The following is a 49,646-nucleotide window of genomic DNA, read 5'->3' as shown; positions in this document are numbered from 1 at the left end:
TGGGCGTTCGCGCTGGGCTGGGCCCTGCTGGCCGGCGTGACCGGGTTCGTCTACTTCTGGAAGGCTGAGGAGACATACGGCCGTGGCTGACACCACCGACGAGAAGATCCCCACGGTCATCGCGGACGACCTGCACATCGTCTACCGCGTCAACGGCGCGAAGACCGGCAAGGGCAGCGCCACGGCGGCGCTCAGCCGCATCGTCAAGCGGGGCGAGGAGCGGGGGGTGCGCAAGGTGCACGCCGTAAGGGGCGTGTCCTTCGTCGCCTACCGGGGCGAGGCCATCGGCCTGATCGGCTCCAACGGCTCCGGCAAGTCGACCCTGCTGCGGGCCATCGCCGGACTGCTGCCCGCCGAACGGGGCAAGGTCTACACCGACGGCCAGCCCTCCCTGCTCGGCGTCAACGCCGCCCTGATGAACGACCTGACCGGCGAGCGGAACGTCATATTGGGCGGGCTCGCCATGGGCATGTCCCGCGAGCAGATCAAGGCCCGCTACCAGGAGATCGTCGACTTCTCCGGGATCAACGAGAAGGGCGACTTCATCACCCTGCCGATGCGGACCTACTCCTCCGGCATGGCGGCCCGGCTGCGCTTCTCCATCGCCGCCGCCAAGGACCACGACGTCCTGATGATCGACGAGGCGCTGGCCACCGGTGACCGCAAGTTCCAGAAGCGCTCCGAGGCGCGCATCCGGGAGCTGCGCAAGCAGGCCGGCACGGTGTTCCTGGTCAGCCACAACAACAAGTCGATCCGCGACACCTGCGACCGCGTGCTCTGGCTGGAACGCGGTGAGCTGCGCATGGACGGCCCCACCGACGAGGTGCTCAGGGAGTACGAGAAGTTCACCGGGAAGTAGCGCGGTGCCGCCAAGCCCCGCCGGAACTGTCCGGCGGGGCCCGGCGTCTGCGAAGGAGACGTCAACTCCGGCCGCCGCACGGAATCTTGACGCCGATCGGTGCGTTGTCGTGTTGCGCGCAGCCCCCGCCGTCACGCGCCGCGTTGTACAACGTAAGCTGTACCGGTCCCGAAAGGCGGCAATCAGGGCCATAATGCCCGACGCCATCCAGCGGTGCCGCCGGGCGGAAACCTGGGCGGCGTGTCCGAAATAGTGTGCATTGGGTCAGCAGTGTAGAACGGGAGATGTGACGGCAATGGCTACGGAGACCCCCCGGCTGAACGCAGCGTGCGCCGTCCCCGCCCATGGCAGTCCGCGATGACGCCCGTGGCCGCGGCGCGTGCCGTCGACCCCGAGCGCGCCACCCTCGACAAGGCCGCCGCCGAGAACTTCCCCGTGGCCCCCTTCTTCCTGCCCCGGCCCTGGCGCGACGACCTCATGGCGGTGTACGGGTTCGCCCGTCTGGTCGACGACATCGGTGACGGCGACCTGGCCCCCGGCGGCGCCGACGCCCGCCTCCTCGGGGTGTCCGAGGACGCGGCCGGGGACCGGCTGGTGCTGCTGGACGCCTTCGAGGCGGACCTGCGCCGGGTGTTCGATCCGGCCGGCCCCGAGCCGGGCCACCCGCTGCTGCGCCGGCTCCGGCCGACGGTCCGCCGCCACGACCTGGACCCCGAACCCTTCCTCGGCCTGATCGCCGCCAACCGCCAGGACCAGCTCGTCAAGCGCTACGAGACCTACGACGACCTGCTCGCCTACTGCGAACTGTCGGCCAACCCCGTCGGCCGCCTCGTCCTCGCCGTCACCGGCACCTCGACGCCCGAGCGGATCCGCCGCTCCGACGCGGTCTGCACCGCCCTCCAGATCGTCGAGCACCTCCAGGACGTCGCCGAGGACCTCGGCCGCGACCGCGTCTACCTGCCCGCCACGGACATGAAGCGCTTCCACGTCCAGGAGGCGGACCTCGCCGCGGCCACCGCCGGCGCGTCGGTGCGCGCGCTCGTCGCGTACCAGGCGCAACGCGCCCGGGACCTGCTGGACGAGGGCGCCCCCCTCGTGGGCAGCGTCCACGGCAGGCTCCGGCTGCTGCTCGCGGGCTTCGTGGCGGGAGGAAGGGCGGCCCTCCACGCGATCGCCGCCGCCGAATACGACGTACTTCCCGGCCCGCCCAAGCCCGGCAAGGTCCAGTTGCTGCGCGAGGCGGGCGCGACTCTGCGAGGAAAGGGGTGATCCGGCCCGTGGAGCCGCAACCGCCCGCGTCCGCACCGGTACTCGCCGCCTACAGCTACTGCGAGGCCGTCACCGGACAGCAGGCGCGCAACTTCGCCTACGGCATCCGGCTGCTGCCGACGCCCAAGCGGCGCGCGATGTCGGCGCTGTACGCGTTCTCCCGGCGCGTCGACGACATCGGCGACGGCCCGCTGGCCGGCGACGTCAAGGTGGCCCGGCTGGAGGACACCCGGGCGCTGCTCTCCCGGGTCCGCGACGGCGCGGTCGACGAGGACGACACCGACCCGGTCGCGGTCGCCCTCGCCCACGCCGCCGAGCACTTCCCGATCCCGCTCGGCGGCCTGGACGAACTCATCGACGGCGTCCAGATGGACGTACGCGGCGAGACCTATGAGACCTGGGACGACCTCAAGGTCTACTGCCGCTGTGTCGCGGGTGCCATCGGGCGGCTCTCGCTCGGCGTCTTCGGCACCGAACCGGGCGCGCGCGGTGCCGAACGCGCACCCGAGTACGCCGACACCCTCGGCCTCGCCCTCCAGCTCACCAACATCCTCCGCGACGTCCGCGAGGACGCCGAGGGCGGACGCACCTACCTGCCCGCCGACGACCTCGCCAAGTTCGGCTGCTCGGCCGGGTTCGGCGGGCCGACGCCCCCGGAGGGCTCCGACTTCGCGGGTCTGGTGCACTTCGAGGTGCGCAGGGCCCGCGCCCTCTTCGCCGAGGGCTACCGGCTGCTCCCGATGCTCGACCGGCGCAGCGGCGCCTGCGTCGCCGCCATGGCCGGCATCTACCGCCGGCTCCTGGACCGCATCGAGCGCGACCCCGGGGCGGTCCTGCGCGGCCGGGTCTCCCTGCCCGGACGCGAGAAGGCGTACGTCGCGGTACGCGGACTGTCCGGTCTGGACACCCGGCACGTGAGCCGGCGCACCGTCAGGAGGCGCGCCTGATGGAGACCCCGCACCCCGGCGGAAAACGGCGGGCAACCCTCCGCCGCGACGCCGCGTCCCAGACCGAGACGGCCGGTCTCGCACCGCTCGGGCAGCGCACCGGCCGGACAGGGGAGGGCGCATGAGCCACGGCACGCGCTCCGCGGGGCAGCCCACGGACGAACCCGTTCCGGCAGGACGCCGCGCCGTCGTCGTCGGCGGCGGACTCGCCGGCGTCACCGCCGCGCTCGCCCTCGCGGACGCCGGGGTGGGCGTCACCCTGCTCGAAGGCCGGCCGCGCCTGGGCGGGCTCGCCTTCTCCTTCCGGCGCGGCGACCTGACCGTCGACAACGGCCAGCACGTGTACCTGCGCTGCTGCACCGCCTACCGCTGGTTCCTCGACCGGATCGACGGGGCGGCGCTGGCACCGCTGCAGGACCGCCTCGACGTGCCCGTGCTCGACGTCACGCGCCCCGAGGGGCGGCGGCTCGGCAGGCTGCGGCGCGACGCGCTGCCCGTACCCCTGCACCTGGGGCGCAGCCTCGCCACGTATCCGCATCTGTCGCTCGCCGACCGGGCCGCAGTGGTCCGGGCCGCGCTCGCGCTGAAGGGGCTCGACCTCACCGATCCGGCCCTGGACACCCAGGACTTCGGCAGCTGGCTGGCCGCGCACGGCCAGTCGGCGCGCGCCGTCGAGGCCCTGTGGGACCTGGTCGGGGTCGCCACCCTCAACGCGGTCGCGGGCGAGACGTCCCTGTCGCTGGCCGCGATGGTGTTCAAGACCGGTCTGCTGTCCGACCCCTCGGCGGCCGACATCGGCTGGGCCCGGGTGCCGCTGGGCGACCTGCACGACCGGCTCGCCCGCAAGGCGCTCGACGCCGCGGGCGTGCGCACCGAGGTCCGCGCACGGGTCACCTCCGTCTCCGCGAACGGGACCGGGGGATGGAGCGTCCGGCTTCCCGGCGAGACGGTCCACGCCGACGCGGTCGTCCTCGCCGTACCGCAGCGCGAGGCGTACGACCTGCTGCCCGCGGGCGCGCTCGACGCCCCCGAGCGGCTGCTCGCCCTCGGCACCGCCCCGATCCTCAACGTGCACGTCGTCTACGACCGCAAGGTGCTCGCCCGGCCCTTCTTCGCCGCCCTCGGCACCCCCGTCCAGTGGGTCTTCGACCGCACCGGCGCCTCCGGGCTGAAGCGCGGCCAGTACCTGGCGCTGTCCCAGTCCGTCGCCCGGGACGACATCGACGAGCCGGTCGCCGCGCTGCGCGAGCGGTACCTGCCCGAACTGCGGCGGCTGCTGCCGGGCACCCGCGGCGCCCGGGTCGAGGACTTCTTCGTCACCCGGGAGCGCACCGCCACGTTCGCTCCCGTCCCCGGCGTCGGACGCCTCAGGCCCGGCGCCCGCACCAAGGCACCCGGCCTGTACCTGGCCGGAGCGTGGACCGCCACCGGGTGGCCCGCGACCATGGAGAGTGCGGTCCGCAGCGGCGTCGGCGCGGCGGACGCCGCGCTGAGCGCCCTGGGCCGGCCCCGCCCCCGCCACCTCTTCGCGATCGAGGAGGCGGCCTGATGCTGCAACAGAGCGGCGCGGCAGGTTCCCGCACCCCCGGTACCGCAACAAGAGGAGAGACTGTGCCCACTGTGCCCCCGGCCTCGCAGGCCGCTCGAAGGACCGCGGTGGACGTGTCCGCGCTCCTGGAGCGCGGCCGGACCCTGGCCACGCCGGTACTGCGGGCGGCCGTCGACCGCCTGGCGCCTCCCATGGACACGGTCGCCGCCTACCACTTCGGCTGGATCGACGCCCACGGCCGGCCCGCGGACGGCGACGGCGGCAAGGCCGTGCGCCCCGCCCTCGCCGTGCTGTCCGCCGAGGTCACCGGGGCCGCCCCGGAGACGGGTGTCCCCGGCGCGGTCGCCGTCGAACTGGTCCACAACTTCTCCCTCCTGCACGACGACCTGATGGACGGCGACGAACAGCGCCGGCACCGCGACACCGTCTGGAAGGTGCACGGCCCCGCCCAGGCCATCCTGGTCGGCGACGCCCTGTTCGCCCTGGCCAACGAGGTGCTGCTGGAGCTCGGCACCGTCGAGGCGGGCCGCGCCACCCGCCGGCTGACCGCCGCCAGCCGCGCGCTCATCGACGGCCAGGCCCAGGACATCTCCTACGAGCACCGCGACCGCGTCAGCGTCGAGGAGTGCCTGGAGATGGAGGGCAACAAGACCGGCGCCCTGCTCGCCTGCGCCAGCTCCATCGGCGCGGTGCTCGGCGGCGCGGACGACCGCACCGCCGACGCGCTGGAGGCGTACGGCTACCACCTCGGCCTGGCCTTCCAGGCCGTCGACGACCTCCTCGGCATCTGGGGCGACCCGGAGGCCACCGGCAAGCAGACCTGGAGCGACCTGCGCCAGCGCAAGAAGTCCCTCCCGGTCGTGGCCGCGCTCGCGGCGGGCGGCCCCGCCTCCGAGCGGCTCGGCGAGATCCTCGCCGCCGACGCCAAGAGCAGCGACTTCGCGAACTTCTCCGAGGAGGAGTTCGCGGCCCGTGCCGCCCTCATCGAGGAGGCCGGCGGCCGCGACTGGACCGCCGAAGAGGCACGCCGTCAGCACACCGTCGCCATCGAGGCCCTGCACGCCGTGAACATGCCCGACCCGGTACGGGAACGGTTCACGGCGCTCGCGGACTTCGTCGTCGTACGAAAGAGATGATCACTATCGGTCGAATAGCCCTCGCGTAGTCGCCGGCCGGTGTTGCGGGGAGAACGGCACCGGCCGACGGCGGACCCACAGCAGACACCACTCGCAGGACTGCACGAAGGGGAAGCCATGACAGCGACGACCGACGGAAGCACTGGGGCGGCCCTGCCGCCCGCGGTGACCGCGGCCAGCGAAAACGACACCGACATCCCCGGGGCGGCCGGGGTTCCCGACATCGCCGCCCGCGCCATGCGGCGCGCCACCGACTTCCTGCTGTCCCGGCAGGACGACCAGGGCTGGTGGAAGGGCGACCTCGAGACCAACGTCACGATGGACGCCGAGGACCTGCTGCTGCGTCAGTTCCTCGGCATCCGCGACGAGGACACCACCCGCGCCGCCGCCCTGTTCGTCCGCGGCGAGCAGCGCGAGGACGGCACCTGGGCCACCTTCCACGGCGGACCCGGCGACCTCTCCGCCACCATCGAGGCGTACGTCGCCCTGCGGCTGGCCGACGACCCGCCCGACGCCCCGCACATGGCGAAGGCCTCGGCCTGGATCCGCGAGCGCGGCGGCATCGCCGCCTCCAGGGTCTTCACCCGGATCTGGCTGGCCCTGTTCGGCTGGTGGAAGTGGGAGGACCTGCCCGAACTCCCGCCCGAACTGATCTGGTTCCCGTCCTGGGTGCCGCTCAACATCTACGACTTCGGCTGCTGGGCCCGGCAGACCATCGTGCCGCTGACCATCGTCTCCGCCAAGCGGCCGGTGCGTCCCGCCCCGTTCCCGCTGGACGAGCTGCACACCGACCCGCACCGCCCCAACCCTCCCCGGCCGCTCGCACCGCCGACCAGCTGGGACGGCGTCTTCCAGCGGCTGGACAAGGCCCTGCACGCGCTGCGCGGGGCCGTCCCGAGCCGGCTGCGCCGGGCGGCCATGAACACCGCCGCCCGCTGGATCGTCGAACGGCAGGAGAACGACGGCTGCTGGGGCGGCATCCAGCCCCCGGCGGTGTACTCCGTCATCGCGCTGCACCTGCTCGGATACGACCTGAACCATCCGGTGATGCGCGCGGGCCTGGAGTCGCTGGACCGGTTCGCCGTGTGGCGCGAGGACGGGGCCCGGATGATCGAGGCCTGCCAGTCCCCGGTGTGGGACACCTGCCTCGCCACCATCGCGCTGGCCGACGCGGGTCTGCCCCCCGACCATCCGCAACTGGTCAAGGCCGCCGACTGGATGCTCGGCGAGCAGATCGTGCGGCCCGGCGACTGGTCCGTGCGCCGGCCCCACCTGCCGCCCGGCGGCTGGGCGTTCGAGTTCCACAACGACAACTACCCCGACATCGACGACACCGCCGAGGTGGTCCTCGCGCTGCGCCGGGTCAAGCACCACGACCCCGAGCGGCTGGACAACGCCGTCGGGCGCGGGGTGCGCTGGAACCTCGGCATGCAGTCGAGGAACGGCGCCTGGGGCGCGTTCGACGTCGACAACACCAGCCCGTTCCCCAACCGGCTGCCGTTCTGCGACTTCGGCGAGGTCATCGACCCGCCGTCGGCCGACGTCACCGCGCACGTCGTGGAGATGCTCGCCGTCGAGGGCCTCGCCCACGACCCGCGCACCCGGCGCGGCATCCAGTGGCTGCTCGCCGAACAGGAGCCGGACGGTTCCTGGTTCGGACGCTGGGGCGTCAACTACCTGTACGGCACCGGCTCCGTCGTCCCCGCGCTGACCGCGGCCGGGTTCCCCGGCTCGCACCCGGCGATCCGGCGGGCCGTGGCCTGGCTGGAGTCGGTGCAGAACGACGACGGCGGCTGGGGCGAGGATCTGCGCTCCTACCGCCACGTCCGGGAATGGGCCGGCCGCGGCGCCTCCACCGCCTCACAGACCGCCTGGGCGCTCATGGCCCTGCTGGCGGCGGGTGAGCGGGACTCCAAGGCCGTCGAACGCGGCATCGAGTGGCTGGCGGCCACCCAGCGCGAGGACGGTTCCTGGGACGAGCCGTACTTCACCGGCACCGGCTTCCCCTGGGACTTCTCCATCAACTATCACCTCTACCGGCAGGTCTTCCCGCTCACCGCGCTCGGCCGGTACGTGCACGGGGAGCCCTTCGCCAAGAGACCGGCACCGGCCCGGGCCGGCGCCGGGCAGTCCCTCGCCGAGGCGAGGGGAAGCTGATGAGTCCCCGGCCCGCCCCGGCCCCGCTGCTGATCGCCTGCGCGCTCGGCATCGAGCGGTTCGCCCTGCGCAGGCGCGAGCGCGGCACCCCGGGCGGGCCGGTCACCGTCCTGCGCACGGGTATGGGCCCGGCGGCGGCCGAGCGCTCCGTCACCCGGGTGCTCGCCGACCCGGCCCTGCGCGACGCGGCCGTCCTGGCCACGGGCTTCTGCGCGGGCCTGGCCCCCGGGATGCACCCCGGCGACCTGGTCGTCGCCGAGGAGACCCGGGACCCGCGCGGCAGCGTCCCGTGCGTGGGGACCGAACTGCTGGTGAAGGAGCTGGTGCGCACGGTGCCCGGGCGCACCGTCCACACCGGGCCGCTCACCGGATCCGACCACGTCGTCCGCGGTCACGAACGGTCCGGTCTGCTCGCGACCGGCGCGATCGCCGTCGACATGGAATCCGCCGCCACGCTCCTGAGCGCCGTCCGGGTGGGCGGGCGCCCGGTTGCGGCCGTCCGGGTGGTCGTGGACGCTCCTGAACACGAACTCGTCCGCATCGGCACGGTCCGCGGTGGAATATCGGCTTTCCGTGTCCTCAGTTCCGTACTCCCGGCTTTCCAAGAATGGCACCGTTCCTTGCTGCTCCCCAGGAGGTGAGCCAGATGGCCATGCCGCTGCGTCAGTCCATCAAGGTCGCTACATACTTGGCCGAACAGAAGCTCCGCGGGCGGGACAAGTTTCCGCTGATCGTCGAATTGGAACCGCTCTTCGCCTGCAATCTCAAGTGCGAGGGGTGCGGCAAGATCCAGCACCCGGCCGGGGTGCTCAAGCAGCGGATGCCCGTCGCCCAGGCCGTGGGCGCGGTACTGGAGTCCGGGGCGCCCATGGTGTCGATCGCCGGCGGCGAACCCCTGATGCACCCGCAGATCGACGAGATCGCGCGCCAGCTGGTGGCCAGGCGCAAGTACGTCTTCCTGTGCACCAACGCCATGCTGCTGCGCAAGAAGATGGACAGGTTCACTCCTTCGCCCTACTTCGCGTTCGCCGTGCACATCGACGGGCTGCGCGAGCGCCACGACGAGTCGGTGGCGAAGGAGGGCGTGTTCGACGAGGCCGTGGCGGCCATCAAGGAGGCCAAGCGGCGCGGCTTCCGGGTCACCACCAACTCGACCTTCTTCAACACCGACACCCCGCAGACCGTCGTCGAGGTGCTCGACTACCTCAACGACGACCTCGAGGTCGACGAGATGATGATCTCGCCCGCCTACGCCTACGAGAAGGCCCCCGACCAGGAGCACTTCCTGGGCGTGGAGCAGACCCGGGAGCTGTTCAGGAAGGCCTTCGCGGGCGGCAACCGGCGCCGCTGGCGGCTGAACCACTCCCCGCTGTTCCTGGACTTCCTCGAGGGCAGGGTCGACTTCCCGTGCACCGCGTGGGCGATCCCGAACTACTCCCTCTTCGGCTGGCAGCGCCCCTGCTACCTGATGAGCGACGGCTATGTGCCGACGTACCGGGAGCTCATCGAGGACACCGACTGGGACCGGTACGGCCGCGGCAAGGACCCGCGCTGCGCCAACTGCATGGCGCACTGCGGATACGAGCCCACCGCCGTCCTCGCCACCATGGGCTCCCTGAAGGAGTCGCTGCGTGCCCTGCGCGAGACGGTCTCCGGAAACCGGGAGTGAGGCCATGACCGCCGTCCCGCTCGGGATGCCCCAGGTGCCGCTGCCGCCGCTCGCCGAGCGCCGGAGGAGCCGGCGGATCCAGGTCGGGTCGGTGGCGGTGGGCGGGGACGCCCCGGTGTCCGTGCAGTCGATGACGACCACGCGCACGTCCGACATCGGCGCCACCCTCCAGCAGATCGCCGAGCTCACCGCCTCCGGCTGCCAGATCGTCCGGGTGGCCTGCCCCACCCAGGACGACGCGGACGCGCTGGCGACCATCGCCCGCAAGTCGCAGATCCCGGTGATCGCCGACATCCACTTCCAGCCCAAGTACGTCTTCGCCGCGATCGAGGCGGGCTGCGCGGCGGTGCGGGTGAACCCCGGCAACATCAAGCAGTTCGATGACAAGGTCAAGGAGATCGCCCGGGCGGCCAGGGACCACGGCACCCCGATCCGCATCGGCGTCAACGCCGGCTCGCTGGACCGGCGCCTGCTCCAGAAGTACGGCAGGGCCACCCCCGAGGCGCTGGCCGAGTCCGCCCTGTGGGAGGCGTCCCTCTTCGAGGAGCACGACTTCCGCGACATCAAGATCTCCGTCAAGCACAACGACCCCGTGATCATGGTCGAGGCCTACCGCCAGCTCGCCGCCCAGTGCGACTACCCCCTCCACCTCGGCGTCACCGAGGCCGGGCCCGCCTTCCAGGGCACCATCAAGTCGGCCGTCGCCTTCGGCGCGCTGCTCTCCCAGGGCATCGGCGACACCATCCGCGTCTCGCTGTCCGCCCCGCCGGTGGAGGAGGTCAAGGTCGGCATCCAGATCCTGGAGTCGCTGAACCTGCGCCAGCGCGGACTGGAGATCGTCTCCTGCCCGTCCTGCGGACGCGCCCAGGTCGACGTCTACAAGCTCGCCGAGGAGGTCACCGCCGGGCTGGAGGGCATGGAGGTGCCGCTGCGCGTCGCCGTCATGGGCTGCGTCGTCAACGGCCCCGGCGAGGCCCGCGAGGCCGACCTGGGCGTGGCCTCGGGCAACGGCAAGGGGCAGATCTTCGTGAAGGGCGAGGTCATCAAGACCGTGCCCGAGTCGAAGATCGTGGAGACGCTGATCGAGGAGGCGATGAAGATCGCCGAGGAGATGGAGAAGGACGGCATCGCGTCGGGGGAGCCGGCCGTCACCGTGAGCTGAACAGCACGGAACTGCGAAGGGGGCCCGAGCGTGACGATCCTGGAGAGCATCCGGCAACCACACGACCTGAAGGCGCTGTCCGAGGCGGAACTCGGCGAACTGTCCGACGGGATAAGGGAGTTCCTGGCGCACGCGGTCGCCGGGACCGACGGTCCCTCGCACCACGGCATGGGGGACCTGTCCGTCCTCCAGGTCGTCCCCGGCCTGCGCATCGCCGCGCCCCGCGACGCCGGCCGGCTCCGCGCCCGGCTGCGCGAGGCGGTCGCCGTCGACGACGCTCCCACCCTCCTGAGGTTCCCGAAGGAGTCCGTGGGCCCGGCGATCCCCGCGCCGGACCGCGTCGGCGGCATGGACGTGCTCCACCGGGCGGACGCCCCCGAGGTGCTCCTCGTGGCCGTCGGCGTCATGGCGCCCGTCTGCCCGAAGGCCGCCGAACCGCTCGAAGCGCGCGGCACCGGGTGCACCGTGGTCGACCCGCGCCGGGTCGAGCCCGTCGACGCGGTCCTGCCCCGGCCGGCCGCCGGGCACCGTACGGTGGCCGTCGTCGAGGACAACAGCCGTGCGGCCGGGGTCGGTTCGGCGGTGGCGCCGGCGCCGGGCGACGCCGGGGTCGACGTGCCCGTGCGGCGGTTCGGCATTCCCGAGCAGTTCCTCGCCCACGCCGGACGCGGTGAGGTGCGCGCCGACATCGGCCTCACGCCCGTCGAGGTCGCCGGACGGATCAGCGCGGGCCTCACCGCCGGCGAAGAGCCCGCGGAACAGTCCCCGGACCCACAGGAGCCCCAGGCATGACCATCGCGGAGTCGTCGCAGACCGGGGAGTTCGACCTCGGCGCGCTGCTGGCCGAGCGCGGAGCCGAGCGCTACGAGCTGCACACCCGGTACCTCAACCACCAGCTCCCGCGCATGCTGCGCACCATCGGCTTCGACAAGGTCTACGAGCGTGCCGAGGGCGCCCACTTCTGGGACGCCGACGGCAACGACCACCTGGACATGCTCGCCGGATTCGGGGTGATGGGCCTGGGCCGCCACCACCCCGTGGTCCGCAAGGCGCTGCACGACGTCCTGGACGCCTCCCTCGCCGACCTCACCCGCTTCGACTGCCAGCCGCTGCCCGGCCTGCTGGCCGAGAGGCTGCTCGCGCACAGCCCCCACCTGGACCGGGTCTTCTTCGGCAACAGCGGCACGGAGGCGGTCGAGGGGGCTCTGAAGTTCGCCCGGTACGCGACCGGCAGACCGCGCGTCCTGTACTGCGAGCACGCCTTCCACGGCCTGACCACCGGCTCGCTCTCCGTCAACGGCGAGTCCGGCTTCCGGGACGGCTTCGCCCCGCTGCTGCCCGACACGGCCGTACCGCTCGGCGACCTCGACGCGCTGGAGCGGGAGCTGCGCGAGGGGGACGTGGCCGCCCTGATCGTGGAGCCGATCCAGGGCAAGGGCGTGTACGAGGCACCGCCCGGCTATCTGCGGGCCGCGCAGGAGCTGCTGCACCGGCACAAGGCGCTGCTGATCGCCGACGAGGTGCAGACCGGGCTGGGCCGGACCGGCGACTTCTACGCCTACCAGCACGAGGCGGGGGTCGAACCGGACCTGGTGTGCGTGGCCAAGGCGCTCTCCGGCGGCTACGTGCCGGTGGGCGCCACCCTCGGCAAGGACTGGATCTTCAAGAAGGTCTACTCGTCGATGGACCGGGTGCTGGTCCACTCGGCCAGCTTCGGCACCAACGCCCAGGCGATGGCGGCGGGTCTCGCGGTGCTGTCGGTCATGGAGAACGAGCGGATCGTCGACCGTGTCCGGAGCACCGGCGAGCTGCTGCGGACCCGGCTGGCCGCACTGACCGAGAAGTACGAACTGCTCGCCGAGGTCCGCGGCCGGGGCCTGATGATCGGCATCGAGTTCGGCCGGCCCCGGTCGCTGAAGCTGCGCTCGCGCTGGGCCGTGCTCCAGGCCGCCCGCAGGGGACTCTTCGCGCAGATGGTGGTCGTGCCGCTGCTGCACCGGCACCGCATCCTCACCCAGGTCTCCGGCGATCACCTGGAGGTGATCAAACTGATCCCGCCGCTGATCATCGACGAGCGGGACGTGCACCGGTTCGTGGACGCCTTCACCGCGGTGATGGACGACGCGCACGACGGCGGTCTGGTGTGGGAGTTCGGCAGGACGCTGGTGAAGCAGGCCGTCGCCCACCGCTGATCCCCGCACGGGGTTTGCCTCAGAGGCAAGGAAATTGCCCGTGGGGCAAATCCGGGGCTCAATGGAGGCATGAGCTCCTCCGAGGCCGGTCCGCCGGCCGAACCGGCCGGCGCGCTCCCCGCGGTCGCGCCGCAGTTGCGCGCCCTGCGGCGACGGGCCTCCCTCACCCTGGAGGCCGCCGCCCGGGACGCGAGTCTGTCGCCCGCCCATCTCTCCCGGCTGGAGACCGGACAGCGCCAGCCCTCGCTGCCGATGCTGCTCTCCCTCGCCCGCGTCTACGGTACGACGGTCTCCGAGCTGCTCGGTGAGTCGGCCGCCGGCCGGGACGCCGTGGTGCGCGCCGCCGACATGGAGTCCACGGCGGCGGGCGGCTGGACGTACTGGCAGGCCGGTGCCGCCGGGCGCGGCATGCAGGCCCTGCGGGTCCAGGTGCCCCACGGCTCCCAGGGCGACATCGTGCGCGTCCACCCCGGCGAGGAGTGGCTGTACGTCCTCAGGGGGCGGCTGCGGCTGCGCCTCGGGGACACCCTGCACCGGCTCGCCCCGGGGGACAGCGCCCACTTCGACTCGCTGACCCCGCACCGTATCGCCGCTTTTGACCCCGACGGGGTCGAGCTGCTGTTCGTCCACACCCTGCTGCAGAGTCCCACGGCCGCGCTGTGCCTGGGCCCGACCCACGGAGACGCACCATGACCGGCAAGAACATGGAGGAGAAGTTCCCCCGCGCCCTCTGGGTGAGGCTGTTCATCTACGTCGTGGTGGGGCACCTCTTCGCGGCCTTCCTCTACTTCCTGTTCGAGGTGGGCGCCAAGAAGTAGGCCCGCGGCTCAGTCGAGCAGGCGCTCGCGCAGCCGCTCCCGGTGCTCGGGAGTGAGCCCGAGCGCCTGCTCCAGATACGGCTCCACGCCGCCCCAGGTCTCCTCGACGGTCTCGAAGGCGGCCGACAGGTACTCCGCGCGCGCGTCGAACAGCGGGCTGAGCAGCTCCATGACCTCGGGGGAGTAGGCCGAGGCGGAGCTGCTGCTGCGGTGCACCTTGTAGCGGCGGTGCCTGGCGTTGGACTTCAGGTAGTCGTCGAGGATCGCGTCGCGCTCGACGCCCACCGCGAGCAGCGTCACCGCCACCGACAGCCCCGCGCGGTCCTTGCCCGCCGCGCAGTGCATCAGCACGGGGACGCTGTCCTCGGCGAGCGAGCGCAGGACCCGGGAGTGCTCGGTGGTGCGCTCCTTGATGATCAGCCGGTAGGAGCTGATCATCCGGTCCGCGCCCTTGCCGTCCGCGAGGATCGAGCGCAGCTGCTCCAGATCGCCGTCGCGGACCATCCTCCAGAACTCGGCGCCGTCCGCCGGGTCGCTGAGCGGCAGGTTCACATTGCGCACGCCCGGCAGCGCGACGTCCGGCCCCTCCAGCCTCTGGTCGGCGGCGTTGCGGAAGTCGAAGACCGTGTGCAGCCCGAGCGAGGACAGGAAGGCGGCGTCCTCGGCGGTCGCGTGGGCGAGATGACCGCTGCGGAACAGCACCCCGTGCCGCACCCGCCGGCCGTCGACGGTCGGCAGCCCGCCCACGTCGCGGAAGTTGCGTACTCCGGCCAGCTCGGGTTCGGTCGACGGCACCTGCTGCGTCACGAAGGACTCCTCCCACTCGGCGCCGCCGGCGGGGCTCGTCGACGGACGTCACTCGACGATACGACATGCCTGCCTGGGACAATGAGTTCTCCGCAGGCATTGCCCGGCCGCCCCGCAACCCCGATGATGTTGGTGTCTGATCGCATCTGTTCGGGTATGTTGGAGGTTCGGTGACGCAGGTCTCCCACGACGGTCGTACGTGGCTTCTCTCGGGGCCGGCCAGCAGTTACGCGCTCCATGTCACGGACCGCGACGAGCTGGTGCATCTGCACTGGGGCCCGCGGATCGCCCTCGCCGACGCGGAGGCCCTCGCCGCGCGCCCGCTGCCGGACCACTGGCCGTTCGAGTCCCGCCTGGACGGGCGCGAGGAGTACCCGGTCGAGGGCGGCCCCCGCTTCGTCCGGCCCGCCCTGTCGGTACGCACCGCGCAGCGACGCGGCACCGAGTGGACCTTCGACGGCCACGAGACGGACGACGGCGAACTCCGCCTCCGCTTCCGCGACGGCGGACTGGCCGTGACCCTGCACTACCGGATGCGCGACGACGTGGTCGAACGCTGGGTGACCCTGCACAACCGGGGACCCGCGGCCGAGCTCCTGCGCGCCGACTCCGCCACCTGGACCCTGCCCGAGCGCGAGCACTGGCGGCTCTCCCAGCTGCACGGCCGCTGGGCCGCCGAGTCCCGGCTGACCCGCGCCCCGCTCACCTACGGCGAGAAGGTCATCGGCAGCCGCCGCGGCCACACCGGACACCAGCACCTGCCCTGGGTCGCGCTCGACACCGACGCGACCGAGGAGCGCGGCGAGGTCTACGGCTGCGCCCTCGGCTGGTCCGGTTCCTGGCGCATCTCCGTCGCCCAGCTCCCCGACGCGCGCGTGCAGGTCACCGGCGGCGCGGGACACGACGACTCCGGCCTGCTGATGCTGGGCACGGAGGAGACGTACGTCACGCCGGTCTTCGCCGGTCTGTGGAGCGACGGCGGCTTCGGCGGCGCCAGCCGCGCCTGGCACGCCTACCAGCGGACGCACGTCGTCCCGGACGCGGACCGGGACCGGCCCGTGCTGTTCAACTCGTGGGAGGCCACCGGCTTCGACATCTCGGAGGAGCAGCAGCGGGCGCTCGCGGCGCGGGCCGCCGCGATGGGCGTCGAACTGTTCGTGGTCGACGACGGCTGGTTCGGTGCGCGGACGAGCGACCGGGCCGGGCTCGGCGACTGGACGCCCAACCCCGACCGCTTCCCCGGCGGCCTGAAGCCCCTCGCCGAGCACGTGCGCGGGCTCGGGATGCGGTTCGGCATCTGGGTCGAGCCCGAGATGGTCAACCCGGACAGCGACCTCTACCGCGCGCACCCCGACTGGGTGCAGTTCCAGCCGGGCCGCCGGCGGACGGAGTTCCGCAACCAGCTCGTGCTCAACCTCGCGCGCGACGACGTCCGGGAGTACCTCTGGGAGCGGCTGGACGAACTGCTCTCCGGCACCCCCGTCGACTACGTGAAATGGGACTTCAACCGCTGCTTCAGCGACGTCGGCTGGCCGGACGACCCGTACCCGCAGCGGCTGTGGACCGACCACGTGCGGGGTCTGTACGCCCTGCTGGACCGGCTGCGGGCGGCGCACCCGGGCGTGGCCTTCGAGTCCTGCTCGGGCGGCGGCGGGCGGATCGACCTGGGTGTCCTCTCCCGCACCGACCAGGTGTGGACCTCGGACAACACCGACCCGCTCGACCGGCTCGCCATCCAGCACGGCTTCAGCCAGCTCCACCCCGCCCGGGTGATGGCCGCCTGGGTCACCGACAGCCCGAACGCGATGCTCAACGGACGGGTCAGTTCGCTGCGCTTCCGGTTCGTCAGCGCCATGGCCGGGGTGCTCGGCGTCGGCGGCGACCTCACGCGGTGGACCGAGGAGGAGCTCGCCGAGGCGCGGGAGTGGGTCGCGCTCTACAAGGAGATCCGGCCCGTCGTCCAGCGCGGCGACCTGTACCGGCTGCGCCCCCCGGAGGGCGGGCTGAGCGCGGTGCAGTACGTCCTCGGCGACGAGACCGTCGTCCTCGCCTGCCTCCAGGCGCAGCACCACGGAGAGCCCGTCCCGGCCCTCCGGCTGCGCGGTCTCGACCCGGATGCGTCGTACGAATGCCGCGAAACCGGCGAAACGCACCGAGGTGCCCTCTTGCTGCACCACGGTCTGCACACCGGTCTGCGGGGAGACCTGGACGCCGCGGTGGTGCGGTTGCGACGCCTGTGATGTAACCATTCGGGCGTTCTGTCCGATTGAGCGGATTCGGCATAACCTGCCCCGAAAGGAAGGGAGATGGGGGAGGGGTGCGTGAGCATCGTCATATCCGTGACGATGCGTTGTCGCCATGCTCACGTAATTCCGTGACACGGCAAGGGAATTCACGGCGGAAAGGGAATCCGGGCTGACGCTCGGTGACGTCATTTCCTCCTGTGGATCACGGGAAAACGCGTGGGCGGCGAACCTCGCGCTTGTCCCGTCGCGTCCGGGTCGCTTACGTTCACCACCGATCCGGACGGACGCCCAATCCTGCCGCCGCCCGGAGCCCGCACACACTGACCCGTGTACGGCAGGAGCGGGGGACCCACAGGTACGACCGCCTGTTCCGGTTCCCGGAACGGCTTGGGGTTAAGCCGCGCGACAGCGCGGCCGGGCATCTCCAGCCCGCACCCGACAGCTCACCTCGTAGGCGCCGGAGAGGAATTCGTCATGCCCGCAAAGGGTAAGCACCGCCGTACCAAGGCCCAGCGCCTCACCCGCTCCATCGCCGTCGCCGGAACCGGCGGCGCCGCACTCGCCCTGCCGCTCCTCGGCGCCACCGGCGCGCACGCCGCCACGCCGCAGACCGCCCCCGAAAAGGCCGTCCAGTCCCTTTCCGTCGCCGGCCAGAAGACCGGCGCCGAAAAGGGCGGCGAGTCCCGCACGTACACGGTGAGGGCCGGCGACTACCTCGCGAAGATCGCCGAGACGCAGAACGTCGACGGCGGCTGGAAGAAGCTCTACACGGACAACCGCGAGGCCATCGGCGACAACCCGTCGCTCATCCACCCCGGTCTGGAGCTCTCCGTGGACGGCGGGGCCGCCACGAGCGCGCCGCAGCAGCCGTCCTCCGCCAAGGCCCCGCAGGCCTCGGAGCAGAAGGCCGAGCAGCCCGCCGAGAAGCCGGCCGAGCAGCCCGCCGAGCAGTCCTCCCCGGACGCCCCCGCCCGGAACGCGAGCGCCGACCAGGCCGCGAGCACCTCCGGTTACAGCTCCCCGGTGCCCGGCGCCGGGCTCGGCACCGCCTACAAGGTGGCCGGCAGCATGTGGTCCAGCGGCTACCACACCGGCGTCGACTTCGCCGTCCCGACCGGCACCTCCCTGAAGGCCGTCGGCGCGGGCACCGTCGTCTCCGCGGGCTGGGCCGGCGCGTACGGCAACCAGGTCGTCATCAAGCTCGAGGACGGCCACTACGCCCAGTACGCCCACCTGTCCTCGCTCTCCGTCTCGGCCGGCCAGACCGTGACCGGCGGCCAGCAGGTCGGCCTCTCCGGCTCCACCGGCAACTCGACCGGCCCGCACCTGCACTTCGAGATCCGCACCACCCCGGACTACGGCTCGGACGTGGACCCGGTCGCCTACCTCGCCTCGAAGGGCGTCTCCGTCGGCTGACCCCCGCGGCGGCCTTCCTGACCCGCGCGCCGGAGGCCGGCCCCGACTCCCGGGGCCGGCCTCCGGCGTATTCCGGAATTGGCCAACATTTTGAGAGTGTCTTATCTCACCGCCCGTCAACCCTTCCTTACGGTCGCGTAGGTCACATTCGAAGGTGAATCATGAGCGGTTGTGGCAGACGATTCGAAGAGTGACAGCAGAGCAGTGATCGGGTCGTACGTGGCGGTGGGGGACAGCTTCACCGAGGGCGTCGGCGACCCCGGCCCCGACGGGGCGTTCGTCGGCTGGGCCGACCGGTTCGCCGTGCTCCTCGCGGACCTGCGGCCCGAAGGCGACTTCGAGTACACCAATCTCGCCGTGCGCGGAAAGCTGCTGGACCAGATCGTGGCGGACCAGCTGCCGAGGGCGGTCGAACTCGCCCCCGACCTGGTCTCGTTCTGCGCGGGCGGCAACGACATCCTCCGCCCGGGCAGCGACCCGGACGAGGTGGCCGAGCGGTTCGAGCGGGCGGTCGCCGCGCTGGCGGCCGTGTGCGGCACGGTGATGGTGACGACCGGGTTCGACACCCGCGGCGTGCCCCTGCTGAAGCATCTGCGCGGCAAGATCGCGACGTACAACGGGCACGTGCGGGCCGTCGCCGACCGCTACGGCTGCCCGGTGCTCGACCTGTGGTCCCTCAGGAGCGTCCAGGACCGCAGGGCCTGGGACGCCGACCGGCTGCACCTGTCGCCGGAGGGGCACACCCGCGTCGCGCTCCGCGCCGGGCAGGCCCTCGGCCTGGACACCCCCGCCGATCCCGAACAGCCCTGGCCGCCCCTTCCGCCCCGCGGCACCTTCGACGTCCGGCGGGACGACGTCCAGTGGGCCCGTGAGTACCTGGTGCCGTGGATCGGCCGCAGGCTGCGCGGGGAGTCGTCGGGCGACCACGTGATCGCCAAGGGGACGCTGTCGCCGGACGACATCAAGGTACGGATCGCCGCGGTGGCGTGAGAGCCGCTCCGCCCGGCACCGCGGTGCCGGGCACGGCCGCACATAATGAAATGTCTGACCCACTCCACCTGGAGGTACCGTGGCCGGTTCCCCTTCCCAGAGCTCCGGGCCGCGCGCCCTGCGGCCCGTGGCCTTCGGCGCGGACCCGAGTGGCGAGCGCATGGCGCGCATCCGCAGATCCCCGCACTTCAGGGACGGCGTGTTCCAGAATCCCGGGGGTCCCGCCCGGATCCGCCCCTCGGGGGCGACGCGGGACCTGGCGAAGACCTACCTCGACAAGGACTCCCGGTCCCGGCGCGCCCCGAAGGGCGCCGTTCCGGTGCACCCGACCACCCTGGCCGACATCTCCCGTCCGCCCGCCACCGGGCTGCGCCTGACCTGGGCGGGCCACTCCAGCGTGCTCGCGGAGATCGACGGACACCGGGTCCTGTTCGACCCCGTGTGGGGCGAGCGCTGCTCGCCCTTCCCCTTCGCCGGGCCCCGGCGGCTGCACCCCGTACCGCTGCCGCTGGCCGCGCTCGGCCCGGTCGACGTCGTCGTGATCTCCCACGACCACTACGACCACCTGGACCTGCCCACGATCAAGGCACTGGCCGGCACGGACACCCTGTTCGCCGTGCCCCTCGGCGTCGGTGCCCACCTGGAGCGCTGGGGCGTGTCCGCCGGACGGCTGCGCGAGCTGGACTGGCACGAGACGACGAAGGTCGGCGGACTCACCCTCACCGCCACCCCGGCCCGCCACTTCTGCGGCCGGGGCCTGCGCAACACCCAGCACACCCTGTGGGCCTCCTGGGCGGTCGCGGGTGAGGAGCACCGGATCTACCACAGCGGTGACACCGGCTACTTCGAGGGCTTCAAGGACATCGGCGCCGAGCACGGCCCGTTCGACGCCACGATGATCCAGGTCGGCGCGTACTCGGACTTCTGGCCCGACATCCACATGACGCCCGCCGAGGGGGTGCGGGCCCACCTCGATCTGCAGGGAGGCGGTCCGGGCGGGGTGCTGCTGCCGATCCACTGGGGGACCTTCAATCTGGCGCCCCACGCGTGGGCGGAGCCGGGGGAGTGGATGAAGGACGCCGCCGAGGAGGCCGGCCAGGCGGTGGCGTTCCCCCGGCCGGGTGAGCCGTTCGAGCCGGCGGGGAGGCTGCCGGTCGAGGCGTGGTGGCGGGCGGTCTCCGGTCCGATCGCCCGTCCGTGGCGCCGGCCCCGGATCACCGAGGGGGCGGCCGGGACGAGCAAGGGCGATCTCGACCTCGCCGGTGAGCGGTGACGTCGGTCGGGGACGAGCTGGGGGAGAGGGACCGGGTGCTGGAGCGTCTCTCCGCGGAGGAGCACGACTGTTCGATGCCGAACCGGAGCGGGGTGCTCCGTGAGGAGCGTGCCGCCGCGGCTCGACGGTTCAGACCCCTTGCCGGAGCCGAAGGGGCCGTCCGAGGCTGTTACCCGGACACGCCCGCCCCTCGGCGCCGCGGGACACCGGACTTCGTCACGTTTGCCGTGGTCACGGGTCGTCGTCCGCTCCCGCGTCGTGGATCGTTCAGCCGCGCCCATGCACAGGATTCCCCCAGACGTCGTTCCCGTCCGGGGCGCAGCTCTGCTCGCAAGGGCGCGAACGCGCCGGAGACGGGGTCCTGCCCGCAGGGAGAATCCGCGCGTGGCCCCTTTGCCGGCCGAGGCGCCGTCCGGTCGGCCGGACGCGCTGATCAGGCACCCGTTCCACCGAGAGAACGGTGAGCGGCTCGTCGACTTCATCCGGGACCTGAGCCAGTGCGCCAGCGCCGAGGACATTCGTGGCGTTCCGGCCGGAACTTCTGCATGCCACGCTTGCGGCGGACCTCGCGCGTGCGGAGCGTTCGCGGGTGATCCTCGTGACGTGGCCTCTGCGGCCGACCCGCTGCCGACCGCTTCAGGGTTCCGGCGACCGCGCGATCACCGGCTCCGGAGGGGTCGCGCCCCGGCCAGTGCCGTGAGGAACCCCTCGGACAGACGCACGGCCGGGTTCCCGGCGGCCGGTGCGTGCGGCCCGGCCTGCTCACAGGCACGGACCACCGCTCGTACGTGGGAACCGGGGAAGGTGTCCGCGTAGGCCCCGCGGTCGTCGGCGGCGTAGGCGAGCGCCAGCGCGTCGCTCAGCGCCAGCGCGTGCGCCTCGGCGAAGGCGCGCGCGCCGGCGGTGCAGCTCAGCTCGGCGTACTCGTGACCGTAGGCGTCGGCCTCGGCCGGGGACCGGCCCTGGGACAGCGCGTGGTCGCGGGCCCCCGCGTGGCCCTCGGCGTAGGCGGCCGTCCGGTCGTACGCGGCGGCGTGGAGGTGGAGCAGGACCGGATGCAGCGCGGTCCGCCAGACGTCCGGGCCGGCCGGCCGCCCCGCGGCCGCCCCGGCGTGCAGACGGACGAGTGGGGAGAACGGCACCGCCTCCGCGCCGGGCACCGTCCCGGCGACGAGGGGCAGGACCGTGTGGCGGTGCCAGTCGTGGACCACCCGCAGGCCGGAGCCCACCGACGGACCGGTGACCGTGTCCTCCCCGTACCGCTCCTGGAGCAGCGCGTACAGACGGAGGGCCCAGCCGTCGCGGACGTCGCTCGGCAACGCGTCGTGGAGGGCGGTCGCCACGGGCCACAGCCCTGCGGGAGATGCCGGGCCGGACCCGGACCCGGACCCGGGCCCGGCGTCCGGTGACCTCAGCGCGGTCAGGAACCCCGCCGCCCCGCCGGTCGTGGAAGTCATGCGGTACCGCCCTCCTGTCCCCCGGGGGATCGATGACGTGCGCGGAACGGATCAGCGGTGCAGGGGCGTGCCCTCGACGGCGATCCGGCGGCCGTGCCGGGTGAGGGGGAAGTAGTCCCACACGGCGTGGTGCTGCACGCTGCGGTTGTCCCAGACCACCAGGGTGCGCGGCTGCCACCGCACGCGGCACTGCAGCAGCGGGGTGCGGGCCACGTGCGCGTACAGCATGCCCAGCAGGGTGTCGCTCTCGGTACGGGAGAGCTGGGTGATGTGCGAGGTGTAGGGGGCGTTCACGAAGAGCAGCTCGCGGCCAGTCTCCGGGTGCCGGACGACGACGGGGTGCTCGGTGCGCGGCACGTCGTACTCGGCCGGAGGGGTCTGCCCGGCGGCGGTCCACGGCAGGGCGCCGTCGTGCACGGCGGTCAGTCCGCCGAGGAACTCCTTCATCGCGGGGGAGAGCAGCTCGTAGGCGAGGTGCATGTTGGCGAACAGGGTGTCGCCGCCGCTGCCCCCCTCGGGAACGGTCGTGAGGTACAGCAAGGACCCGAGGGAGGGCGCCGGGTCCGCCGTACCGTCGGCGTGCCAGCCGTTGCCGGCCACGGCCCGGGAGTCCTTGTCCGCGCTGATCTCCAGGATGTACGGGTCGGAACCCTCCACGGGGAGGGTGACCGGGTGCAGTTCACCGAAGACGCCCGCGAACCGCTTGTGCTGCTCGGGGGTGAGGTCCTGGTCGCGGAAGACCAGGACGTGGTGGGACCGGAAGGCGTGCTCGACCTCCTTCTCCTGCCGGGGCGTCAGCTCCTGCGACAGGTCGAGCCCCGAGACCTCCGCGCCCAGCAGCGGGGTGAGAGGGCTGACCGAGAGGGTCTCGTACGGCTCGGCGGGCCGGGTGGTCAGGCGTTCGACGGCCTGAAGGGCGTACTGCTCCATGGGGACCTCCGGGAGGGGACGGGGTGGGGGAGAGGACGGGAACGGACGGGAGCGGGGGCGGATCACAGTCCCCGGTCGAGGAGTTCGGCGACCACGAGGCGCCCGAAGGCGAGGTTGCCGTGGATCGTGTCGTTTGGCAGGCAGAAGGCGGGGCGTTGCTCTCCCGAGCGGTCGGTCACCCGGGCACGCAGGTCGACGATCTCGACGCCGCGCGCGGCGGCCTCGTCACGGACGACGTCCTGCGCGGCGTGGAACACCCGTGCGTCCGACATGCCGGGGACGCGCTGCGGCGGCATGACCGCCACCACCCGCAGACCGAGCGCGGCCGTGTGGTCGTAGAAGGCGAGCGCGCCGCGGACCATGGCCCGCACCAGGGCCGAGAAGAACGCGCTGCGCAGGAAGGACTCCGGGAGGTCGCCGCGGCGGTCGCGGTGGACGTCCCAGTTCTGCCGGGTGGCCACCGTGTGGGCGCTGAACCCGAAGGTGCACACCAGCGGCACCGGCAGCCCGGCGAGCCCCCCGGCGCCCAGGGCGTCGAGGAACTCCCGGTAGAGACGCTGCCCTTCGGGCGAGCGGAAGCGGATCCCGGTGCCGTCCGTGCCGTCGGTGTCGAAGAAGGGGCCCAGGAAATCCCGGCCCGAACCGACCGGCCCGCCCGCGAAGGGCAGTCCGGCGGCCCGCGCGGCCCGACCGACGCAGGCCGCGTGGGAGTCACCGAGCAGGAGGAACCGGGCGGGGGCCGTGGTAGTCGAGCAGGGCGTCGTCACAGGAGTGGTCCTCTCCGCCGGTGGTGGGCGGCGGCTGCGGGGGAGTGTGCGGTGTGCGGGCCGCCTCGCCCCGCAGGGCCCGGAAGAAGTGGTCCATCACGAAGGCCACGCCCTCGGGACGGACGGTACGCAGGTTGGCCTCGAAGAAGCCCCGCCGGCCCCCGGAAGCCGAGGTGTCCGGCGGCTCCCGGTCGCCCGAAGGGGCCGGGAGGGCCGGGAGTCCCGGCAGTCCCGTGACGATCTCGTACGACGGGAAGTAGTCGACGCGGTCGTCCTCGTCCGCGAGCTGCCCGGCCGCCGCCCGCAGCACCGACTTCGAGAAGGTGGTCGCGACCAGGGCGTGCCGTCCGGTGGCGGTGGCCGTCAGCGGCACGGGGGAGACCGTGAGGACCGTCCGCAGACCGGGGTTGACGTCCCGGGCCATGAGCAGGGCCTCCGTGAGGTCCTCGTGCACCTGCGGAACCGTGTGGTTGCGCAGGACGTACCGGCCGGCGTCGAAGGAACCGCGGACGGTCCCGGGGCACATCGGCAGCACGGTGTCCCGCTCCGTGTCGTGCCACGCCTCGGTCAGGCCGAGGGTGAAGACGAAGACCTCCGCCTCGGCCAGCGCGGTGCGCAGCGCGGCGAGGGTGACCTCGCGGGAGCGCAGCAGCTCACCGGGCGAGGCGAACCCTTCCGGCTCCACCGTGGGCCGGTACGGGTCGTGGAAGCGCCCGTCCTCCTCCCAGACCTCCCCGGGGGGCACACGGGAGCCGAGTGCCCAGGCGATCCACTGGCGCAGCGCGGCGGCGGTGTAGATGTTCCCCGTGCGGAAGGAGAACCGGCGGTAGCCGCGGGCCGACCGCTGCTCGGGGGTCAGTCCCGGGGGCGGCGGCTCCGCGTCGTACCAGTGCATGCCCTCCTCCAGCAGGGCGCGCCCGATGTGGCCGGCGAAGCAGGACCCCGCGGTGATGACGGGCGCGTCCTGCCCGATGGGCCACTTCGGCGTCCACAGGCCGGCGATGTCCAGCGGGTCCCGTTCGGCGACCGCGCTGCGCCAGAAGGAGCGCTCCGGCAGGCTCGCATAAGGGTGTGATGCCATGGGGGAGTGCCTCATCGGGGCCGCCGGGCGGAGGGACGCGGGCCGGCGGCGAGTACGGCGGCGACGTCCCGCGCGTGCGGCGCGGCGACGAGGCCGTAGTGGTCGGCGTCGACCCGGCGCACCCGCGAGGTCCGGGGCAGGTGCGCGTCCCAGGCGCCCGGCGGTGTCGGCCGCGGGACGAGCACGGCGGTGTCCACCGGGCGTTCGGCGAGCCACACCGTGGTGGGTGTCGTGGTGATCCGCGGCAGCCGGTGTTCGGCCATGGCGGCCAGGTTGGCCCGGCAGCAGCGGGCGAGGCGCTCGGCGTACGCGCGGCCCGGGTCGGTCGGGCCGCCGGCGCGGCTGCCGCCCAGCTCACGGGCGAAGACCTCGTCCACCTGGGCCTCGTCGTATGCGGCGAACTCCGCTCCGGCGCCGGGCGGCGGAGGGTCGAGAAGGTACAGGCCCGCCGCGGGCCGCCCGTCCCGTTCGGCGAGGGCCGCCATCGACAGGGCGGTCCACGCCCCGAACGACCAGCCCGCCAGCAGCAGCCGGGGACCCGCGGCGGGGAAGGCGGCCCGCACGGCCCGCAGATAGTCGGCGGCCCGGTCGGCGATCGACCGGGCGGGCAGCCGCGGGTCGCGCAGCGCCGGGTCGGGGATCAGGCAGACCGTCTGTTCGCGGGGCAGGGCCGAGACCAGCGGCCGGTACGCCTGGATGTCGCCGCCGACCGGATGGACCAGGCACAGGACGTCCTCGCCGGTGCCGCGCTGCCAGACCTCGACCTCCGCCTCGCCGCCCGACCGGGCGGGTCGGCGGGCGCCGTCGCCCAGCTTCCCCAGGATTTCCGCGAGGGTCACGCGGTGACCGAGGGCGGCGAGGTCGATGTCGGTGCCGTGACGGCGTTTCACCTCCTCCAGCAGTTCCAGGAGGGTCAGCGAGTCGGCCCCCAGGTCGTACAGGGGAGCGTCGGGGTCGACGGTGTCGACGCCGAGCAGTTCGCACAGCACCTCGGCGAGGCCGGCCGCCGGTTCGCCCGACAGGGCTCCCCCGGCCGCTGCCTCCCCCGGGTTCTCCCCCGACCGGGTCCGGTGGGCGGCGGGCGTCGCCTCGTAGAAGAACCGGGCCTGCGGCAGAGGTGTCGTGCTGACCATCAGGTGCGGCAGCCGCAGACTCAGGGCGTGCGCGAAGACCGCCGCGCCGTCCTCGGGGGTGAGCGCGACCTTCAGGTGCTCCTGGTGGCGGGTGTCGCCGGCCGGCGCCTGCCGTGCCATGCCGACCTCGCCCCAGATGTCCCAGCCGATGCTCAACCGGACGGTCGCCGCGCCGCCCGCCGGGGGCGTGTGGTGGGCGAAGGCGTCCAGGCAGGCGTTGGCCGCGGCGTAGTCGAACTGGCCGACCCCGCCGTGGTGGGCCGCCATCGACGAGCAGTAGGCCACGTACGCCGGGGTGTGGCGGGCCGCGAGCCGTTCGACGAGCAGGGCACCGCGCAGCTTGACCGCGGTGGCGCGGCGGGCCGTGGCGGCCACCCGCCCGGCGAGGAGCCCGCCCGCGGCCGTGCCCGCCGCGTGCACGACACCGGCGAGGCCGTCGAGGTACGGGGCGAGCCGGCCGGCGATCGTGTCCAGGTCCTCCGCGGCGAGGTCGGCGCCGACCAGGGTCACACGGTCCCCGTACGGCCGTAGCCTCGCCGGCACCTCGGTGCCGCGGGCGACCAGGACCACGCGGTTGGCGGGGTCCGCCAGCAGCCGGGCGGCCAGGGTGACACCGATGCCGCCGGTCCCGCCGAGGACCAGATGCGTACCCGGTTCCGCCACCCGGTCGGCGGTGGACGGGAACGCGGGCGCGGGGACCGGCTGGACCGTGCGATGCCACCAGTAGCCGTCGCGCAGGGCGACCACGCGCGGGGCGAGCGTGTCGTCGCGCAGCAGTTCCGGCAGGTACGGTGCCCAGTCCGCCGGGTCGGGGCCGGGCAGGTCGATCCAGCGGGGGGCCACCCCCAGTTCCTGGCGGGGTGTCTCGATGCCCGCCGCGAGGAGGCCGGCCAGGGGTGTGGCGACGGCCCCGGTGACGGGCTGTGCCCGGTGCGACAGCAGCCACACACGGGGCCTCGAGGCGTCCGGCAGGTCGGCCAGGGCCTTGCCCAGCGCGGCCACCGCGTCGAGGCAGACCCGCTGGGCGTCCTCCAGCGCGCCCTCGTCGGCCCGGCCGTCCAGGGCCAGGGGCAGCGCGTGCAGCCAGTCGATGCCGTCGGCTCCGCCGTCCGTCCGGGCGGCATCGTCGCCGACGAGGGTGAGCAGGGCCACGAGCTGGGCCGCGTCGCCCGGGGCGACCTCGTAACGGTCGTCGGCGAGCCGGCCGAGAGCCGTCGCGGGGCGCACCCGCACCACCCGGGCGTAGTGGTCCTCGAGGAACCGCCAGGTGTCCGCACCGATGCCGCCGCCGATGTCCGCGGTGACGACGAGGGCGGTACGCCGCGCGGTACGGGACTCCGCGGGGCCGTCCGGCGGCGTCCCCGGGACGTTCACGGCGCCGGGAGCCGGGCCGATGGCCGTACCCGGGCCCGAGGGAACACCGGTACGGGCCCGGCGCAGCCGGGTCCACTGCGGCTGGTGGAGCCACTGATCGGCGGGCAGCCGCCGGGACGGCGGGCCCGCGTCCCGCGGAACCGGCGCGGACGCGGGCGCGACCCGGCCGGGGACGCGCGGGAAGTCGTACTCGGACAGGTCGAGAGCGGGCGGCGGGAAGTCCCAGGGAGCGCAGGCCGGTCCCTGGGGCCAGGCGACGGTGCGACCGGCCGTCCACGCCTCCGCGAGCCGACGCGGGTCGCCGCTCCGCACCGGTACCTCCTTTTGGGCGGCCTGGACGGCGACCGGAGCGGCGACCGGCGCGGGCGCGCGCAGCCAGGCCGAGGCCGACGCGGCGTCCGGGCACACCGCCGCCGCACGGTGGCCGAGCGCGGGGCGCCCGGCCTGAAGGTGCCGCAGCACCTGTGGGTAGGCGGCGGGGTGCGCGTCCAGGTAGTCGGCGATGCGGCGGCCGTCGGCACGCAGGGCGGCCTCGCTGCTCGCGGAGAGCACCACGCACGGCACGGCGGCGGACGCCGTGGCGGACGCGGCAGCGGGTGCGGCGGTGCCGGGCGCCGGACCGGACGGCCGGTCGGCAGGGTGTTCCAGGAGCAGGTGGGCGTTGGTCCCGCCGATCCCGAAACTGCTGACGGCGGCCACTCGGGGCACGTCCCGGGGCCAGGGTTCGGCCGTCACCGGCACCCGGAACGGCCCCGCGTCGATCTCCGGGTTGAGGCGGTCGAAGTCCACGGTGGGCGGGACCACCCCGTGGTGGACGGCGAGCACGGCACGGACCATGCCGACGACGCCCGCGGCGGCGCCCAGGTGCCCGATCTGGCTCTTGACGGAGGACAGCGCCACGCCCGCGTCGTCCGCCAGGCCGTACGCGTCGCGCAGCGCGGCGGCCTCCACCGGGTCGCCCAGGGCGGTGCCGGTGCCGTGCGCCTCCACATAGCCCAGGTCGGTTCCGCTGCGGCCGCTGCGGCGCAGGGCGGCACGGATCGCGGCCCGTTGGCCGGAGCGGGCGGGCGCGCTGTAACCGAGCTTGTCCGAGCCGTCGTTGTTGATGCCGGAACCCGTGACGACCGCGTACACCGTGTCGCCGTCGCGGCGGGCGGCGGCGAGGGGCTTCAGGACGACCACACCGGTGCCGCTGGCCCCCACGGTGCCCGCGGCGTCCGCGCTGAACGGCCGGCAGTGCCCGTCGGGGGAGAAGACGTGCTGCGGCCGGTAGGTGTAGCCGTCGGTCAGTCCGGTGTCGACGAGGACACCGCCGACGAGCATGACCTCGGCGTCGCCCTGGCGCAGCAGCCCTGCCGCGAGGTGCACGCCGACGAGCGAACTGGAGCACGCCGACTGCACGGTGAAGGCGGGGCCGGTCAGCCCCAGGTGGTAGGCCGCCTTGGTGGCGAGGAAGTCCTTCTCGTGGTGCAGGGCCAGCCGGAAGGCGTCGGGCAGCGCGTCCGGATCGCCCTCGCGCAGCATCTTCTGGAAGTAGGTGTTCTCCCCGCACGCCGCGATCAGCCCCACCCCCCGGCCGGCCGGGTCGCCGATGCCGGCGTGGGCGAGCGCCTCGGCGCAGCTCATCAGCAGGTGGCGTTGTTGCGGGTCCATGAGCCGGGCCTCGCCCGGGCTGAGGGTGAAGCGTCCCGCGTCGAAGGCGAGGAGCCCCTCCATCTGGCTGCGGGCACCGACGCGGCCGTCCGCCGCGGGGAAGTGCTCGATGCCACGGCGGCCGGAGGTCACCAGGTCCCAGAAGGCGGCCAGGTCGGGCGCGCCCGGCAGCCGCACGGCCATGCCGATGACGGCGACGGGTTCGGCGGCGGCCTCCGGGGCCGGGCGGACCACGCCTGTGTCCGGGGCCGGTCGGACCACGTCGGCGTCCCGGCCGGGGCGGACGGCGTCGCTGCCCGGGTCCGGTGCGGCCACGCCTGTCACCCGGCCCGGCAGGGCCCCGCCCGCCTCCCCGTCCGGTCGTACCGCCACGTGAGCCGCCGCGTCCTCCTCTCCGCGTCTCCCCTCCAGGAAACCGGCGAGGGCGCGGAGCGTGACGTGTTCGAAGAGGTCCGGTACGGAGAAGGAGAGCCCGTCCTCGCCCGCGCAGGCGAGCTGGAACCGCATGAGGTCCAGGCTGGTGGCGCCGGCGTCGAAGTACCGCTGCCGCACGCCGACCGGTGTGCCGGTCACCTCCTCGAACAACGCCGTCAGACGCTCCTCCAGCGGTGACAGGCCGGCGGCGGCCGGTTCTCCCTGGCGCAGATCGTGACCGGGGGCGGTGAGGGTCGCGCGCCGGTCCAGCTTGCCGCTCGGGGTGCGCGGCAGCGCGGTCACGCGCCGGAAGCGGGCGACGCGTACCTGGGCGGGCAGCAGCGCCGACAGGTGTTCCGCGAGCCCGGCCGGATCGGGGTCCTCGCCCCGGCACTCCAACGCGGCGGCCAGGCGGCCGTCCGCCACGGCCGCGACCGCGTTGACCACGCCCGGGTACTGAAGGAGCGCGGCCTCGACCTGCCCCAGCTCCAGCCGGTGACCGGCGAGTTTGACCTGGGCGTCGTCCCGCCCCGCGTAGTGGAGCAGGCCCCGCGCGTCGAAGCGGGCGAGGTCACCCGTCCGGTACAGCACGCCCAGCTCGGGGTCGTCGGTGAAGCGTTCGCGGTGCGCGGCCCGGTCACCGAGGTAGCAGCGGCCCGCCATGGGCCCGCCGATCAGCAGCGCGCCGGTGGCCCCCGGCGCGACGGGGAGACCGCTGCCGTCCACCACCCGGAGGACCGCGCCCGCCACGGGCCGCCCGATGGCGGGGCGCAGCGGCCAGCCGGCCGGGTCGCCCTCCAGGCACAGGGCGCTGACGACATGGGTCTCGGTGGGACCGTAGTGGTTGAACAGACGCGCACCCGGCAGTCCGGCGAACCAGCGGCGGATCGCGTCGGTGCACACCAACTGCTCGCCCGCGGTGACGACTTCGCGCAGACGCGACGGGTACCGCCCGGTGCGGACACCATGTTCGGCGAGCAGCTGGAGCGCCACGTACGGCAGGAAGACACGTTCCACCGCCGCCGACTCCAACTGTTCGAGCAGGGCCGGCGCGTCGTGCCGCCAGCCGGGATCGACCAGGTGCAGCAGGCCCCCGGAGCACAGCGTGGTGAAGATCTCCTGGAAGGAGACGTCGAAGGAGAGCATCGAGAACTGCTGGGTACGGGCCGGCCGGTCCAGCCCGCCCACGACGCGCTGCCAGGTCAGCAGGTTGCACAGGGTCCGGTCGGGGACCCGGACGCCCTTGGGGACGCCGGTGGAGCCCGACGTGAAGAGCGTGTACAGCGGGCGCAGCCCCTCGTGCGCGTACGGCACGCGCGCTGCGGCAGGTGTGCCGGCGGACATGCCGGCGGGTGTGCCGGTGAGGGTGACGACGTGGCGGGGGAGCGACGGCGGCGCGAGGGTCTCCAGGACACCGAGGTCCCGCCGGGTCACCAGCACGCACAGGGGGTCCGCCTGGTCGAGCACGTGCCGCAGCAGGGCCGACGGATAGGCCGGGTCGAGGGGGACGACGGTCACCCCCAGCCGGGCGGCGGCCAGCAGCGCCACGATGTGCTCGACGGACGGCTGGAGGTACAGCGCGACGGACGCCGGAGCGGCGGGGTCGGCCGGCAGCGGATGGCGGGCACGCAGCTCGGTCGCCAACGCATGGGCCCGCGCGTCGAGTTCGGCGTACGTGAGGGTCGTCCCGCCGTCCGTGAGGGCCGGTGCGTGCGGGGTGGCGGCCACCTGCCGGGCGAAGCCGTCGGCGACGGTCGGGAAGTCGGGGACGAGCGCCTCGCCCCGGCCGGTCTCGGGCAGACCGCGGCGGTGGTCGGCGATCAGCTCGCGCAAGGTGACGTCGTCGCCGGTCACATGGTCCAGGCACCGGCGGAACAGCCGCGCCGCCGCCTCCGCGCGCTCGGCGCCGAAGTCGTCGCGGTACTCCCACAGGCAGTCGAAGCCGGACTCGTGCTCGACGACGGACAGGGTGAGCGCGCACTTGGCGCCGAGCGGCTCGGGCCACACGGGCCGCACCTCGCAGCCGTCCAGCCGCAGCGCGGAGAAGTCGGTGTTCTCCAGGACGAACAGATAGTCGAAGAGGGGAGTGCGCTCGCGGAGCACCGGATCGGACAACAGGTCGGCCAGGGCCACCTCCTGGTCCTCCAGGACGTCCCGGACGGTGTCGGCGTGCGACGCGAGCAGAGCGGCCAGACCGTCGCGGGGGCGCAGCTCCAGCTTCAGCAGCACGGTGTTGGCGAACATGCCGACGACGTCGGCGAACTCGGGCCGCGACCGGCCGGAGACCGGCGACGCGACGAGGGGACGCTCCTGGCCGGTCACGCCGTACAGGCTTGCGGCGAACGCGGACACCAGCAACTGGAAGCGGGTCAGCCCGCGTTCGGCGGCGAGCCGGTCCAGGGCGGCCCGGCGGACCAGGTCGAGGGAGGTCCGCAGCAGCCTCGCCCGGGGCCGGCCGGCCACCGCCTCCGAGGCGTGCAGGACGGGCGAGGGCTCGCCGTCCCGGCCGTAGCGCTCGCCGAGCCGGGCCCGTCGCCGTCCGTACGCGGCACTCGCCTGCCACTCCCGCTGCCACCGCGCGAAGTCCGGCGGCGCGAACGCGGACACGGGGCCGGGCCCGCCCGGCTCGCCCCGCAGCGCGGCGGAGTAGGCGTCGCCGAGGTCGCGGAAGAGGAGGTTGAGCGACCAGCCGTCCACGGCGACGTGGTGCAGGTGCAGCAGGAGCACCCCCGCGTCCGGACCGCCCACCCACGCGGCGCGCAGCATACGGGTGTCCGTGAGGTCGAAGCGGTGGTCGAAGAACCGGTCGGCGAGGTCCCGCCACCCCTCGCCCGCGCCGCCGTCGAGGTCCCGGGAATCCAGGCCCTCGCCGCCGTCGAGCGGCTCCCAGGGGTCGTACGGGTCGCCCGCCCGCTGGCGCAGCCCGTGCGGGGTGGGGACCAGTCGCGTCCGCAGGGCCGTGTGCCGTTCCACCAGCCCGCGCACCGCCCGGCGCAGGGCCGCCCGGTCGACGCCGCCCCGGAGGCGGAAGACGAGCGGTACGTCGTAGGCGCGGTCCTCGGGGTCCCGCTGGTGCAGGAACCAGAGGCGTTCCTGCTCCCTGGTGGCCGGCGCGGTCGGCTCGCCGGAGGCGGCCGGCACGGGTGGGTGCTCGCCGCCTCCGGCGTCCTGGGCGTGCACGGCCTCGGCGAGGGCGGCGAAGTCGGCGGTGAGCACCAGGCTCTGCGGCAGGTCGACGTGGAAACGCCGCATGACCTCGAAGCGGAAGCGCAGCGCCTTCAGGGAGTCACCGCCGTGCGGTATCCACCGGTCGTCGGGGCGCAGGCCGGCCACCCCGAGGACGCCCTCGGCGAGATCGAGCACGGGCCGCTGCCCGTCGCTGACGCGCGCCTCGCCCTCGTACGGGCGCCGCCATGGTGCCGGGGCGTCGCGCAGCAGCGCGTCCCGGTCGACCTTGCCGTTGGCGGTGAGCGGCAGTTCCGGTACGAGATGGGTGTGGTGGGGCCGCATGTACGGGGGCAGCCCGGTCGTGAGGTGCCGGTCGTAGGCGTCGAAGGAGAGGTCGCCGGGATCGCCGCCCGGGACGACGAAGGCGAGCAGTTCGTTGCGGCCGGCCTCGTCGCGGCGGGTGCACACGTACGCCTGGCGCACGGCCGGGTGGGCGAGGACGCGTCGCTCCACCTCCCCGGGCTCGATGCGGAAGCCGCGCACCTTCACCTGGCGGTCCGCCCGGCCGACATAGGTCACCCGGCCCCCGGTGTCCCGGCGCACGAGGTCGCCCGTGCGGTACCAGCGCTCCTCGCCGCCCGCCTCGCCCTCCGGGTCCGGCAGGATGACGAAGCTCTGCTCGGTCTGCAGGGGCAGGTTGCGGTAACCCCGGGCCAACGCGGGTCCCGCGAGGAGCAGTTCGGCGATCTCGTCCGGCTCCGCGGTGCGTCCGTCCGCGGTGCGCAGCAACGTGCGCGTGCCGGGCAGCGGGATGCCCAGGGGGACGGTGGCGCCCGCGAAGTCCCGGGGGATCGGATGGCAGAGGGCGAACGTGGTCGCCTCCGTCGGCCCGTACGCGTTGTGCAGGACGGTGGGCGAGGCGGTGTTGGCCTCGTACCACCGGCGGATCAGCCGCGCGTCGAGCTGCTCGCCGCCGACGAGGACCTGGGAGACGGTGCCGAAGCAGTCGGGCACCCTCTCGACGACGGTGTTGAACAACGCGGCCGTGATGAACAGCGTGTCGATGCGCCGGTCCGTCAGCGCCCCGGCGAGCCGGTGCGGGCTGTGCACCTGCTCGTCGTCGAGGATCACGCAGACACCGCCGGTCAGCAGCGGTACCCAGACCTCGAAGCTGAGGGCGTCGAAGGCCGGGTTGGACAGGCAGGCGTACCGGGCGCCGGGCCGCAGGCCGATGTAACCGGGCTCGGCGAGCCGCAGTACGCCCGCGTCGGTGACCTCGACGCCCTTGGGGCGGCCCGTACTGCCGGAGGTGTAGAAGACGAAACCCGTCCCGGTGTCCCCGGGGTCCGCCGGCGCTTTCGCGGGCGGGCCGGTCCGGGCGTCCCGCACCGCGTCCGGTTCCCCGTCGCGCAGGAGCAGGTCGGCGTCGAGGGCGAGGAGATCTCCGCCGACGTCCGTGAGTTCGTCGTGGACGACGGCGACGGCGCCCGAGTCGTCGAGGATGTGCCGCTGCCGGTCGGACGGGCTGAGCCGGTCCAGGGGGACGACGACGGCACCGGCGCGACGGATGCCGAGCATCACGCACACCAGCCGCCAGGAGCGCGGCAGGCAGACGGCGACGGCCTGCCCCGGGCCCACCCCGAGGTCGCGCAGTCGCGCGGCCACCCGGCCGCTGAGGCGGTCGAGGCCGACGTGGTCGAGCAGGTGCGTGTCGTCCTCGACGGCGACGGCGGACGGGGTGCGCCGGGCCCGGGCGAGCACCGCGTCGGCGAGAGCGGAGACCGATCGGCTCGGGGAGGCGCCGCCGGAAGGGGAGGTGACGTCGGCGCTCATCGGGCTCCCGCCACGGGGAGGGCGGCGGCGGACGCCGACGCGGACCGGTGGCCGTGGTGGGTCAGTTCCGCCGTCAGCAGGGCACCGACCCGAACCGCTTCGGCGCCTTCGAGGATCTCCCAGTGGTCACAGGCGAGGGTCTCGACCCGGAAGTCGCCCTCGGCCCGCCGCCGCCAGAAGGCACGGACCTCGGCGTGGAACGGCGTGTCCTCACCCTCCGGCACGGCCTGGGCGAGGACCAGGCGGGTCGGGGAGGCGGCGGGCAGGTACTCCCGGGCCGTCGACCGGTTGTGGTTGTACAGCCGGAAGTAGCGCTCGATCTGCGCGTCGTCCATGCCGGGATACATCCCGTTGAACCTCACAAGCTTGTCGCGGAACTCCGCCTCGTCGACGGTGGTGATCGCCGCACGGGCCGCGGCGTCGTCGGTGGCCTGGGTGTCGAGGAGGACGACGCTGACGTCACGGCGCCCGGCCCGTCCGAGGATCTCCCCCATCCGGTGGGCGACCAGCCCCCCGTAGGACAGGCCGGTCAGCACCACGGGGCCGTCGTCCATCGGGCCGAGGAGGCGCAGGTACTCCTCCGCCATGGCCTCCACCGTGGGCAGGACGTCCTCGCCGGGGTTCACGCCCGGCGACTGGATACCGTAGAGCCCCGCCTCGGCGGGCAGATGCCCGGCCAGCGGCAGGTAGCAGAACGCGGTGCCCCCGGCCGGGTGGACGCAGACCACCCGCGGCCCCGCACCGGGCCGGAATTCGATGAGACTGCCCGGGGCGGAGTCGGCGCAGTCCTCGCGCAGCAGCGCGGCGAGCGCCTCGATCGTGGGCCGCGTCATGACCTCGGCCACCGGCAGATGCCGGCCGAATGCCTCCGTGACGGCGTGGGCCATCTTGATGGCCGACAGGGAGGTGCCGCCCACCTCGAAGAAGTCGTCGCCGACGCCTATGTCCGGGTGGAGCAGCACGCTCCGCCATATCCGGTACAGGGCGTGCTCGACGTGGTCGCGCGGGCTGGAGGTGTTGACCTGCGTGGAGGTCCGCTCGTGGGCCAGCGCCAGCAGAGCGGCACGGTCGACCTTGCCGCTGCGGTTGAGCGGCAGGGCGTCGAGGTCGACCACGACGGCGGGGATCATGTAGTCGGGCAGACGGCGGGAGAGCGCGGCGCGCCAGTCGCCGGCGGCACGCGCCGGTGCCGTACCCCGACCGACCCCGGCGACCAGCCGGACCTGCCCCGCGGCGTCGCGGTCGGCGAGGACCACGGCCTCCCGGACACCGGGCAGTGCCATGAACGCCGCCTCGATCTCCGCCGGTTCGATCCGGAACCCGCGCAGTTTGACCTGGTCGTCCGCGCGCCCCGCGTAGACCGCCTCGCCGTCCGGCTGCCGCCTGGCCAGGTCGCCGGTGCGGTAGATCCGCTCGCCGGGCACGAACGGGTCGGGCAGGAACCGCTCCTCGGTGAGGTCGGGGCGGTTGAGGTAGCCGCGGGCGAGGGACGACCCGCCGAGGTACACCTCTCCCACCACGCCCGGCGGCACGGGCCGCATGCGGTCGTCGAGCAGGTAGAGACGGGTGCCGGGGAGCGGGCGGCCGATGGGGCAGGGGCGCTCCAGCGGACGTGGCGCGTAGTAGGCGGTGCTGTACAGCGTCGCCTCGGTGGGCCCGTAGCCGAAGCAGATCCGCAGGCCGGGCAGGTGCAGGGTCATGCGGTGCAGGGCGGCCTCGGTGAGCGACTCCACTCCGGTGAGCAGCTTGCGCAGCGCCAGCCCGCGCAGCCGTACGGCGGGGTCCTCGTCGATCCATTTGACGTAGGCCGGCGGCAGGAACGCCTGGGTCACCCGACGCTCGCGCAGCCATGCCAGCAGGGCCTCCGGGTCGCCGCGCAGCGCCTCGGGGACGAGGTGCAGCACACCGCCGGTGGTCAGGGGGAGCAGCAGTTCGTGGATGGAGGCGTCGAAGCCGATGCTGGACCAGGCCGAACCGGCCTCGCCGGGGGCCGTGCCCATGCGGTCGTGCCAGGTGGCGAAGAGGTTGAGGACACTGCGGTGCTCCACCGCGACGCCCTTGGGCCGGCCCGTGGACCCGGAGGTGAAGATCACGTACGCCGTGCGGTCCGGCGCGCGGCCGGTGCTGGACGGCGGCCGCTCGCTCTCCGCCCCCTCGGCCTCGACGGCGGCGAGCGCGAGCCACCCCCCGGGCCGGTCCGTGTCATCGCCCTGGTCGCTCAGCACGACGGGGCAGGCGGCGTCCTCGACCATGCCGGCGAGCCGCTCGCGGGGCTGCCCGGGGTCGAGCGGAAGGTAGGCGGCGCCCGCCTTGAGGATGCCCAGGACGCCGACCACGAGGTCGCACGACCGTCCGGCGTGCAGGCCCACCACGTCACCGGGGCGCACGGACCTGGCGACGAGGGCGTGCGCCAGCCGGTTGGCGCGGCGGTCCACGGTCGCGTAGTCGAGCGACCGCTCGCCGTCGACCACCGCGGTCAGTTCGCCGTGCGCCCGCGCCCTGGCCTCGAAGAGCGCCGCGATCCCGGACGCCGACCGCAGGGCGAGGGCGACCGGATCGGCCTCCGCGCCGGCGGCCTCCGGACCGTTCTCCGGCCTCCCGTCGCCCGAGGGTGTGGCGTCGCCCTCGCGTACCAGCCGCCGCGACTCCTCCGGGTCCATCAGTTCCAGATCCCGGATGTCACGGTCGGGACGGTGGGCCATACCGGTCAGCAGCCGTCGCAGATACTCCGCCCAGCGCCGCGCCGTGGCGTCGTCGAACAGGGCGGTCGCGTAGTCGAGGTGGCCGAGCAGACGCCCCTCGGACTCGGTCACCGACAGCGCGAGATCGAACTTGGCCGGGGCGTCGGCGATCGGCAGCGGCCGGGTCTCGACGCCGGGCAGGTCCAGCAGGTTCCGGCGGTCCGGGACCCAGGCCAGCATGGTCTGGAACAGCGGGGTGTGAGCGGCGCTGCGAGGCGGATTGACCAGCTCGACGATGCGCTCGAAGGGCAGGTCCTGGTGGGCCAGTGCTTCGCGGACGACAGCCCGGGTACGGGCGAGCGCCTCGGCGGTGGTCGGCGCACCGGACAGATCGACGCGCAGCGGAAGCGAGTTGACCAGGAAGCCGATGAGGCCGGCCGCGCCGGGCCCGCGCCGGTTCGCCACCGGACTGCCGACAACGATGTCGTCCTGGCCGGACAGGCGGGAGAGCAGACTGCTCCATCCGGTCAGCACGGCCACGAACAGGGTGGCACTGTGCGCCCGGGCCAGCGCACGCAGCGCCGAGACCACGTCCGCGTCCAGTTCGAACTCGACCCGGCCCCCCTCGTACCGCTGCTCCACCGGACGCGGCCGGTCGGTCGGCAGATCGAGAACGGGCGGCGCGTCCGACAGCGCCTGCTCCCAGTAGCGTTCCTGGTCCGCGAGGGCACCGGCCAGTACCGCCTCGCGCTGGGCTCGCGCGTGGTCGGCGTACTGCGTGGCGAGCGGTGCCAGGGGAACCGGGACGCCCGCACGCGAGGCCGCGTAGAGCAGGCCGATCTCCCGCATCATGACGTTCATCGACGCGCCGTCGTACACGCTGTGATGGAACGTCAGGAGCAGCACGTGGTGCCCGGGGGCCAGCGTCAGCAGGCGGCCGCGCCCGAGGGGACCGGCCTCCAGGTCGAACTCCTGCTCGGCTTCACGGCGTTGCAGGGCGGTGAGCCGGGCTTCGGGGTCGGCGAGGCCGCTGAGGTCCTGCGAGGTCAGCGCGAAGCCGGTGCCGGGCGGATCGACGACTTGCCGGACACTCCCCGCCTCGGCCACCAGCCGGGTGCGCAGCGTCTCGTGGCGATCGCTGAGGGCGTCCAGGGTCCCGGCCAGCGCCCGGTGGTCGAGCGGGCCGGTGAGCGAGAGCGCCACGGTCTCGTTGTACGCGGCATTCGCACCGGGTAACTGCGCGAGGAACCAGAGGCGTTGCTGGGCGAAGGAGGCCGGCCGGACGTGGGGGGCGGCCTCGGCGCGGTTCTCGGGATCCGCGCACGAGAGGGGGGCGGAGGCGGGGGTGTGCTGCACCGGCTTACCTGGTCTTCCCGTCAGAGGGGGCTGGGGGAGAGGAGGGACACGGCGGTCCGGGATCACCGGACGGCCGGGGCCGAGAAGGGCGCGCCCGGTGTCGGGGGGAGTGGGCGCGCGTGAGGGGGTGGGGGAAGGAAGGGTGCGTCGGCTCGTCGTTGAGCGGTCGTAAGGGATACGACGGAAGAAATACCGACCGGTGATCCGCTTTCGAAGAGAAGGCGGTGGGATTGCGGCTCGCCGGAAAACTTCGTGATGCATTGGTGATGATCAGTCACGGCTCAGGCATGTGTCAACACTTGACTTACCGTAGTGCCCTCACGTAGATGCGGGACTGCCCTTTCTGCTTTCCCTCGCCGGACGCACGGGCAGATCAGCCCAGCTCATGAGGGGTGAAGGCCCTTCAGGCGCAGCATGTCCGCCGACGAGCGACGAGCGACGAGCGTCGGCCAAGGCGCCTTCTTCGGACAGATCGGGAGTTTTGGCGGACAGGTCAGTTGTGACGGACGGACCGGCCGAAGGGCACTCGCATGCGGGGAATTGCCAGAGTGGGGAATTACCTGGGGACGGAACGCCGCGCTCGGTATCGGATGCGCGTCCGCAGACGCCTGCGCCCATTCCCGTACGGCCGTGGCACCGCCTTCGGCGCGCTCGACGCGGCGGAAGCGGAGGCAGTCGGCCCGGCCCGGGAACACCCCCGCCACCCGCGGTCCGACGTCATGTCGACGAGCGGATGGCGGGAATCCCTGGACGTGCTCTTCGCCCCGGCGGTCTCCTGGTGAGGGGCGATCGTCCCACCTCGTGGATCGCCGGGCCGGTGCGAGGGGCCGGGCCGGGCAGCGCCGGCCCATGGAGAACTCCCCCGTCCTGCACACCGCCTCGGCGGCGGGCGCCCGCCCCGCCCCGGTGGAACCGTGACGGTGAGTGATGTTCTGGCCGACGGGTGAGGCACCCCGACGGTGGCCGGAAGTGTCCGGCCTGCCGGCCCCGGGTGGAGCGAGGGTGTTCCGGCGCGGTTCGGGCGGTCGGGCGCCCCGCCTTTCCCGCGAACTCCCGGCGACCACTTGTGACCAGGCTCGATCACTCTTTTTTCACTCGTGATCCCTCGCTCGGGAGGGTTATCGGTCTGTCGTACGAGGCCTCATACCAGAGCGCGGTGCCGTCCGTATGAGTTTGTCAACTGCACACCGCGCATGATGCGGTGGCGACTACGGTGAGTGTCGGTCGGGCGGCACCGCGGCACCTCACGCCGTAGGGCGCTACTGCGTCACGGGGCCGCGTCCAACAGTCGGATCAGGGAGCGGGGACCGGTACGTGCAGCCACAAGGCGGACGAGGGAGCGGACGGGGCGAGGGGCCCCGGCGCCCGGGCCCGGCCGGCGCCCCGGGCCCGGCCGGCGCGCGGGGCACCGTCGGCGCCGAGGCCGTGGACCGCGGGCCGGAGCCCGCCGGGGCGCACCCCGCCGGCGCCCGGACCCGCCGGACCGGTCAGGCCGCCCGCGCGGACCGCGCGGATCGCCGGGAGGGCGGACGGCACGGCCGGCCGCCGGCGCGGACCGCTCCCGCGCCGCCCGGGACACCGGTACGGCCCCAACTGCTGCGCCTCGCCGTGCTCCCGCCCGTGGCGGTGGCCCTCAGCGCCTGCGCGGCCGTGCTCTTCACCGTCCGCTCCACCGGGGTCCGGCCGGGCCTCGCCCTGTGGGCCGTCCTGGGCGGCGCCGCCTCGGTGACGTTCGCCGGCATCGTCATCGCCGCCGTGGCCGCCGACCGCGCCGCCCGGTCCGTGCACGACCGGATCGCCGCACTGCGCCGGAGCACCGCCCGGCGCGAGGCCGAGCTGCGCGCGCTCGTCGAGGCACTGCGCCGCGGCGACGCTCCGCCCCCACGCGGGCGGCGCGGCGAGCAGGCCGACGAAGCCGACCAGGCCGACGACTTCGACCTGCTCGCCGCCGACCTCGCCCGCGGGCACGCCGGGGCCGTCCACGCCGTCGTGCGGGCGTTCCGGCTCTCCAGCCAGACCGGCAGCGAACAGAAGCTCGAGGTGTTCGTCAACCTCGCCCGGCGCCTGCAGTCCCTGGTGCACCGCGAGATCTCCCTCCTCGACGAGCTGGAGAACGAGATGGAGGACCCCGACCTGCTCAAGGGGCTCTTCCACGTCGACCACCTCGCCACCCGCATCCGCCGCCACGCCGAGAACCTCGCCGTGCTCGGCGGGGCCGTCTCGCGGCGGCAGTGGAGCAACCCGGTCCCCATGACCGAGGTGCTGCGCTCGGCGATCGCCGAGGTCGAACAGTACTCACGGGTCAAGCTCGTGCCGCCGGTCGACGGCACCCTGCGCGGGCACGCCGTCGCCGACGTCATCCACCTGCTCGCCGAACTCGTCGAGAACGCCACGGTGTTCTCCGCCCCGCACACCCAGGTGCTGCTGCGCGCCGACCTCGTCACCTCCGGGCTCGCCGTCGAGGTCGAGGACCGCGGACTCGGCATGCCCGTCGGCGAGCAGGACCGGATGAACGCGCTGCTCACCGACCCCGACCAGGTGAATGTCGCCAGCCTGCTGGCCGACGGCCGGATCGGCCTGTTCGTGGTCTCCCAGCTCGCCAGGCGGCACGGCATCCGGGTCCGGCTCCAGAGCAACATCTACGGCGGGGTCCAGGCCGTGCTCGTGGTGCCGCAGGCACTGCTCGGCACCGAGCCCGGGGCCGCCGCCGACGGGCCGGACGCGGCACGGCACCCGCACGGCAGCGGTACCGGCGCCGTCCCGGCGGACCGTCACCTGTCCGCCGTACGGACTCCCCCGGACGCGCCGCCGCCGGACGGGCGGCGCGTTCCCGCGGCCCCCCTCATTCCCGCGCCCCCACCGCCCCGTCCCCACGTCCCGTCCCCCGCCGGCGACACGCCCGCCCCGCCGCTGCCCCTGCGCGGTGCCCGTGAGGCGTGCCCCGGCCCCGCCGAGGCCGCGCCCGGCGTCCACCACGGCGACCGGGACGCCCTCACGGACCACGGGACCACGCCCCTCACCCCGCGCGGCGGCACGGTGCGCGGCACCATGGGCAAGCCCCGGCTGCCCCGCCGCCGCGCCCAGGAGCACATCGCCCCGCAGCTCCGCGACGGCCCGGCGCCCCGCCGGGAGACCGAGTACGTCGCCGGGCACGACCCCGGCCTGATGGCCGCCTTCCAACGCGGCGTCAGCCTCGCGGAGTCCCGGCAGGATTCCCCCGCGGCACCGCGGCCCGCCGTACCCGCACCCCCCACCGACCGCCCCGCCCGGCACGACGGGAGCACCCCCGCCGGATGACCGGCACCACCCCCAGCGCTCCCGCAGACCTTCGTACCCCAAGGAGTCGATCCACCATGGCGAGCGATGCGCCGACCGTCCAGGTATCCGACCTCGACTGGCTGATGAGCGGCCTCGTGCAACGCGTACCGCACACCAGCAGCGCCGTCCTGCTGTCCTGCGACGGGCTGGTGAAGTCCGTGCACGGCCTCGACCCGGACGCCGCCGACCACATGGCGGCCCTGGCCTCCGGCCTGTACTCCCTCGGCCGCAGCGCCGGCGTCCGCTTCGGCGACGGCGGCGACGTCCGGCAGGTCGTCGTCGAGCTCGACTCGGCCCTGCTGTTCGTCACCACCGCCGGCTCCGGCACCTGCCTCGCCGTCATGGCCGGCCGCGAGGCCGACGCGGCGGTGCTCGGCTACGAGATGGCGATGCTGGTCAAGTCCGTACGGCCGTACCTGATGACCGCTCCCCGCCAGCAGGGCGTCGAACCGCCGGCGATGAGGCCTTGAGCGTGACGGCGGCCGGTGACGGGCCCTGGCTCGACGACGCGGCCGGACGGCTGGTGCGCCCCTTCACGGTCAGCAACGGCCGCACCCGTCCCACCGTCGCCCTCGACCTCATGTCGCAGGTCAGGGCCACCGGCGCCACCCCGCTCGGCTATCTCGGCCCCGAGCACGCACAGGCCCTCGACCTGTGCCGCGCTCCCGTCCCGGTCGCCGAGGTCGCCGCCCACCTCGGGCTGCCGGTGGCCGTCACCAAGGTGCTGCTGGCGGACCTCGTCGACTGCGGGGCGCTGACCGACAAGCCCCCCGCGTTCCACCACAACCCGACGGACCGGGCCCTTCTGGAGGCAGTGCTCGATGGACTACGACGACAGCTCTGACCACGTCGACGCCCCCTTCCCCACCGCGCTCAAGATCCTGGTGGCGGGCGGGTTCGGCGTGGGCAAGACGACCTTCGTCGGCGCGGTCAGCGAGATCGCGCCGCTCAGCACGGAGGAACTCCTCACCACGGTCGGCGCCGCCACCGACAACCTCGACGGCATCGAGAACAAGGTCGAGACGACCGTGGCCATGGACTTCGGCCGCATCACCCTCGACGCGGAACACGTGCTGTACCTGTTCGGCACTCCCGGCCAGGAGCGGTTCTGGTTCATGTGGGACGAGCTCTGCGAGGGCGCGCTCGGCGCGGTCGTCCTCGCCGACACCCGGCGCCTTCAGGAGTGCTTCGCGGCGGTCGACTTCTTCGAGCAGCGCGGTCTCGGATTCATCGTCGCCGTCAACGAGTTCGACGGCTCCTTCCGCTACGACCCCGGGGAGGTGCGCGCCGCCCTCGACCTCCCCGCGCAGACCCCCGTCGTCCGCTGCGACGCCCGTATCTCCAGCTCCGGCGTCCAGACCCTGCTCACCCTGGTCCGTCACCTCATCGCCCACACCCCGGCCGCCACGACGGGGTACGGCGCCCCCATGTGATCACCGCACACCCTCGGAGCCCCTGTATGACCTTCCCCCATGACCCGGGAGCCCGCCCATGAGCTACGACCCGCCCCGCCCGGCAGGTCGTCTGCTGCTCACCCCCGAGGACGGCCAAGCGCCGGAGCGCGCCCGCAGACTGCGCCGGCTGGGACTGGGGGAGCACCCCGAGCCCGCGCTCGACGCCTTCGCGTACGGTCTCGCCGAGCTCACCGGAGCGCCGTACGCCATGGTCAACCTGCCTGGCGAGAAGGGGCAGTTCTTCGCGGGCCTGCACACCCCGCCCGTCGCGCCGGCCGTGCGGGGCGACGGCACCGGCGCCCTGCCGGGCCGGGTGCTGCCCCGCGACCACGGCTTCTGCCCCCATGTGGTGGCCCGGCGCAAGGCGCTGGTCCTGGAGGACGTGAGCGACTACCCGCGGTTCGCGGGCAACCCGGTGGTGGACGAGTTCGGCATCCGCTCCTACCTGGGCGCGCCGCTCGTCGACAGCACCGGCATGGTGCTCGGCACCGTGTCGGTCGCCGACGTCCGGCCACGCGCCTGGGGACAGCCGGGGCTCGCCGCCATCAAGGCGCAGGCCGCGGACCTCGTCGTACGGCTGGAGCGCCGGGAGGACGACGGACCGCCGCCGTGAATCCGCGCGGCACGGGGCCGGACGGGTGACGGTGTGAAGGAAAGCTGTGGCCGCGCTTAAGAAAACCTCGATGGACCGGTGAGGGTGTCGTACGGCAGATTGCAGTGCGATTCCACTCCTCCTCCCGGACCGGGGCCGCTTCGGCGTGCCCGGGGGCCGGGACTCACCCTCAGGAGCCGTAGCGTTGAAGGCGCTGGTCAAGGAGAAGGCGGAGCCCGGTCTGTGGCTCGCGGACGTCCCGGAGCCCGCCGTCGGACCCGGCGACGTGCTGATCAAGGTGCTGCGCACCGGTATCTGCGGCACCGACCTGCACATCCGGTCCTGGGACGGCTGGGCGCGGCAGACGATCAGCACCCCGCTGGTCCTCGGGCACGAGTTCGTCGGCGAGGTCGTGGAGACCGGCGGGGACGTCACCGACATCAAGGCCGGTGACCGGGTCAGCGGCGAGGGCCACCTGGTGTGCGGCAAGTGCCGCAACTGCCTGGCCGGCCGCCGCCACCTGTGCCGGGCCACGGTCGGCCTCGGCGTCGGACGCGACGGCGCCTTCGCCGAGTACGTCGTGCTCCCCGCCACCAACGTCTGGGTGCACCGGGTCCCCGTCGACCTCGACGTCGCCGCGATCTTCGACCCGTTCGGCAACGCCGTGCACACCGCGCTGTCCTTCCCGCTGGTCGGCGAGGACGTCCTGATCACGGGCGCCGGCCCGATCGGTCTGATGGCCGCCGCCGTGGCCCGGCACGCGGGCGCGCGCAACGTCGTGATCACCGACGTCAGCGAGGAGCGCCTGGAACTCGCCCGCAAGATCGGCGCGACCCTGGCGCTGAACGTCGCCGAGTCCACCATCGCCGACGGGCAGCAGACCCTCGGACTGCGCGAGGGCTTCGACATCGGCCTGGAGATGTCCGGCCGCCCCGAGGCCGTGCGGGACATGATCGCCAACATGACGCACGGCGGCCGGATCGCGATGCTCGGCCTGCCGGCCGAGGAGTTCCCGGTCGACTGGTCCCGGATCGTCACCTCGATGATCACCATCAAGGGCATCTACGGCCGTGAGATGTTCGAGACCTGGTACGCCATGTCGGTCCTGCTGGAGGGCGGCCTCGATCTCGCCCCCGTGATCACCGGCCGCTACTCCTACCGCGACTTCGAGGCCGCCTTCGAGGACGCGGCCGGCGGCAGGGGCGGCAAGGTCATCCTCGACTGGACCGATTGACCACGGCTCGGTTCGCCCCTTCGGGTCACTCGCCCTCAACCTCCTAGGAGCCTCGATGTTCGAATCCGTCCGCGACGACCTGCGCGCCACCCTCGACGAGATCCGCGCGGCCGGCCTGCACAAGCCCGAGCGCGTCATCGGCACCCCGCAGTCCGCGACCGTGAGCGTCACCGCCGGCGGCCGTCCCGGCGAGGTCCTCAACTTCTGCGCCAACAACTACCTCGGCCTCGCCGACCACCCCGAGGTGGTCGCCGCCGCCCACGAGGCGCTCGACCGCTGGGGCTACGGCATGGCGTCCGTCCGCTTCATCTGCGGCACCCAGGAGGTGCACAAGGAGCTGGAGGCGCGGCTGTCGGCGTTCCTCGGCCAGGAGGACACGATCCTCTACTCCTCCTGCTTCGACGCCAACGGCGGTGTCTTCGAGACGCTGCTCGGCCCCGAGGACGCGGTGATCTCCGACGCGCTGAACCACGCGTCGATCATCGACGGCATCCGGCTCTCCAAGGCCCGCCGCTTCCGCTACGCCAACCGCGACATGGCGGACCTGGAGCGGCAGCTGAAGGAGGCCGCCGAGGGCGGCGCGCGCCGCACGCTGATCGTCACCGACGGCGTCTTCTCCATGGACGGCTACGTCGCCCCGCTGGACGAGATCTGCGACCTCGCCGACCGGCACGGCGCCATGGTCATGGTCGACGACTCGCACGCCGTCGGCTTCGTCGGCCCCGGCGGACGCGGCACGCCCGAACTGCACGGCGTCATGGACCGCGTCGACATCGTCACCGGCACCCTCGGCAAGGCGCTCGGCGGCGCCTCCGGCGGCTATGTCGCCGCCCGCGCCGAGATCGTCGCCCTGCTGCGCCAGCGCTCCCGCCCGTACCTGTTCTCCAACACCCTCGCCCCGGTGATCGCCGCCGCCTCCCTGAAGGTCCTCGACCTGCTGGAGTCGGCCGACGACCTGCGCGTCCGGCTGGCCGCGAACACCGCCCTGTTCCGCCGCCGGATGACCGCGGAGGGCTTCGACGTCCTCCCCGGCGACCACGCCATCGCCCCGGTGATGATCGGCGACGCCGCCCGCGCGGGACGCATGGCGGAGCTGCTGCTGGAGCGCGGGGTGTACGTGATCGGCTTCTCCTACCCCGTCGTCCCGCAGGATCAGGCGCGGATCCGCGTCCAGCTGTCCGCCGCGCACTCCACGGACGACGTGAACCGCGCGGTGGACGCCTTCGTGGCGGCACGGGCGGAGCTCGACGCCTGAGCGGAGCACACCGAGCGATTTGAGACAATCGCATCCATGATCGAAGCGCGGCGGCTCCACATCCTCCGTGCGGTGGCCGACCACCGCACGGTCACGGCGGCGGCCGCCGCGCTGTACCTGACCCCCTCCGCGGTCTCCCAGCAGCTCGCCGCCCTGGAGCAGGAGACCGGCCACCGCCTCGTCGAGCGCGGCGCCAAGGGCGTACGGCTCACCCCGGCCGGCGAGATCCTGCTCGGCCACACCAACGCCGTCCTCGCCCAGCTGGAGCGGGCCGAGGCCGAACTCGCCGCCTACGGGTCGGGGGAGGCGGGCACGGTCACGGTGGCCGCGTTCGCCACCGGGATCGCCCAGGTCGTCGGGCCCGCGGTGGCCCGCCTCGCCGCGGCGGCGCCCGGCATCCGCCTCCGGGTCCAGGACGCCGAGGGGGACGCCAGCCTGCCGATGCTCCTCGACCGACAGGTCGACGTCGCCGTGGCGGTCGAGTACCGCGGGGCGCCGCCCGCCGACGACCCGCGGCTGGTCCACGTACCGCTGTACGCCGAACCCTTCGACGCGGTCGTCCCGGTCACCCACCGGCTGGCCGACACCGCCGAGGTGCCGCTCGCCGAGCTGGCCAAGGACCCGTGGATCGGCCCGTACCCCGGCAACCCGTGCCACGACGTGGTCGTGCTGGCCTGTGAGCACGCCGGGTTCCAGCCCCGTCTGGAGCACTCATCGGACGACTTCCGCGCGGTGGTCGCCCTCGCCTCGGCGGACGTCGGCGTCGCCCTGGTGCCCCGCTCCGCCCTGCGCGGCACGGACCTCACGGGCGTGGTCGTCCGCCCGGTCGACGGGGTGGCCCCGACCCGCCGCGTCTTCGCCGCCGTACGCCGCGGCGCCGAGGAACACCCGCTGATCCGCCCGGTCCTCGACGCCCTCCGCACGGCGGCCGGGGAGGCGTAGGCCGGCGGGAGGGTGACACGGCCGGCCGGCGTCCACCGCCGGGTCCCCGTCACCCGCCCGCGTCGGCCGCCCCGGAGCTCACCCGAGCGGCCAGCCGGTGTACCCCTCGGCGAGGTACGCGCGGCCGGCGTCCGACTCGACGACCGAGCGCAGCTCGCCGATCCGGCGCAAGCGGTCGAAGTCGCTCGCTCCGGGCTCGGCGTGCAGCATGCTCGTCATCCACCAGGAGAAGTGCTGGGCCTTCCAGATGCGCTTGCGGGCGGTGTCGGGGAAGGCGTCGAACAGGGACTCGTCCCCGTCGAGCAGCAGCGCGCGCAGCGCGTCGGTGAGGAGGACGACGTCGGCGACCGCGAGGTTCATGCCCTTGGCGCCGGTGGGCGGCACGGTGTGGGCCGCGTCGCCGACGAGCACGACCCGGCCCCGGCGCATCTCGTGCGCGACGAAGCTGCGGAAACGGAGCACGTCCCGCTGGAAGACGGGGCCCTCGTGGAGGGTGGTGCCGGGGACGCGGGACTGCAGGATCTCCCACAGCCGCTCCTCGGTGTACGCCCCGGTGTCGGTCGCCGGGTCGCACTGGAAGTACATGCGCTGCACACCGGGGCCGCGTTGGCTGATGAGGGCGAAGCCGTCCGGCGAGTTGCTGTAGATCAGCTCCTCGGCGCTGGGCGGCGCCTCGCACAGGATGCCGAACCAGGCGAACGGGTACTCCCGGAAATAGCCGCCGTGGGCGCCCGTCACGGCCTCGCGGGCCACGCTGCGGGAGCCGTCCGCGCCGATGACGACGTCGGCCTCGATCTCGACGGTGTTGCCCCCGGCGTCCTTGGCCACGACGCGCGGCCGGTTCGTCTCCGCGTCCTCCACGCGCTCGGCGGTCACTTCGAAGCGGAGGTCCTGGCCGGCGGCGAGGCGCGCGGCGACCAGGTCCCGCAGCACCTCGTGCTGCGGGTAGAGCCACACAGCCCGGCCGACGGTCGCGGCGAAGTCGATCCGGTGGCCCTCGCCGTCGAAGCGCAGCTCTATGCCCTCGTGCTTCTGTCCGACCGTGAGGACCCGGTCGGACGCCCCCGTCTCGCTGAGGATCTCGACGGTGCCCTGCTCCAGGATGCCGGCCCGGATGGTGGTCTCGATCTCCTCGCGGCTGCGGGAGTCGATGACGACCGACTCGATGCCGTGGCGGCCGAGCAGATGGGACAGCAGCAGACCGGCGGGACCTGCTCCGATGACGGCGACTCGGGTGCGTACGGGCATGTCGTCTCCTTCGACGGCCGAGGGGGTGGCAGGGAGTCTGGTGCCGGTCCGCCCCCGTTGACGACGGCTCTTCCCATTGAACGGGAATCGGATCTCCGCGACCCGCGGCCGGGCCGACGGCTACGGGCGGCGCGCGCCGAGCGCCGCCGAGATGCCCGCGGCGGCGGAGCGCAGCACCTCGGCCACGGGGCCGGTCGGCGTGGAGCGGGGGAGCACGACCGACAGCGCGGCGATCACCCGCCCGCGTCCCTCGCGCACCGGCACGGCGACACCGGTGGAGACGGCCTCGACCGTCCCCGGGGCCACGACGACGCCGTCGCGCCGGATGCCGGCCAGGAGGCGGCGCAGCAGCGCCGGGTCGGTCACGGTCTCCGGCGACACCGCCTCGAGTGGCCCGGCGAGGACCCGCTCCCGCAGCTCCTCCGGGCCGTGGGCGAGCAGGACCAGCCCCGACGACGAGGCGTGCAGGGGAAGGCGCCCGGCGATCCGGGTGATGTTCGCGCCCGCGTGCGGATGCGACAGACGCTCCACGAAGAGGGTCTCGCCGTTCTCCAGCACCGCGAGCTGGGTGTGCTCCCGGACCCGGGCCTGCACCCGCTCCATGAACGGCAGTGCCGCCTGCCGCAGACGGAGGGCGTGGGAGCCGCGCAGCGCCAGCTCCCACAGCCGCATGCCCAGCCGCACCCGCTGCTCCTCGTCCCGTTCCAGCAGCCCGCACTCCACCAGATCGGCCACGATCCGGTGCGCCGTGGACGACGGCAGCCGCGCGCGCCGTCCGATCTCCGCCGCCGTCTGCACGGTCCGGTCGGTGTCGAACGTCTCGAGGACGCGGACGAGCCGCTCGGTGACCGTCTCCCCGGACCGTGAGTTCGCCATCGTTCGTCCTTCCCGGCCCCTTTGCGGTGTGCGGGCGGCCGTCATGCCGCTGTGTCGAGTATCGGGGCGGCGCGGCGGCACACCTCGCGCGGGGCGTCGGGGACGGACCCCGCGCCGCCGTGCGCGGTGGGCCCGCCGTCGACGGGACCCCGGCGCCGGTACGGCCGGGCGGTGTCCCGCGGACGCCGGCCTCGCGGCAGACGGTCGCCCGGCCGGCCGGGGCGCCGACCGGGGTGCGGCCGGCCGGGCGCTCCCTCGCCTCCGCGGAGGGCACCCGGTACGCCGGCCGGCCGATCACCGCAGCCGACCCGGGCCCCCGGCCGGGCTGTTCGGACCCGGCGGGCGGGACGGCGTCGCCGCCGGCCCCCGCCGGACGGGAGCCGGCCGGAG

At 73.7% G+C, this 49,646-nt stretch carries 34 protein-coding genes, 2 pseudogenes and 1 riboswitch; of the genes and pseudogenes, 27 read left to right on the top strand and 9 right to left on the bottom strand.

The genetic code is table 11. The features are described from left to right. The 15 genes and pseudogenes from ACFY3N_RS26160 to ACFY3N_RS26090 all read left to right on the top strand — a co-directional run. Positions 1–90 (top strand): annotated as a pseudogene (locus ACFY3N_RS26160) (ABC transporter permease); the annotation flags it as partial. Further along, positions 83–859, top strand: a complete 777-nt coding sequence (locus ACFY3N_RS26155) for an ABC transporter ATP-binding protein (protein ID WP_073935016.1) — start codon at positions 83–85, stop codon at positions 857–859. The pseudogene ACFY3N_RS26160 and the gene ACFY3N_RS26155, both read left to right, overlap by 8 nt. A gap of 357 nt (positions 860–1,216) precedes the next feature. After that, positions 1,217–2,128, top strand: a complete 912-nt coding sequence (gene hpnC, locus ACFY3N_RS26150) for a squalene synthase HpnC (protein WP_390819161.1) — start codon at positions 1,217–1,219, stop codon at positions 2,126–2,128. Beyond that, positions 2,125–3,075: a presqualene diphosphate synthase HpnD gene (gene hpnD, locus ACFY3N_RS26145; RefSeq protein ID WP_390819160.1), complete on the top strand. Its 951-nt coding sequence runs from the start codon at positions 2,125–2,127 to the stop codon at positions 3,073–3,075. Before hpnC ends, hpnD begins: the two co-directional genes overlap by 4 nt. Then, a complete protein-coding gene (locus ACFY3N_RS26140; RefSeq protein WP_390819159.1) occupies positions 3,075–3,200 on the top strand; it encodes a DUF6380 family protein in 126 nt (41 codons plus the stop codon). The genes hpnD and ACFY3N_RS26140 overlap by 1 nt, the downstream gene beginning before the upstream one ends. After that, complete coding sequence (hpnE, locus tag ACFY3N_RS26135) at positions 3,197–4,624, top strand: hydroxysqualene dehydroxylase HpnE (protein ID WP_390819158.1); 1,428 nt, start codon at positions 3,197–3,199, stop codon at positions 4,622–4,624. The genes ACFY3N_RS26140 and hpnE overlap by 4 nt, the downstream gene beginning before the upstream one ends. Before the next feature lie 71 nt (positions 4,625–4,695). Continuing rightward, the gene (locus ACFY3N_RS26130) at positions 4,696–5,760 is read left to right on the top strand and encodes a polyprenyl synthetase family protein (RefSeq protein WP_390819174.1); all 1,065 of its coding nucleotides are present in this window, start codon (positions 4,696–4,698) and stop codon (positions 5,758–5,760) included. Positions 5,761–5,877: 117 nt separating this feature from the next. Beyond that, the gene (gene shc / locus ACFY3N_RS26125; RefSeq protein ID WP_390819157.1) at positions 5,878–7,917 is read left to right on the top strand and encodes a squalene--hopene cyclase; all 2,040 of its coding nucleotides are present in this window, start codon (positions 5,878–5,880) and stop codon (positions 7,915–7,917) included. Then, on the top strand, positions 7,917–8,558 hold the full coding sequence (locus tag ACFY3N_RS26120) for a 1-hydroxy-2-methyl-2-butenyl 4-diphosphate reductase (RefSeq protein WP_390819156.1): 642 nt from the start codon (positions 7,917–7,919) through the stop codon (positions 8,556–8,558). The genes shc and ACFY3N_RS26120 overlap by 1 nt, the downstream gene beginning before the upstream one ends. A gap of 5 nt (positions 8,559–8,563) precedes the next feature. Continuing rightward, on the top strand, positions 8,564–9,586 hold the full coding sequence (hpnH, locus tag ACFY3N_RS26115; protein WP_390819155.1) for an adenosyl-hopene transferase HpnH: 1,023 nt from the start codon (positions 8,564–8,566) through the stop codon (positions 9,584–9,586). Between the two features lie 4 nt (positions 9,587–9,590). After that, the gene (gene ispG / locus ACFY3N_RS26110; protein WP_390819154.1) at positions 9,591–10,748 is read left to right on the top strand and encodes a flavodoxin-dependent (E)-4-hydroxy-3-methylbut-2-enyl-diphosphate synthase; all 1,158 of its coding nucleotides are present in this window, start codon (positions 9,591–9,593) and stop codon (positions 10,746–10,748) included. A 135-nt stretch (positions 10,749–10,883) separates the two neighbouring features. Then, positions 10,884–11,540: pseudogene (locus tag ACFY3N_RS26105) on the top strand (transketolase C-terminal domain-containing protein); the annotation flags it as partial. Next, positions 11,537–12,940, top strand: coding sequence for an aspartate aminotransferase family protein (locus tag ACFY3N_RS26100; protein ID WP_390819153.1), 1,404 nt, complete (start codon positions 11,537–11,539; stop codon positions 12,938–12,940). The pseudogene ACFY3N_RS26105 and the gene ACFY3N_RS26100, both read left to right, overlap by 4 nt. A gap of 69 nt (positions 12,941–13,009) precedes the next feature. Then, positions 13,010–13,633 (top strand): helix-turn-helix domain-containing protein, encoded by a 624-nt coding sequence (locus ACFY3N_RS26095; protein WP_390819152.1) that lies wholly within the window; start codon positions 13,010–13,012, stop codon positions 13,631–13,633. After that, entirely contained in the window at positions 13,630–13,758 is a 129-nt protein-coding gene (locus ACFY3N_RS26090; protein ID WP_390819150.1) for a DUF6126 family protein, read from the top strand. Before ACFY3N_RS26095 ends, ACFY3N_RS26090 begins: the two co-directional genes overlap by 4 nt. Positions 13,759–13,767: 9 nt before the next feature. Here ACFY3N_RS26090 and ACFY3N_RS26085 read toward each other — a convergent pair whose 3' ends face one another. Further along, positions 13,768–14,565: a tyrosine-protein phosphatase gene (locus ACFY3N_RS26085; RefSeq protein WP_390819149.1), complete on the bottom strand. Its 798-nt coding sequence runs from the start codon at positions 14,563–14,565 to the stop codon at positions 13,768–13,770. 170 nt (positions 14,566–14,735) lie between these two features. Between ACFY3N_RS26085 and ACFY3N_RS26080 the strand changes: the two genes are divergently transcribed. The 4 genes from ACFY3N_RS26080 (at position 14,736) to ACFY3N_RS26065 (ending at position 20,490) form a co-directional block, all read left to right on the top strand. Further along, positions 14,736–16,805, top strand: a complete 2,070-nt coding sequence (locus ACFY3N_RS26080) for an alpha-galactosidase (RefSeq protein ID WP_390819148.1) — start codon at positions 14,736–14,738, stop codon at positions 16,803–16,805. A gap of 314 nt (positions 16,806–17,119) precedes the next feature. Further along, positions 17,120–17,281: riboswitch (cyclic di-AMP (ydaO/yuaA leader) on the top strand. Between the two features lie 4 nt (positions 17,282–17,285). Then, positions 17,286–18,227, top strand: coding sequence for a peptidoglycan DD-metalloendopeptidase family protein (locus ACFY3N_RS26075; protein WP_390819147.1), 942 nt, complete (start codon positions 17,286–17,288; stop codon positions 18,225–18,227). A 204-nt stretch (positions 18,228–18,431) separates the two neighbouring features. After that, on the top strand, positions 18,432–19,217 hold the full coding sequence (locus ACFY3N_RS26070; RefSeq protein WP_390819173.1) for an SGNH/GDSL hydrolase family protein: 786 nt from the start codon (positions 18,432–18,434) through the stop codon (positions 19,215–19,217). 160 nt (positions 19,218–19,377) lie between these two features. After that, positions 19,378–20,490 carry an MBL fold metallo-hydrolase gene (locus ACFY3N_RS26065; protein ID WP_390819172.1) on the top strand — a complete coding sequence of 371 codons (1,113 nt, stop codon included), beginning with the start codon at positions 19,378–19,380 and terminating at the stop codon, positions 20,488–20,490. Between the two features lie 659 nt (positions 20,491–21,149). On the opposite strand, the gene ACFY3N_RS26060 is transcribed toward ACFY3N_RS26065, so the two are convergent. The 6 genes from ACFY3N_RS26060 to ACFY3N_RS26035 form a co-directional block, all read right to left on the bottom strand. Then, complete coding sequence (locus ACFY3N_RS26060) at positions 21,150–21,947, bottom strand: hypothetical protein (protein WP_390819146.1); 798 nt, start codon at positions 21,945–21,947, stop codon at positions 21,150–21,152. 51 nt (positions 21,948–21,998) lie between these two features. After that, positions 21,999–22,877, bottom strand: a complete 879-nt coding sequence (locus tag ACFY3N_RS26055; protein ID WP_390819145.1) for a TauD/TfdA dioxygenase family protein — start codon at positions 22,875–22,877, stop codon at positions 21,999–22,001. A gap of 62 nt (positions 22,878–22,939) precedes the next feature. Next, on the bottom strand, positions 22,940–23,644 hold the full coding sequence (locus ACFY3N_RS26050) for a hypothetical protein (RefSeq protein WP_390819144.1): 705 nt from the start codon (positions 23,642–23,644) through the stop codon (positions 22,940–22,942). Beyond that, positions 23,589–24,725: a GSCFA domain-containing protein gene (locus ACFY3N_RS26045; RefSeq protein ID WP_390819143.1), complete on the bottom strand. Its 1,137-nt coding sequence runs from the start codon at positions 24,723–24,725 to the stop codon at positions 23,589–23,591. The genes ACFY3N_RS26050 and ACFY3N_RS26045 overlap by 56 nt, the downstream gene beginning before the upstream one ends. A gap of 11 nt (positions 24,726–24,736) precedes the next feature. Then, positions 24,737–34,300, bottom strand: coding sequence for an amino acid adenylation domain-containing protein (locus ACFY3N_RS26040; RefSeq protein WP_390819142.1), 9,564 nt, complete (start codon positions 34,298–34,300; stop codon positions 24,737–24,739). Further along, positions 34,297–38,337, bottom strand: coding sequence for an amino acid adenylation domain-containing protein (locus ACFY3N_RS26035; RefSeq protein ID WP_390819141.1), 4,041 nt, complete (start codon positions 38,335–38,337; stop codon positions 34,297–34,299). Before ACFY3N_RS26035 ends, ACFY3N_RS26040 begins: the two co-directional genes overlap by 4 nt. Positions 38,338–39,762: 1,425 nt before the next feature. On the opposite strand from ACFY3N_RS26035, the gene ACFY3N_RS26030 reads away from it, so the two are divergent. The 8 genes from ACFY3N_RS26030 to ACFY3N_RS25995 all read left to right on the top strand — a co-directional run bounded on the left by ACFY3N_RS26030 (position 39,763) and on the right by ACFY3N_RS25995 (position 47,132). Then, positions 39,763–41,634 (top strand): sensor histidine kinase, encoded by a 1,872-nt coding sequence (locus tag ACFY3N_RS26030; RefSeq protein ID WP_390819140.1) that lies wholly within the window; start codon positions 39,763–39,765, stop codon positions 41,632–41,634. 56 nt (positions 41,635–41,690) lie between these two features. Continuing rightward, the gene (locus ACFY3N_RS26025) at positions 41,691–42,125 is read left to right on the top strand and encodes a roadblock/LC7 domain-containing protein (protein WP_390819139.1); all 435 of its coding nucleotides are present in this window, start codon (positions 41,691–41,693) and stop codon (positions 42,123–42,125) included. Between the two features lie 2 nt (positions 42,126–42,127). Continuing rightward, positions 42,128–42,499, top strand: a complete 372-nt coding sequence (locus ACFY3N_RS26020; protein ID WP_390819171.1) for a DUF742 domain-containing protein — start codon at positions 42,128–42,130, stop codon at positions 42,497–42,499. Continuing rightward, positions 42,477–43,088, top strand: a complete 612-nt coding sequence (locus ACFY3N_RS26015; RefSeq protein ID WP_390819138.1) for an ATP/GTP-binding protein — start codon at positions 42,477–42,479, stop codon at positions 43,086–43,088. The genes ACFY3N_RS26020 and ACFY3N_RS26015 overlap by 23 nt, the downstream gene beginning before the upstream one ends. Before the next feature lie 58 nt (positions 43,089–43,146). Then, on the top strand, positions 43,147–43,722 hold the full coding sequence (locus tag ACFY3N_RS26010) for a GAF domain-containing protein (protein WP_390819137.1): 576 nt from the start codon (positions 43,147–43,149) through the stop codon (positions 43,720–43,722). 184 nt (positions 43,723–43,906) lie between these two features. Further along, a complete protein-coding gene (gene tdh, locus ACFY3N_RS26005) occupies positions 43,907–44,935 on the top strand; it encodes an L-threonine 3-dehydrogenase (protein WP_390819136.1) in 1,029 nt (342 codons plus the stop codon). A gap of 55 nt (positions 44,936–44,990) precedes the next feature. Further along, positions 44,991–46,190, top strand: coding sequence for a glycine C-acetyltransferase (locus ACFY3N_RS26000; protein WP_390819135.1), 1,200 nt, complete (start codon positions 44,991–44,993; stop codon positions 46,188–46,190). A gap of 36 nt (positions 46,191–46,226) precedes the next feature. Then, positions 46,227–47,132 (top strand): LysR family transcriptional regulator, encoded by a 906-nt coding sequence (locus ACFY3N_RS25995; RefSeq protein WP_390819134.1) that lies wholly within the window; start codon positions 46,227–46,229, stop codon positions 47,130–47,132. 78 nt (positions 47,133–47,210) lie between these two features. Here ACFY3N_RS25995 and ACFY3N_RS25990 read toward each other — a convergent pair whose 3' ends face one another. Together ACFY3N_RS25990 and ACFY3N_RS25985 are read right to left on the bottom strand one after the other, a co-directional pair. After that, positions 47,211–48,380, bottom strand: a complete 1,170-nt coding sequence (locus tag ACFY3N_RS25990; RefSeq protein WP_390819133.1) for a 4-hydroxybenzoate 3-monooxygenase — start codon at positions 48,378–48,380, stop codon at positions 47,211–47,213. 120 nt (positions 48,381–48,500) lie between these two features. Further along, the gene (locus ACFY3N_RS25985) at positions 48,501–49,256 is read right to left on the bottom strand and encodes an IclR family transcriptional regulator (RefSeq protein WP_390819132.1); all 756 of its coding nucleotides are present in this window, start codon (positions 49,254–49,256) and stop codon (positions 48,501–48,503) included. Positions 49,257–49,646 lie beyond the last annotated feature (390 nt).

The sequence above is a fragment of the Streptomyces sp. NPDC000348 genome (assembly GCF_042898795.1).
GTDB lineage: Bacteria > Actinomycetota > Actinomycetes > Streptomycetales > Streptomycetaceae > Streptomyces.
The sequence above is the reverse complement of the archived record's forward strand: the minus strand, read 5'-3'. Positions and strand labels throughout refer to the sequence as shown.

Excerpts from the sequence above, each read along its gene's own strand:
- hpnC (WP_390819161.1), top strand. The coding sequence starts at position 1,217 with ATGACGCCCGTGGCCGCGGCGCGTGCCGTCGACCCCGAGCGCGCCACC.
- ACFY3N_RS26140 (WP_390819159.1), top strand. The coding sequence starts at position 3,075 with ATGGAGACCCCGCACCCCGGCGGAAAACGGCGGGCAACCCTCCGCCGC.
- hpnE (WP_390819158.1), top strand. The coding sequence starts at position 3,197 with ATGAGCCACGGCACGCGCTCCGCGGGGCAGCCCACGGACGAACCCGTT.
- shc (WP_390819157.1), top strand. The coding sequence starts at position 5,878 with ATGACAGCGACGACCGACGGAAGCACTGGGGCGGCCCTGCCGCCCGCG.
- ACFY3N_RS26120 (WP_390819156.1), top strand. The coding sequence starts at position 7,917 with ATGAGTCCCCGGCCCGCCCCGGCCCCGCTGCTGATCGCCTGCGCGCTC.
- hpnH (WP_390819155.1), top strand. The coding sequence starts at position 8,564 with ATGGCCATGCCGCTGCGTCAGTCCATCAAGGTCGCTACATACTTGGCC.
- ispG (WP_390819154.1), top strand. The coding sequence starts at position 9,591 with ATGACCGCCGTCCCGCTCGGGATGCCCCAGGTGCCGCTGCCGCCGCTC.
- ACFY3N_RS26100 (WP_390819153.1), top strand. The coding sequence starts at position 11,537 with ATGACCATCGCGGAGTCGTCGCAGACCGGGGAGTTCGACCTCGGCGCG.
- ACFY3N_RS26095 (WP_390819152.1), top strand. The coding sequence starts at position 13,010 with ATGAGCTCCTCCGAGGCCGGTCCGCCGGCCGAACCGGCCGGCGCGCTC.
- ACFY3N_RS26090 (WP_390819150.1), top strand. The coding sequence starts at position 13,630 with ATGACCGGCAAGAACATGGAGGAGAAGTTCCCCCGCGCCCTCTGGGTG.
- ACFY3N_RS26075 (WP_390819147.1), top strand. The coding sequence starts at position 17,286 with ATGCCCGCAAAGGGTAAGCACCGCCGTACCAAGGCCCAGCGCCTCACC.
- ACFY3N_RS26065 (WP_390819172.1), top strand. The coding sequence starts at position 19,378 with ATGGCGCGCATCCGCAGATCCCCGCACTTCAGGGACGGCGTGTTCCAG.
- ACFY3N_RS26060 (WP_390819146.1), bottom strand. The coding sequence starts at position 21,947 with ATGACTTCCACGACCGGCGGGGCGGCGGGGTTCCTGACCGCGCTGAGG.
- ACFY3N_RS26055 (WP_390819145.1), bottom strand. The coding sequence starts at position 22,877 with ATGGAGCAGTACGCCCTTCAGGCCGTCGAACGCCTGACCACCCGGCCC.
- ACFY3N_RS26045 (WP_390819143.1), bottom strand. The coding sequence starts at position 24,725 with ATGGCATCACACCCTTATGCGAGCCTGCCGGAGCGCTCCTTCTGGCGC.
- ACFY3N_RS26040 (WP_390819142.1), bottom strand. The coding sequence starts at position 34,300 with ATGAGCGCCGACGTCACCTCCCCTTCCGGCGGCGCCTCCCCGAGCCGA.
- ACFY3N_RS26025 (WP_390819139.1), top strand. The coding sequence starts at position 41,691 with ATGGCGAGCGATGCGCCGACCGTCCAGGTATCCGACCTCGACTGGCTG.
- ACFY3N_RS26015 (WP_390819138.1), top strand. The coding sequence starts at position 42,477 with ATGGACTACGACGACAGCTCTGACCACGTCGACGCCCCCTTCCCCACC.
- ACFY3N_RS26010 (WP_390819137.1), top strand. The coding sequence starts at position 43,147 with ATGAGCTACGACCCGCCCCGCCCGGCAGGTCGTCTGCTGCTCACCCCC.
- ACFY3N_RS26000 (WP_390819135.1), top strand. The coding sequence starts at position 44,991 with ATGTTCGAATCCGTCCGCGACGACCTGCGCGCCACCCTCGACGAGATC.
- ACFY3N_RS25995 (WP_390819134.1), top strand. The coding sequence starts at position 46,227 with ATGATCGAAGCGCGGCGGCTCCACATCCTCCGTGCGGTGGCCGACCAC.
- ACFY3N_RS25990 (WP_390819133.1), bottom strand. The coding sequence starts at position 48,380 with ATGCCCGTACGCACCCGAGTCGCCGTCATCGGAGCAGGTCCCGCCGGT.
- ACFY3N_RS25985 (WP_390819132.1), bottom strand. The coding sequence starts at position 49,256 with ATGGCGAACTCACGGTCCGGGGAGACGGTCACCGAGCGGCTCGTCCGC.